General features: G+C 36.8%; 56 protein-coding genes. 49 read left to right on the top strand and 7 right to left on the bottom strand.

Annotated elements, in window-relative coordinates:
* Positions 1-86 precede the first annotated feature (86 nt).
* On the bottom strand, positions 87-620 hold the full coding sequence (locus tag LfDm3_RS00625) for an HAD family hydrolase (RefSeq protein WP_082019939.1): 534 nt from the start codon (positions 618-620) through the stop codon (positions 87-89).
* 371 nt (positions 621-991) lie between these two features.
* On the opposite strand from LfDm3_RS00625, the gene rpsB reads away from it, so the two are divergent.
* From rpsB to LfDm3_RS00505, 24 genes are all read left to right on the top strand, one after another.
* Positions 992-1,747 (top strand): 30S ribosomal protein S2, encoded by a 756-nt coding sequence (gene rpsB, locus LfDm3_RS00620; RefSeq protein ID WP_010021312.1) that lies wholly within the window; start codon positions 992-994, stop codon positions 1,745-1,747.
* Between the two features lie 81 nt (positions 1,748-1,828).
* Positions 1,829-2,710 (top strand): translation elongation factor Ts, encoded by an 882-nt coding sequence (gene tsf / locus LfDm3_RS00615; protein WP_191978908.1) that lies wholly within the window; start codon positions 1,829-1,831, stop codon positions 2,708-2,710.
* Positions 2,711-2,837: 127 nt separating this feature from the next.
* Positions 2,838-3,560 (top strand): UMP kinase, encoded by a 723-nt coding sequence (pyrH, locus tag LfDm3_RS00610; RefSeq protein WP_010021316.1) that lies wholly within the window; start codon positions 2,838-2,840, stop codon positions 3,558-3,560.
* Position 3,561: 1 nt separating this feature from the next.
* Complete coding sequence (gene frr, locus LfDm3_RS00605) at positions 3,562-4,125, top strand: ribosome recycling factor (RefSeq protein ID WP_010021317.1); 564 nt, start codon at positions 3,562-3,564, stop codon at positions 4,123-4,125.
* Positions 4,126-4,146: 21 nt separating this feature from the next.
* Positions 4,147-4,566 carry a hypothetical protein gene (locus LfDm3_RS00600; RefSeq protein WP_039143044.1) on the top strand — a complete coding sequence of 140 codons (420 nt, stop codon included), beginning with the start codon at positions 4,147-4,149 and terminating at the stop codon, positions 4,564-4,566.
* 51 nt (positions 4,567-4,617) lie between these two features.
* The gene (locus tag LfDm3_RS00595) at positions 4,618-5,355 is read left to right on the top strand and encodes an isoprenyl transferase (RefSeq protein ID WP_039143041.1); all 738 of its coding nucleotides are present in this window, start codon (positions 4,618-4,620) and stop codon (positions 5,353-5,355) included.
* Between the two features lie 10 nt (positions 5,356-5,365).
* Positions 5,366-6,154 (top strand): phosphatidate cytidylyltransferase, encoded by a 789-nt coding sequence (locus LfDm3_RS00590; protein WP_010021322.1) that lies wholly within the window; start codon positions 5,366-5,368, stop codon positions 6,152-6,154.
* A 24-nt stretch (positions 6,155-6,178) separates the two neighbouring features.
* On the top strand, positions 6,179-7,450 hold the full coding sequence (rseP, locus tag LfDm3_RS00585) for an RIP metalloprotease RseP (protein WP_039143066.1): 1,272 nt from the start codon (positions 6,179-6,181) through the stop codon (positions 7,448-7,450).
* A 22-nt stretch (positions 7,451-7,472) separates the two neighbouring features.
* The gene (locus LfDm3_RS00580) at positions 7,473-9,179 is read left to right on the top strand and encodes a proline--tRNA ligase (protein WP_039143038.1); all 1,707 of its coding nucleotides are present in this window, start codon (positions 7,473-7,475) and stop codon (positions 9,177-9,179) included.
* A gap of 55 nt (positions 9,180-9,234) precedes the next feature.
* On the top strand, positions 9,235-13,548 hold the full coding sequence (locus LfDm3_RS00575) for a PolC-type DNA polymerase III (RefSeq protein ID WP_039143036.1): 4,314 nt from the start codon (positions 9,235-9,237) through the stop codon (positions 13,546-13,548).
* A 117-nt stretch (positions 13,549-13,665) separates the two neighbouring features.
* Positions 13,666-14,139, top strand: coding sequence for a ribosome maturation factor RimP (rimP, locus tag LfDm3_RS00570; RefSeq protein WP_010021327.1), 474 nt, complete (start codon positions 13,666-13,668; stop codon positions 14,137-14,139).
* 13 nt (positions 14,140-14,152) lie between these two features.
* Positions 14,153-15,262, top strand: a complete 1,110-nt coding sequence (nusA, locus tag LfDm3_RS00565; RefSeq protein ID WP_010021329.1) for a transcription termination factor NusA — start codon at positions 14,153-14,155, stop codon at positions 15,260-15,262.
* Positions 15,263-15,281: 19 nt separating this feature from the next.
* Positions 15,282-15,584 carry an RNase P modulator RnpM gene (gene rnpM, locus LfDm3_RS00560; RefSeq protein WP_039143032.1) on the top strand — a complete coding sequence of 101 codons (303 nt, stop codon included), beginning with the start codon at positions 15,282-15,284 and terminating at the stop codon, positions 15,582-15,584.
* Positions 15,571-15,870, top strand: coding sequence for a L7Ae/L30e/S12e/Gadd45 family ribosomal protein (locus tag LfDm3_RS00555; protein ID WP_039143029.1), 300 nt, complete (start codon positions 15,571-15,573; stop codon positions 15,868-15,870). Before rnpM ends, LfDm3_RS00555 begins: the two co-directional genes overlap by 14 nt.
* A 29-nt stretch (positions 15,871-15,899) precedes the next feature.
* Positions 15,900-18,437 (top strand): translation initiation factor IF-2, encoded by a 2,538-nt coding sequence (gene infB, locus LfDm3_RS00550; RefSeq protein ID WP_039143027.1) that lies wholly within the window; start codon positions 15,900-15,902, stop codon positions 18,435-18,437.
* A gap of 21 nt (positions 18,438-18,458) precedes the next feature.
* Positions 18,459-18,812 (top strand): 30S ribosome-binding factor RbfA, encoded by a 354-nt coding sequence (gene rbfA / locus LfDm3_RS00545; RefSeq protein ID WP_010021335.1) that lies wholly within the window; start codon positions 18,459-18,461, stop codon positions 18,810-18,812.
* 61 nt (positions 18,813-18,873) lie between these two features.
* A complete protein-coding gene (gene truB / locus LfDm3_RS00540) occupies positions 18,874-19,785 on the top strand; it encodes a tRNA pseudouridine(55) synthase TruB (protein WP_156112317.1) in 912 nt (303 codons plus the stop codon).
* 8 nt (positions 19,786-19,793) lie between these two features.
* The gene (gene ribF, locus LfDm3_RS00535; protein WP_039143024.1) at positions 19,794-20,738 is read left to right on the top strand and encodes a riboflavin biosynthesis protein RibF; all 945 of its coding nucleotides are present in this window, start codon (positions 19,794-19,796) and stop codon (positions 20,736-20,738) included.
* A gap of 90 nt (positions 20,739-20,828) precedes the next feature.
* Positions 20,829-21,872: a heat-inducible transcriptional repressor HrcA gene (gene hrcA / locus LfDm3_RS00530; protein WP_039143021.1), complete on the top strand. Its 1,044-nt coding sequence runs from the start codon at positions 20,829-20,831 to the stop codon at positions 21,870-21,872.
* A 14-nt stretch (positions 21,873-21,886) separates the two neighbouring features.
* Positions 21,887-22,450 (top strand): nucleotide exchange factor GrpE, encoded by a 564-nt coding sequence (gene grpE, locus LfDm3_RS00525; protein ID WP_039143019.1) that lies wholly within the window; start codon positions 21,887-21,889, stop codon positions 22,448-22,450.
* 39 nt (positions 22,451-22,489) lie between these two features.
* Positions 22,490-24,361: a molecular chaperone DnaK gene (dnaK, locus tag LfDm3_RS00520; RefSeq protein ID WP_010021341.1), complete on the top strand. Its 1,872-nt coding sequence runs from the start codon at positions 22,490-22,492 to the stop codon at positions 24,359-24,361.
* A 95-nt stretch (positions 24,362-24,456) separates the two neighbouring features.
* Positions 24,457-25,599 carry a molecular chaperone DnaJ gene (dnaJ, locus tag LfDm3_RS00515; RefSeq protein ID WP_039143014.1) on the top strand — a complete coding sequence of 381 codons (1,143 nt, stop codon included), beginning with the start codon at positions 24,457-24,459 and terminating at the stop codon, positions 25,597-25,599.
* Between the two features lie 116 nt (positions 25,600-25,715).
* Positions 25,716-27,554: a translation elongation factor 4 gene (gene lepA, locus LfDm3_RS00510; RefSeq protein ID WP_039143012.1), complete on the top strand. Its 1,839-nt coding sequence runs from the start codon at positions 25,716-25,718 to the stop codon at positions 27,552-27,554.
* A gap of 77 nt (positions 27,555-27,631) precedes the next feature.
* Positions 27,632-28,075: a GNAT family N-acetyltransferase gene (locus LfDm3_RS00505; protein WP_039143009.1), complete on the top strand. Its 444-nt coding sequence runs from the start codon at positions 27,632-27,634 to the stop codon at positions 28,073-28,075.
* 811 nt (positions 28,076-28,886) lie between these two features.
* Here LfDm3_RS00505 and LfDm3_RS00500 read toward each other — a convergent pair.
* On the bottom strand, positions 28,887-29,156 hold the full coding sequence (locus tag LfDm3_RS00500; protein ID WP_039143006.1) for a hypothetical protein: 270 nt from the start codon (positions 29,154-29,156) through the stop codon (positions 28,887-28,889).
* 293 nt (positions 29,157-29,449) lie between these two features.
* Between LfDm3_RS00500 and pnuC the strand changes: the two genes are divergently transcribed.
* Positions 29,450-30,214, top strand: a complete 765-nt coding sequence (gene pnuC / locus LfDm3_RS00495) for a nicotinamide riboside transporter PnuC (RefSeq protein WP_039143003.1) — start codon at positions 29,450-29,452, stop codon at positions 30,212-30,214.
* Positions 30,215-30,257: 43 nt separating this feature from the next.
* On the opposite strand, the gene LfDm3_RS00490 is transcribed toward pnuC, so the two are convergent.
* Both LfDm3_RS00490 and LfDm3_RS00485 read right to left on the bottom strand, forming a co-directional pair.
* On the bottom strand, positions 30,258-31,040 hold the full coding sequence (locus LfDm3_RS00490) for a DNA/RNA non-specific endonuclease (protein WP_039143001.1): 783 nt from the start codon (positions 31,038-31,040) through the stop codon (positions 30,258-30,260).
* Complete coding sequence (locus tag LfDm3_RS00485) at positions 31,037-31,483, bottom strand: sunset domain-containing protein (RefSeq protein ID WP_039142999.1); 447 nt, start codon at positions 31,481-31,483, stop codon at positions 31,037-31,039. The genes LfDm3_RS00490 and LfDm3_RS00485 overlap by 4 nt, the downstream gene beginning before the upstream one ends.
* Positions 31,484-31,596: 113 nt before the next feature.
* Here LfDm3_RS00485 and LfDm3_RS00480 point away from each other — a divergent pair, with 113 nt between their 5' ends.
* The 11 genes from LfDm3_RS00480 to LfDm3_RS06945 all read left to right on the top strand — a co-directional run bounded on the left by LfDm3_RS00480 (position 31,597) and on the right by LfDm3_RS06945 (position 39,608).
* Positions 31,597-32,895, top strand: a complete 1,299-nt coding sequence (locus LfDm3_RS00480; protein ID WP_039142996.1) for a Y-family DNA polymerase — start codon at positions 31,597-31,599, stop codon at positions 32,893-32,895.
* On the top strand, positions 32,888-33,202 hold the full coding sequence (locus LfDm3_RS00475) for a hypothetical protein (protein WP_039142993.1): 315 nt from the start codon (positions 32,888-32,890) through the stop codon (positions 33,200-33,202). The genes LfDm3_RS00480 and LfDm3_RS00475 overlap by 8 nt, the downstream gene beginning before the upstream one ends.
* A 16-nt stretch (positions 33,203-33,218) precedes the next feature.
* Complete coding sequence (locus LfDm3_RS00470) at positions 33,219-33,581, top strand: hypothetical protein (RefSeq protein WP_039142990.1); 363 nt, start codon at positions 33,219-33,221, stop codon at positions 33,579-33,581.
* Between the two features lie 98 nt (positions 33,582-33,679).
* Positions 33,680-34,066 carry a VOC family protein gene (locus LfDm3_RS00465; protein WP_010021354.1) on the top strand — a complete coding sequence of 129 codons (387 nt, stop codon included), beginning with the start codon at positions 33,680-33,682 and terminating at the stop codon, positions 34,064-34,066.
* Positions 34,067-34,218: 152 nt separating this feature from the next.
* Positions 34,219-34,542 (top strand): hypothetical protein, encoded by a 324-nt coding sequence (locus tag LfDm3_RS00460; RefSeq protein ID WP_010021355.1) that lies wholly within the window; start codon positions 34,219-34,221, stop codon positions 34,540-34,542.
* A gap of 37 nt (positions 34,543-34,579) precedes the next feature.
* Positions 34,580-35,536: a 50S ribosomal protein L11 methyltransferase gene (gene prmA, locus LfDm3_RS00455; RefSeq protein WP_039142985.1), complete on the top strand. Its 957-nt coding sequence runs from the start codon at positions 34,580-34,582 to the stop codon at positions 35,534-35,536.
* Positions 35,537-36,280, top strand: coding sequence for a 16S rRNA (uracil(1498)-N(3))-methyltransferase (locus LfDm3_RS00450; protein WP_039142982.1), 744 nt, complete (start codon positions 35,537-35,539; stop codon positions 36,278-36,280).
* A gap of 7 nt (positions 36,281-36,287) precedes the next feature.
* Positions 36,288-38,513, top strand: coding sequence for a RelA/SpoT family protein (locus LfDm3_RS00445; RefSeq protein WP_039142981.1), 2,226 nt, complete (start codon positions 36,288-36,290; stop codon positions 38,511-38,513).
* Positions 38,514-38,519: 6 nt separating this feature from the next.
* Entirely contained in the window at positions 38,520-38,975 is a 456-nt protein-coding gene (gene dtd / locus LfDm3_RS00440) for a D-aminoacyl-tRNA deacylase (RefSeq protein WP_039142980.1), read from the top strand.
* 1 nt (position 38,976) lies between these two features.
* Positions 38,977-39,369: an HAD hydrolase-like protein gene (locus tag LfDm3_RS06950; protein WP_052236536.1), complete on the top strand. Its 393-nt coding sequence runs from the start codon at positions 38,977-38,979 to the stop codon at positions 39,367-39,369.
* Positions 39,351-39,608 carry an HAD hydrolase-like protein gene (locus LfDm3_RS06945; protein ID WP_082019937.1) on the top strand — a complete coding sequence of 86 codons (258 nt, stop codon included), beginning with the start codon at positions 39,351-39,353 and terminating at the stop codon, positions 39,606-39,608. Before LfDm3_RS06950 ends, LfDm3_RS06945 begins: the two co-directional genes overlap by 19 nt.
* Here the strand turns inward: LfDm3_RS06945 and LfDm3_RS00430 are convergent.
* Positions 39,597-40,445 carry a fructosamine kinase family protein gene (locus LfDm3_RS00430; protein ID WP_039142979.1) on the bottom strand — a complete coding sequence of 283 codons (849 nt, stop codon included), beginning with the start codon at positions 40,443-40,445 and terminating at the stop codon, positions 39,597-39,599. The two genes, LfDm3_RS06945 and LfDm3_RS00430, sit on opposite strands and share 12 nt — an antisense overlap.
* A 13-nt stretch (positions 40,446-40,458) precedes the next feature.
* The gene (locus LfDm3_RS00425) at positions 40,459-41,310 is read right to left on the bottom strand and encodes an N-acetylmuramoyl-L-alanine amidase (RefSeq protein WP_052236535.1); all 852 of its coding nucleotides are present in this window, start codon (positions 41,308-41,310) and stop codon (positions 40,459-40,461) included.
* A gap of 345 nt (positions 41,311-41,655) precedes the next feature.
* Between LfDm3_RS00425 and aspS the strand changes: the two genes are divergently transcribed.
* The 6 genes from aspS (at position 41,656) to LfDm3_RS00395 (ending at position 48,652) form a co-directional block, all read left to right on the top strand.
* Positions 41,656-43,446 (top strand): aspartate--tRNA ligase, encoded by a 1,791-nt coding sequence (gene aspS / locus LfDm3_RS00420; RefSeq protein ID WP_039142977.1) that lies wholly within the window; start codon positions 41,656-41,658, stop codon positions 43,444-43,446.
* A gap of 101 nt (positions 43,447-43,547) precedes the next feature.
* A complete protein-coding gene (locus LfDm3_RS00415; protein ID WP_010021367.1) occupies positions 43,548-44,426 on the top strand; it encodes a YitT family protein in 879 nt (292 codons plus the stop codon).
* 157 nt (positions 44,427-44,583) lie between these two features.
* Positions 44,584-45,651 (top strand): CDP-glycerol glycerophosphotransferase family protein, encoded by a 1,068-nt coding sequence (locus LfDm3_RS00410; RefSeq protein WP_225349290.1) that lies wholly within the window; start codon positions 44,584-44,586, stop codon positions 45,649-45,651.
* Positions 45,652-45,677: 26 nt separating this feature from the next.
* On the top strand, positions 45,678-46,487 hold the full coding sequence (locus LfDm3_RS00405) for an ABC transporter permease (RefSeq protein ID WP_039142973.1): 810 nt from the start codon (positions 45,678-45,680) through the stop codon (positions 46,485-46,487).
* A 10-nt stretch (positions 46,488-46,497) separates the two neighbouring features.
* Positions 46,498-47,721 (top strand): CDP-glycerol glycerophosphotransferase family protein, encoded by a 1,224-nt coding sequence (locus LfDm3_RS00400; protein WP_039142971.1) that lies wholly within the window; start codon positions 46,498-46,500, stop codon positions 47,719-47,721.
* A complete protein-coding gene (locus tag LfDm3_RS00395) occupies positions 47,714-48,652 on the top strand; it encodes a deoxyribonuclease IV (RefSeq protein WP_039142970.1) in 939 nt (312 codons plus the stop codon). Before LfDm3_RS00400 ends, LfDm3_RS00395 begins: the two co-directional genes overlap by 8 nt.
* Here the strand turns inward: LfDm3_RS00395 and LfDm3_RS00390 are convergent.
* Positions 48,633-49,451 (bottom strand): pyruvate, water dikinase regulatory protein, encoded by an 819-nt coding sequence (locus tag LfDm3_RS00390; protein WP_039142969.1) that lies wholly within the window; start codon positions 49,449-49,451, stop codon positions 48,633-48,635. The genes LfDm3_RS00395 and LfDm3_RS00390 overlap by 20 nt on opposite strands.
* A gap of 145 nt (positions 49,452-49,596) precedes the next feature.
* Between LfDm3_RS00390 and rpsU the strand changes: the two genes are divergently transcribed.
* From rpsU to recO, 7 genes are all read left to right on the top strand, one after another.
* Positions 49,597-49,794 (top strand): 30S ribosomal protein S21, encoded by a 198-nt coding sequence (rpsU, locus tag LfDm3_RS00385; RefSeq protein WP_039142968.1) that lies wholly within the window; start codon positions 49,597-49,599, stop codon positions 49,792-49,794.
* Positions 49,795-49,849: 55 nt separating this feature from the next.
* Positions 49,850-50,293 carry a GatB/YqeY domain-containing protein gene (locus tag LfDm3_RS00380; RefSeq protein WP_039142967.1) on the top strand — a complete coding sequence of 148 codons (444 nt, stop codon included), beginning with the start codon at positions 49,850-49,852 and terminating at the stop codon, positions 50,291-50,293.
* A 112-nt stretch (positions 50,294-50,405) separates the two neighbouring features.
* The gene (locus LfDm3_RS00375) at positions 50,406-51,380 is read left to right on the top strand and encodes a PhoH family protein (RefSeq protein WP_039142966.1); all 975 of its coding nucleotides are present in this window, start codon (positions 50,406-50,408) and stop codon (positions 51,378-51,380) included.
* 2 nt (positions 51,381-51,382) lie between these two features.
* On the top strand, positions 51,383-51,865 hold the full coding sequence (ybeY, locus tag LfDm3_RS00370) for an rRNA maturation RNase YbeY (RefSeq protein WP_039142964.1): 483 nt from the start codon (positions 51,383-51,385) through the stop codon (positions 51,863-51,865).
* The gene (locus LfDm3_RS00365; protein WP_039142962.1) at positions 51,849-52,244 is read left to right on the top strand and encodes a diacylglycerol kinase family protein; all 396 of its coding nucleotides are present in this window, start codon (positions 51,849-51,851) and stop codon (positions 52,242-52,244) included. Before ybeY ends, LfDm3_RS00365 begins: the two co-directional genes overlap by 17 nt.
* Before the next feature lie 13 nt (positions 52,245-52,257).
* A complete protein-coding gene (era, locus tag LfDm3_RS00360) occupies positions 52,258-53,166 on the top strand; it encodes a GTPase Era (RefSeq protein WP_010021382.1) in 909 nt (302 codons plus the stop codon).
* Positions 53,167-53,198: 32 nt separating this feature from the next.
* On the top strand, positions 53,199-53,948 hold the full coding sequence (recO, locus tag LfDm3_RS00355) for a DNA repair protein RecO (protein WP_039143056.1): 750 nt from the start codon (positions 53,199-53,201) through the stop codon (positions 53,946-53,948).
* Positions 53,949-53,957: the final 9 nt, after the last annotated feature.

Genomic DNA, 53,957 nt, shown 5'->3' with positions numbered 1-53,957 from the left:
TATCTCCGATTCAATATCGGAAACAAACCGCCTAGAAAAATTATATAATGTGTCCAACTTTATGGGTTCACATCAGTGCTCTTTTTTTATGATAAAGCTTTTAATAGATCACAAAGCTCACTTTGGGATGTGACCGTTTGGTCTGGTACAAAATTTGTTTCTGGAACTGACTTTTTGCGGTGATTAAACCAGAAGGCGTGCCATCCGGCTCGTTTGGCAGAGACAATGTCATTTGAGAAAGAGTCCCCAATATAAGCCACTTCGGATGGACGAACGTCCAGACGGTGATTCATAGCGGTAAAGATTTTAGGGTCGGGCTTTAACATGTGAGCTTCCTCTGAAGTAAGGACATAATTAGGATTGATGTAATTCTTTAAGCCTAGTAATTTTAATTTATTAGTGAGAAATTTAGTTGATCCGTTGGCAATAATTCCGATCTTTAAGTCTTGTGACATTGTCTGAATTGTCTTTAAGAGATCATCGTATGATGAAACTTTTTGAATACATTTAAGGTAATTAGCTTTAAAATGGTCAATCTCAAGTTTACTTGGATCAATATCGTTAACCCCATTTTTAAGGTGATGATAAACCATCTTATCTTGTTTGTATGCTCCCGACATAAGACTAAGGAACTTTGTACTTGAAACTTTTTAAATGAAAGTGCTGTATCAAAGGTGGGATGATTGGGGAAGGTTTGAAAGAATGCCTCCTCTGAAACCCGTTTTTGATCATATAATGTGTCGTCGACATCAAACACGACAGCTTTTATCATTTAAATTCCTCCTCAGATAATTAGAACTGTAACACATCTTTAATAATCTACGCAAGATTTGATTAAATCTAAAAATGTTATTGTTATTTAGCTTAATATTTTGTATACTAGATCACGGTGTTAATTACCAATACACACCTAGAAGGTTTTATAAGGTGGTGCTCTTTGAGTTCCTTGTATAATTCTAGGGAGGAAAAAACTTTTATATGGAGGCTAATTATGGCTGTAGTTACAATGAAACAATTACTTGAGGCTGGTGTTCATTTCGGTCACCAAACTCGTCGTTGGAATCCTAAGATGAAGAAATACATTTTTACTGAACGTAATGGTATTTATATCATCGACTTACAAAAGACGGTTAAGTGCATTGACCGTGCTTATAACTTCATGAAGGATGAAGCAGCAAATGATGCTGTAATTCTTTTTGTTGGTACTAAGAAGCAAGCCCAAGATTCAATTGAAGAAGAAGCAAAACGAGCTGGCGTTTATTACGTTAACCATCGTTGGTTAGGTGGAACCTTAACCAACTGGAACACCATCCAAAAGCGAATTAAGTACTTAAAGAAGCTTAAGAAAATGGCTCAAGATGGAACCTTCGAACGTTTGCCAAAGAAGGAAGTTGCTTTACTTAAGAAGCAAACTGACAAACTTGAAAGATTCTTAGGCGGAATTGAAGATATGCCTAAGATCCCAGATGTAATGTTCATCGTTGATCCCCATAAGGAACAAATTGCATTACACGAAGCCCAAAAGCTTAACATTCCAGTTGTAGCAATGGTAGATACTAATACTGATCCTGATGGAATTGATTATGTTATCCCATCAAATGATGATGCTATTCGTGCTATCAGATTGATTACTTCGACGATGGCAGATGCTATCATTGAAGGTAAGCAAGGCGAAGACGAAGTTAGTGAAAAAGACTTCGATAAAGATGCTGACCAAAAGGATGAAAAATCTGAAGAAACTAAATAGTTAAAGTGATAGGCTGACTTTTATTTAGACCCTTTTTCGGCCTAATTAAGTCAGTTTTTTATTAAAACAAAGGAGATCACAATTATGGCAAAAGTAACCGCTAAACAAGTTAAAGAGTTACGTGATAAGACTAGTGCTGGCATGATGGATGCTAAAAAAGCTTTGGTCCAAGCTGATGGTGACGAAAAGAAAGCCATGGACATTTTAAGAGAAAATGGAGTTGCTAAGGCTGAAAAGAAGAGTGGAAAAGTTGCTGCAAGTGGCTTAACTCGAGTTGCTATTCATGACAATAAAGCTGCGATTGTTGAAATTAATTCACAGACTGACTTCGTTGCCAGTAACGATGATTTTAAAGATTTAATTGATTCTGTGGCTGACGCAATTGCATTAAATCAACCTAAAGATCTTGATGAAGCAATGAAATTGAAGTTAAATGATGGAACTGTCGAAGATGCCATCATTAACACCACTCAGATTACGGGTGAGAAGATTAAATTGCGTCGTTTTAAAACCTTTAACAAAAATGATGATGATAACTTTGGCTTCTACCTTCATAATGGGGGAGAAATTGGCGCCTTAGTTGAACTTGAAGGTGCAGACGACAATACCGCTAAAGATGTTGCAATGCACGTTGCCGCTGAAAATCCTGAATTCATGACTCAGGATGAAATCCCTTCAGATCGTCTAGATCATGAACGTGAAGTTTTGAAGAAAGAAGCTTTAAGCGAAGGTAAACCAGAAAAGATCGTTGAAAAAATGGTTGATGGTCGTTTGAAGAAGTTCTTAGCTCAAATTAGTTTGGCTGATCAACCCTTTGTAAAAGATCCTGACATGTCTGTTCAACAATATGTTGAATCAAATAATGGCAAATTAAAGGGCTTTGTTAGATACGAAGTTGGTGAAGGTATTGAACAAGATACCCAAAGCTTTGCTGATGAAGTTAAACAACAAATGAATCAATAATTAAAACGTAAAAAGTCAGTGTGTTTAGCACTGGCTTTTTTGTTATGGGTAGCTTTGCTACACTGTTGTTATGCTTTAATATATGCTAGAATTATCGTAGTTAATTTATAATGTTGGAGGAAGTCTGATGTCAGATTTAAAATACAAACGTATCGTTTTGAAGTTAAGCGGTGAAGCTCTTGCAGGAGATAAAGGATTTGGAATTAATCCTCCTGTTATCAAGACGATTGCTGAAGAAATCAGAGACGTCTATAATTTAGGAATTCAGATCGCTATCGTCGTTGGTGGTGGAAACATGTGGCGTGGTGAAGCTGGAGAAGAAATGGGTATGGAGAGATCTCAAGCAGATTATATTGGGATGCTTTCTACGATTATGAACGGGTTAGCTTTGCAAGATAACCTAGAGTCGGTGGAAGTTCCAACCCGGCTTCAGACTTCAATTGAAATGAAACAAATTGCTGAACCTTATATTCGACGTAAAGCTGTTCGTCACTTAGAAAAGGGAAGAATCGTTATTTTTGCGGGTGGAACTGGTAATCCGTATTTCTCAACTGATACAACGGCAGTTCTTCGAGCAGCAGAAATTAATGCTGATGCAATTCTAATGGCCAAAAATGGTGTTGATGGAATTTATTCAGCTGATCCTAAGACTGATCCTAACGCCAAGAAGTATGATCATTTAACACAAATGGATATTATCAATAAGGGTCTTCATGTAATGGACACTACCGCTAGCTCACTCTCAATGGATAACAATATTCCACTGGTAGTATTCAACTTAAATAAACCCGGAAATATTAAAAAGGTTGTTCAAGGTGAAAAAATTGGAACAATCGTGGAAGGAAAGTAATATGCCTAGTTCTAAAGAAATTATCAACACAACTCAATCAAAGATGAAAAAAGCTGAGGAAGCACTTCAACGCGAACTTGGAAATATTCGAGCTGGAGGCGCTAATGCTAGCTTACTCAGTCCAGTAAAGGTTAATTATTATGGAGCATCGACGCCATTAAACCAAGTAGCTTCAATCTCAATTCCAGAACCACGAGTTATCTTGGTTACTCCTTATGACAAGAGTTCTTTAAAGGATATTGAACATGGCATCTTGGAGGCCGATCTTGGTATTAATCCAATGAACGATGGCGATAATATCCGTATTGTTATCCCACAATTAACTGAAGATCGTCGTAAAGAACTTGCTAAAAAAGTTAAAGCAACCGGTGAGGACGGTAAAGTTGCCGTTCGAAACGTACGTCGTGATGGCATGGATGCCGCTAAGCGTGGCAATAAAGATGGTGACTTTACCGATGACGAGTCGCACGATTTAGAAGATCGGATTCAAAAAATCACTGACAAATCAATTTCTGAAGTGGAGAACATCGTTTCGAAAAAAGAGGATGAAATCCTTAACGGCTAATAAAAAAAGGGAGCTTTTCTAATGGCTGATGAAAATAAGAACGAAAACGAAAAAGAAGTAACACCCGGAACACCAGAATTTGATCACATGGCATTTCGTTTAAAGCAGGCAGTTAATGAGGAAAATTTGCGTGCTTTAGACTATGATGGTAATCAACTACAGAAGATTCAAGACAACGTTTATGTGATGCCTGCATACATTGATAAGAACTTTAACCTGTTTTTTGTGGTTTCACCATTGATTGAAAATGATTGGATTATTGCCTTTTCAAAGGCAACGATTGAGAATGGAAATGAAATTACAGATCTTTCGGAACCGATTCCAACTGGTGAAGGTTTAAATCAGTTAGGTGAACATAGCCCTGAGGACGCCAACAAAATCTTAAAGTATTTTAATACTTTGGTTGATGCAGGTCGGGGCGAATGGAAATTAGTAAAGTAAAGGATGAGGAATCTCTCATCCTTTATTTATGTCAAATATTGAGGTGCTTAAATGACTAACGAACTGGATAACGCAAACATTCCTAATCATGTTGCAATCATTATGGATGGAAACGGCCGCTGGGCAAAAAAGAGGCACTTACCTAGAATTGCTGGCCACAAACGTGGAATGGAAGTTGTAAAGGACATTACTACTGAAGCAAGTAATCTTGGAGTAAGGGTATTAACGCTATACGCATTTTCGACAGAAAATTGGAAACGGCCAGAAAAAGAAGTTCGATACCTAATGAGCTTGCCAGCTAAGTTTTTTGATGATTTTGTTCCTAGTCTCATCAAAAATAACGTTAGAGTGGCAACTATTGGTGATATTTCTGGTCTTCCTGAGCAAACGCAAAAAGCAGTTTATGATGCCATCAATGATACGAAAGAATGTACTGGGATGATCTTAAATTTTGCTTTGAACTATGGTAGTCGAGACGAGATTGTACATGGAATTAAAGAAATTGCCGAAAAAGTAAAGAATGGTACCATGAACATTAATGATATTTCAGATAAAACGGTTTCAGATCATTTGATGACTTCTTTTTTGGGAGAAAATGCTGACCCAGATTTATTGATTCGAACCAGTGGCGAAGAGCGTGTTTCTAACTTCTTGTTGTGGCAAATTGCTTATAGTGAATTAGAGTTTGTTGATCAGTATTGGCCTGATTTTACTCCTGAGAATTTTAAAAATACAATTATACAATTTCAACAGCGTCACCGTCGTTTTGGTGGACTAGACGCAAAATAGGAGACTTATTATGAAACAAAGAATTATCACGGCTATCATTGCTTTGATTATTTTTATACCCATTATTGTTGCTGGAGGAATTTGGATTGACTTAGCAGCAATTGTGCTAGGTCTAATTGCTTTAGCAGAAATTTTTATCATGAAAAAAAGGCTTTTAGTGTCACCTGAAACATTGATCGCGTTTATTGCTGTAATTGCTATGATTATTCCGACAAGTTGGTTATCGTTTTTGCCCTTGTGGATTAAACCTCCATTCGCAATTTATATCTTAATCATGCTGCTGATGCTATTTACCGTCTTTTCAAAAAATAAGTTTAACTTTGATGATGCTGGAGTTTTCACTTTAGCGATTTTGTACATTGGATTTGGTTTTCATTACTTCATTGAAGCTCGAATGGATGGACTAGTAACTCTGCTATACGCTTTGTTCATTGTTTGGTTAACTGATTCTGGGGCCTACTTTTTTGGTAGGGCCTTTGGCAAGCATAAGTTAGCGCCCCATATCTCACCTAATAAGACATGGGAAGGTTCGATTGGTGGAACCGCATTGGCAGCTATCTTATGTACGCTTTTTGTATACTTTTTCCCAATTGATGGAATTGGAACGGTTAGTATGTTTTTCATTACCATCGTTCTATCGATCTTCGGTCAATTTGGTGATTTAGTGGAATCAGCTTTAAAACGTTACTATGGCGTTAAAGATTCTGGTAAGATTTTACCAGGCCATGGTGGCATCTTGGATCGTTTTGATAGTTTATTGTTTGTTTTACCATTACTACATTTATTTGGAATTGTGTAATATCTGGAAAGGATTGTGTCTTTTTTGTTAATTACAATTATTAGCTTCATAATCATTTTTGGAATATTAGTTTTTGTTCATGAATTCGGTCATTTTATCGTCGCTAAGATGTCTGGAATTATGGTACGAGAATTTTCAATTGGCATGGGTCCCAAATTATTTTATTATCGTCATAATCATACGACTTATACATTACGTTTGTTACCAATCGGTGGTTACGTTCGAATGGCAGGAAGTAGTGATGACGAAGATGAAGAAATTCAACCTGGAACCCCAGTCCGCCTTCAGACAAATGACCAGGGTGTTGTTACTAGGATTGATTTAAGCAATAAAAGTCAGTTATTTCAGGGAATTCCCCTCGATGTTTCTGGTTCAGATCTTGAAAGAGGATTATGGATTGAGGGATATGAAAATGGAGATGATTCTGAAAAAAAGCGTTTTTCTGTTGATCACGACGCTACTATTATTGAGAAGGATGGGATTGAGGTACAGATTGCACCCATTGATGTGCAATTTCAATCTGCTCCGTTGTACAAACGACTTTTAGTAAATTGCGCGGGAATTTTTAATAACGTGGTGTTAGCTATTGTTGCCTTTATGTTGCTTTCTTTTATGCAAGGTGGAGTTCCTAATAATTCTAACAAGGTTAATCTTTCACCACAGGTCTCGATTGCTAAAAAAGCTGGAGTTCAGAATAATAGTAATATTTTAGCAGTGGATGGTCATAAGACGAATACGTGGAACGATGTTGGAACCATGATTCAGAAGCGTCCTGATAAAAAGGTGACATTAACCGTTAAGCATGATGGAAAGATTAAGAATATTTCAATGACCACCAAATCCCAAACCGTTCAAAAACAGAAAATTGGAGTAATTGGGATTGAACAGGCGATGGATACCAGTTTTTCTGCTAAATTGTTTTCTGGATTTACTCGAACTTGGAATATGACCACCGAATTAGGTGGGGTACTGGGTTCGATGTTTACACACTTCTCGTTAAATGATCTAGGAGGTCCAGTTGCGATCTTTGCTGAGACGTCCAGTGCTTCGAAAGCTGGTTTTCTTGGATTATTAAGTTTCTTAGCTTTTCTATCAATTAACTTAGCTATTGTAAATGTTTTGCCAATTCCCGCATTAGATGGTGGTAAAATATTACTTAACATTGTGGAAGCGATTAGAAGAAAACCTGTTTCAGAAAAAACGGAAACTATTATTACGCTCATTGGTTTTGCCATTATAGTGGTATTGATGGTACTAGTAACTTGGAATGACATTGAGCGATACTTTATTCGATAAAACATTAGGGGTTATAAATAAAATGAAACAATCAAAATTATTGATACCAACTTTAAAACAAGATCCAGCCGGAGCCGAAGCGCTTAGTCATAAAATGCTGGTTAGAGCGGGATTTGTTAGACAGGTGTCAGCTGGGATGTATGCCTACCTACCACTCGCTTATCGAGTGCTTGAGAACATCAAAAAAGTTGTGCGAGAAGAGTTGGCCAAGACTGACGCGGCTGAAATGTTAATGCCAGCAGTTATTCCGGCTCAGCTTTGGAAAGACTCTGGAAGATATGATACTTATGGTCCAGAATTATTTAAGTTTAAGAATCGTCACGACACCGATTTTATTTTAGGTCCTACTCATGAAGAAACTTTTACTGATTTAATTAAAAACAATATTAAATCATACAAAAAATTGCCATTAATCCTATACCAAATTCAACCAAAGTATCGGGATGAAGATCGACCAAGATATGGACTATTAAGAAGTCGAGAGTTTATTATGCTTGATGCTTATTCATTTTCTGAGAACAATGATGATTTGGATAAAGTTTATAAGCAAATGGAATCAGCCTTCCAAAAGATATTTGATCGAATTGGATTAAATTACCGCACCATCATTGGTGATGCTGGTTCAATGGGTGGTTCTGATTCAAAAGAATTCTCTGCGCCTGCTGCAGTTGGGGAAGATACCATCGTGTACTCTGATGATAGTGATTATGCAGCTAACCTAGAGATGGCTACCAATATGTTTGTTGATCAGAAGGGTCACGCTGACTTAAAAGATCTTGAACTAGTGGATACGCCTGATGTAACTAACATTAATCAAGTTAGTAAATTCTTTGATATTGAAAAGAATCAAATTATTAAAAGTTTACTTTATATTGTTGATGATAAGCCTGTCATGATTTTAATTCGTGGTGATCAGAAGATTAATCCAACTAAGGTGAAAAATTACTTTAATGCTGATTCAGTTGAATTGGCTAGTCCAAGTGAAGTGCAAGATTCATTAAACGTGAAACCAGGATCTGTTGGACCCATTAAAGTTCCTGATGACATTCCCGTTTATGCTGATCAGTACGTTAAGGGAATTAGTAATGCTGTTACCGGTGCTAATGAAAACGGGAAACACTATAAGAACGTTAACTATGATCGTGATTATCAGGTAAAAGACTTTGGTGATTTTCACTTGGTTAAAGAAGGAGACATTTCCCCAGATGGGAGTGGAGTTCTGAAATTTACCAAGGGGATCGAAATTGGCCATATCTTTAAATTAGGAACCAGATATTCAAAGACACTGGGAGCCGATATCCTTGATAAGAATGGAAGAAGTATCCCAGTTGTCATGGGCTCCTATGGAATTGGAATTAGTCGCCTGTTATCAGCGGTTTCTGAACAACAAGCTGATCAAAATGGATTGGTTTGGCCAAAAGAAATTGCTCCTTATGACGTTCACATCATCCCAACAAACGTTGAAAATGATGAACAGTTAGAGATGACTACTGCAATTGAAAAAGAGCTTGAGTCCAAGGGACTGTCCGTTTTAGTTGACGATCGAAAAGAACGAGCCGGAGTCAAATTTGCTGATTCTGATCTGATTGGGATTCCAATTCGTGTCACAATTGGTAAAAAAGCCGATGAAGGAATTGTAGAAGTGAAGATTCGAAAAACCGGCGAAACGATTGAAACTAAACAAGATGACCTCAACAATACAATTGATATTTTGTCGAAAGAGATTTAAATTAAAGACCAGGTTATAACTGGTCTTTTTTAAACTAACGAAAGAGAGGGTCAAAGTGAGTTTAAATAAAAAAGAATTATTCAGTAAGCTACTTCAGCAAATTAAGCTATCGGATTCAGCTGATCAACCTTACTTTAAGAACGCAGAAATTGACAAAATTGATGTTCATCAGAAGTCTAATCGGTGGCACTTTTATCTTGAACTACCTGAAATTATGCCATATGAAAAATTCGTTGAGTTTGTTCATCACATGGACATTGCTTTTGATGGCATTGCTATGGTTGATTTTGAGATTAAAACGAGGGATAACAGTTTTGATAACCGGAAGCTTGGCGATTATTGGCAATGGGTCGTAAATAATGCTGGAATTACGTCTAATTTAACTCATGAATTGTGCAATAATAATTTACCAAAGCTAATTGATGATCGTGTGACATTTCTAGCAGACAATGAAATCGTAAAAGATTTTTTGGATGGAAAAGCTTTAGGTCCCATTGAAGCTACTTATCAAAAAATTGGTTTTCCTAAATTTTCAATTCATACCATGGTTGACGCTACTTCTTCTCAAGCAAAGATTGATGATTTAAAGAAAAAGAAGCAACAACGTGACGTTGAGTTAGCTCAAAAGGCCATGAAAGCCATGCAAACTTCATCAAATAAGGGTACTAAAAGTAATAAGCATTCGAAATTGATTGGTAAAAAGATTAAGGATGATGTTGACGTTACTAAGATGGTCGACATAACTGAAGAAGAACGTTCTGCTGTGGTCAGTGGTTATGTTTTTAATAAAGAGATTCGATCATTACGTTCTGGTCGTCAATTAATGATTTTGAAAGTTACTGATTATTCGTCTTCTATTGTAGTAAAGAAGTTTTCCAAAAATGATGATGAGGAACAGGAATTTGCCGCACTAGATGAGGGGGATTGGGTTAAAGTTCGTGGCAGTATCCAAGAGGACAACTATTCTCATGAGTTAACGCTCAATGCTTATGACATTAATCCAATCAAGCATGAAGAAAAAGAAGACACTGCGCCGAAAGATAAGAAACGGGTCGAACTTCATCTCCATTCCAACATGAGTCAAATGGATGCTACTAATTCGGTTAGTGATTATGTTAGTCGTGCAAAGAAGTGGGGTCATCCGGCAATCGCAATTACTGATCATGATGATGTACAAGCCTTTCCGGATGCTTATCATGCGGCAAGTGATAATGACATAAAAATGATTTACGGAATGGAAGCAAACGTCGTTGATGATGGTGAGCCCATTGCTTATAACGATAAACATACAGCATTAAAAGATGCTACATACGTTGTATTTGACGTTGAAACGACGGGATTGTCAGCTATTTATGATAAGGTCATTGAACTTTCAGCCGTAAAAATGCAAAACAATAACGTAATTGATCAATTTGAAGAATTCATTGACCCAGGGTTTCCATTATCGGAACAGACGACTAATTTAACTTCGATTACGAATGATATGGTAGCTGGATCAAAATCTGAAGAAGAAGTATTTAAATTGTTTCGAGAGTTTTATGGTGATGCAATTATCGTTGGCCATAACGTAACCTTTGATGTTGGTTTTATGAATACTGGATATGAACGTCATGGAATGGATAAGATTAGTAATCCGATTATTGATACGTTGACGTTGGCAAGGTTTTTATATCCTAACTTTAAAAGTTATCGTTTAAACACATTAGCGAAAAAGTTTGATGTTTCACTTGAGCACCATCACCGAGCTATTTACGATGCTGAATCTACGGGACATTTAAATTATTTGTTCCTAAAGGAAGCAGAAGATAAGTACAACATTCAGTACCATGATCAGCTTAATGATCACATGGAAGAACATGATGCTTATAAACATGCCCGTCCTTTTCATGCCGTTATTCTTGCGCAAACGCAGGCTGGATTGAAAAATTTATTTAAATTAGTTTCAATTGCTCATGTTGATTATTACTATCGGGTTCCCCGAATTCCACGAAGTCAGCTCAAAAAATTTCGTGAGGGATTGCTCATTGGATCAGCATGTTCAAGCGGAGAAGTTTTTACCGCGATGATGCAAAAGGGAAAACAGGAAGCCTTAAACAAAGCTAAATTTTATGATTATCTTGAAGTTCAACCCCAAGCTGCTTATCAGCCGCTGATCGATCAGGGGTTAATTAGTGATCGTGGGAAACTGCAAGAGATCATTAAGAATATGTATGAAATTGCTCATGAGTTGGATATTCCATTAGTCGCAACTGGTGATGCTCACTATTTAGACCCTCATGATTATATTTATCGGAAAATTTTGATTCATTCGCAGGGTGGGGCCAATCCACTTAACAGACAAGAATTACCTGATTTACACTTTCGAACTACCGATGAAATGTTAAAAGATTTTAACTTCTTAGGTGAAGATCAGGCTGAAGAAATTGTAGTGGACAACACTAATAAGATTGCTGATAAAATTGATGATGTGAAACCACTTAAAGATAAGTTGTATACACCAAGAATGGAAGGTGCGGAGGACGAAATTCGACAAAGAACGTTAGATACCGCGCATCGTTTGTATGGTGATCCCCTTCCAGATATTGTACAGAAACGACTCGATAGAGAACTAAAAAGTATTATTGGAAATGGGTTCTCTGTTATTTATTTAATTGCCCAACGATTGGTATCGAAAAGTAATAAGGATGGATACTTGGTTGGATCACGGGGTTCAGTTGGTTCTAGTTTAGTTGCTACCATGTCTGGAATCACTGAAGTAAATCCCTTACCACCTCACTATCGTTGCCCTAATTGTCAGTATTCCCAGTTTTTTACCAAGGGTGAATATAGTTCTGGCTTTGACCTTCCACACAAAAAGTGTCCTAAATGTGGGGCGGTGATGATAGGAGACGGTCATAACATTCCGTTTGAAACCTTCTTAGGATTTAAGGGAAATAAAGTTCCTGATATTGATTTAAATTTCTCTGGAGACTATCAACCAATTGCCCATAATTACACTAAGGTTCTTTTCGGTGAGAAAAATGTTTATCGTGCGGGAACGATTGGAACCGTTGCTGATAAGACGGCTTATGGTTATGTAAAGGCCTATGAACGTGACACTGGAAAGCGATTTAGAAATGCAGAAATTGATCGGCTTTCAAAGGGAGCCACGGGAGTTAAAAGAACAACTGGTCAACATCCAGCGGGGATTATTGTTGTTCCCGATTATATGGATATTTACGATTTTACGCCCATCCAGTATCCTGCTGAAGATCAGAATGCTGCTTGGAAAACAACCCATTTTGATTTCCATTCCATTCATGACAATATTTTAAAAATTGATATTTTAGGACATGATGATCCCACTATGATCAGAATGCTACAAGATTTATCTGGGGTTGATCCAACGACCATCCCAATGGATGATCCAGGAGTGATGTCGTTGTTTGCCAGTCCTAAGATTCTGGGAGTAACTCCTGAACAGGTATTTTCTAAAACCGGGACTTTAGGGATTCCTGAATTTGGGACTCGTTTTGTTCGTGGAATGTTAGAAGAAACTAAGCCTAGCAATTTCTCTGAATTACTCCAGATTTCTGGTTTGTCCCACGGGACTGATGTTTGGCTAGGAAACGCAGAAGAGTTGATTAAAGATGGAACGGCTACGATTGCGAACGTTATTGGATGTCGTGATAATATTATGACTGATTTGATCAACTGGGGGTTAGATTCAGAGACTTCATTTCAGGTCATGGAACAGGTCCGTCACGGTCGTGGAATTAAAGACGAGTGGCAAGATAAAATGACGGATGTTGGAGTTCCACAGTGGTACATTGATTCATGTCTAAAAATTAAGTACATGTTTCCTCGGGCTCACGCTGCTGCGTACGTTTTGATGGCCCTGCGAGTTGCTTACTTTAAAGTTTACTTTCCACTTGTTTATTATGCTGCTTACTTTTCTGTTCGGGCTGATGATTTTGACATTGTTGCCATGAGTCATGGAAAAGAAGCAGTAAAATCAAGTATTAAAGAGATTAATAATAAAGGAACCGATGCTTCTACCAAGGAAAAGAATCTTCTTACCGTTTTAGAGATTGCTAATGAAATGTTAGAGCGCGGTTTCGAATTTGAAATGGTTGACATTAATCGCTCTGACGCTTCTGAGTGGCTAATTGATGGCAATAAGCTGATTGCACCATTTAGAGCGGTTCCGGGCTTGGGATTGAACGTTGCAAAGCAAATTGTTGCTGCTAGAGAAGATAAACCGTTTATTTCAAAGGAAGATCTTGCTAAACGTGGTAAGGTATCTAAAACAATCATTGAATTTATGACGCAAAATGGAGTCTTAAACGATTTACCGGATGAAAATCAGCTTAGTTTGTTTGATCTCTAGGGCTTCGTTGATATTGTTTGATGTGTATGGTATAGTAATAATAGTAATTATAAACTCTTCTGATGAGTGAGCAGGAATGCTCGCTCTTTTTATTGGTATTTTTTAGGAGGTAAGTATTTGAGCGAAGTTATTGATAGAGTTTCTAAAACCGTCCAACCGATTTTAGATGACAACAATTTTTACCTTTATGACATTGAGTACGTTCAAGAAGGTGGAAGCTGGTATTTGCGAGTTTATATTGATAAAGACCAAGGGGTTAGCTTGGATGACTGTGTTTTAGTCAGTGATCAACTTAGTGAAAAACTTGATGAACTGGATCCAGATCCATTTGATGAACCATACTTTTTGGAAGTGTCTTCACCAGGTGCTGAGCGACCATTAAAACGAGAGTCTGATTATCAAAATGCAATCGGAAAATACATCCATGTTTCTTTGTACCAGAAGTTGGATGGAAAAAAAGCGTTTGAAGGTACACTTGAAAGTTTGGATGATGATCAACTAACGTTATCGGTTAAAGATAAAACGCGAGTTCATCAATTAGAAATTCCAAGAAAATTAATTTCAAAAGCCAGATTAGCAATTGAATTTTAGTTAGGAGATTAAAATGAGTAAAGAACTGGTAAGTGCACTTGATCAACTTGAAAAAGAGAAGGGTGTCAAAAAAGAAGTTGTGATTGACGCTTTGGAAGCAGCCTTGTCATCAGCGTACAAACGTAATTTTGATCAGGCCCAAAACGTTGAAGTTAACTTTGACGAAAAAACCGGTAGTATTCATGTTTATGCGGTCAAAAAAGTGGTTGATAAAGTAGAAGACCAGCGTTTAGAAGTTAGTCTTGAAGAAGCTTTAACCATCAATAAAGGGTATGAATTGGGTGACGAAATCAAGTTCGAGGTAACGCCAAAGAACTTTGGTAGAATTGCAGCTCAAACCGCTAAACAGGTCATTACCCAAAGAGTTCGAGAAGCCGAACGTGAAACGGTTTACGATAAGTACAGTAAGTACCAAGATGAACTTGTTACCGCTGAAGTTGAACGTCAAGATAGTCGCTTTGTTTATATGAATCTTGGTCAAGTAGAAGCCGTTATGGCAAAGAATGATCAGATGCCCAATGAAACTTATCGCCCACAGGATAAGCTAAAGGTGTACGTTACTAACGTTGAAAATTCATCAAAGGGACCACAGATCTTTGTTAGTCGGACTGCACCAGGAATGTTGAAACGTTTATTTGAACAAGAAGTTCCAGAAATTTATGATGGAACGGTTGAGATTGTTTCCATTGCACGTGAAGCTGGCGATCGCGCTAAGGTTGCGGTTCGTTCTAATAGTACTGACATTGATCCAGTGGGAACTAGTGTTGGTCCAAGAGGAACGAGAGTTCAAACCATCGTGAATGAATTAGGTGGAGAAAATATGGATATCGTTCAATGGGATGAAAATCCTGCTGACTATATTGCAAATGCTCTAAACCCAGCTGATGTTGTCGATGTGATCTTTAAAGATGGTGATGATCGTTCATGCACTGTTGTCGTTCCTGATGATCAGTTATCACTTGCCATTGGTAAACGTGGTCAAAATGCTCGTTTAGCTGCTAGATTAACGGGATATAAGATTGACATTAAATCTGAATCTGAAATGAATGGCAATGATGAGGATGACAGTGATGAAAATGATTCTGATGATTCTATCTCTAATGAGGAAGAAAATGAAGAATAGTTTTTGAGGAGGTACTGGTATGAGAAAAAGAAAGGTACCAATGCGAAAAGACGTTGTATCTGGTGAGATGGCTCCTAAACGACAATTAGTGAGAATTGTTCGTGATAAAGAAGGAAATGTTTCAGTTGATCCAACTGGTAAGCAATCTGGTCGGGGAGCATACGTTAAGATTGACGTTGAGACCGCTAAAAAGGCTAAACAAGATAAAATTCTTGATCAAGTTTTTGAAGTGACGTTAACGGATGATTTTTATGATAAACTCATTGATTATGTAGACCATAAACAGGCTCGGCAGGAACTAATTGATAATGACAAATTATAATAAAGTCTTAAACTTATTGGGAATTGCCAGACGAGCTGGTAAAATAATATCAGGTGAAGGAATTGTTTTAAACGCAATTAAAAATAGAAAAGTAAACTATTTATTTATTGCGTCAGATTGTGGTGCAAGCACTAAAAAGAAATTCTTAGATAAAAGTAAATTCTATGAAGTTCCAGTTAATACTGGTATGCTTAAAGATGATCTTAGTGACGCGATTGGAATGAAACGATCAATCGTAGCAATTGAAGATAAGGGATTTTCGAAAAAATTTAAAGAATTAAAATAATAAAAATATAAGTAAAGGAGTGTGATTATATGGCCAAAAAAAGAATTTATGAATTAGCCAAAGAGCTTAATGTACCTAGCAAACGTGTGATTGATACAGCCAAGTCAAACGGTTTTACGGTTAAAAACCATATGTCATCGCTTGATTCAAATCAGGAGAAGACCGTACGAGGTGCGCTCAGAAATAATCCAAAGGCTACAAATGGAAGCGTACACACACACGCTCCATCCAAAAAGCCTGTTGACTCCCACAATAGTAATAATGGACATGGCACTTCTAATGGTAGAAATAATCATAATAACAATTCTAATAGAAATGATCATGCTAATGGTCAACATCAAACCAACCGTTCGGATCATAAAGTGGTAAATCAACACTCAAATAATGGGCATAGTAACAATAACCATACCCAACGTCCTGAGAATGCTCATAATAACGGTGGTCATAGTAATACGCAACATCGTAATCAGAACTCTAATAATCACTTTAATCACAGTAATAACCATCCAACTAATCAGCATTCACACAATAATGCTAATGGTCAAAGTACTACCCGTCCTAATAATAATCATCATGCTAATACTCCTGGTAGTAATAACGGAACAAATAAGAAGCCAGTTAATAACACCTCTAAGCCACATAATAATGGAGGTGGAAAATTCGGCGGAAGTTTAAACCGTAATAAGAACAAAAAGGGTAAGAAGCGGAACAAGCGTCGTGATAGTCGTTACAATATGTATTCTAAGAATCAAAGGATTCGTCAGAATCATAAGAAGAACGCTGCTCCAACACGTAAGAGCCGTCCATTACCTAAGGTCTTAGTTTACCAAGATGGCATGAATGCTCAAGATCTTGGTAAGTTATTGCATAGAGAACCAGCAGAAATTGTTAAAAAATTATTTATGTTGGGAATGATGGTTAATCAAAATCAATCACTAGATAAAGATGCCATCGAATTGTTAGCTACTGATTATGGAATTGAAGCTAAAGAAAAAGAAAATGTCAATGTTTCAGATATTGATAAATTCTTTAATGAAGAAGAACACAATACTGATTATCAGGAGTCTCGTCCTCCAGTAGTTACTATCATGGGTCATGTTGATCATGGTAAGACTACTTTACTTGATTACTTAAGGCATTCTCATATTACTGCTGGTGAAGCAGGTGGAATTACTCAAGCAATTGGTGCTTACCAATTGAAGCATGGTGATCAAACCATTACCTTCTTGGATACCCCAGGGCATGCGGCCTTTACGGCAATGCGAGCTCGTGGTGCTGATATCACGGATGTTACCGTCTTGGTAGTTGCCGCAGACGATGGAGTAATGCCACAGACTGTTGAAGCCATTGATCACGCTAAGGCAGCTGGTACTCCAATCATTGTTGCTGTAAACAAGATTGATAAACCCAATGCTAATCCACAACATGTTAAAGAGCATTTAATGAACTATGGGTTAGTACCCGAAGACTTTGGTGGAGATACCATCTTTGTTGATATTTCTGCTAAGAATGGAACTAACGTTGATGAATTATTGAATATGATTTTGCTTCAATCTGAAGTGCTTGAACTTAAAGCTAATCCTAAACAAAATGGTGCAGGATCAGTTGTTGAAGCACGTCTAGATAAAGGAAAAGGTCCAGTTGCTACGCTCTTGGTCCAACAGGGAACTTTACACGTTGGTGATCCAATCGTTGTTGGAGATACTTTCGGACGAGTACGAACTATGACCAATGAAAATGGCAAAGATATTAAAGATGCTAAGCCATCGACTCCCGTTGAAATTACTGGATTAAATGATGTTCCAGAAGCCGGAGATCGATTCATTGTCTTTAATAACGAAAAAACGGCTCGTGCAGCTGGTGAAGAACGTGCCAAAGAAAGCCAAATTGAAGAACGAAAGCAAAATAATCGGGTTACATTGGATAATTTGTTTGATTCAATGAAGCAAGAAGACATGAAACAGGTTAATGTGATTATTAAAGCTGATGTGCAAGGGTCAGTTGAAGCATTAGCTGGCAGTTTAAAGAAAATTGATGTAGAAGGCGTTAAGGTCAACGTTATTCATGCCTCAGTTGGTGCCGTTAATGAAAGTGATGTTGCTCTTGCAGAAGCAAGTAATGCAATTATCATTGGCTTTAACGTTCGTCCTACTCCACAGGCTAAGACTCAAGCTGAAACCGACAAAGTAGATATTCGTCTTTATCAGGTTATTTATAACGCCATTGATGATGTCGAGGCTGCTATGAAGGGTATGTTAGATCCAACTTATGAAGAAGAAGTTACTGGAAATATTGAAGTAAGACAAATTTACAAAGCTTCTAAGGTCGGGACCATCGCTGGTGGAATGGTGCTTGATGGATACGTTCGAAGTGACAGCAAAGTTCGTTTGATTAGAGATAATGTGGTCATCTATGATGGTGAACTTGGCAGTTTGAAGCGTTTTAAAGATGATGTTAAAGAAGTCAAACAAGGCTTTGAATGTGGTTTGACAATTGAAAACTACAACGACATTAAAGTCGGAGATAAAGTTGAAGCATACCACATGAAAGAAGTGCAGCCTAAGTAAGAGCCGTAAGGAGTGATTATAATGGCGCAATATCGTGTAGGAAGACTACAGCAAGAGATTCAAAAAGAAGTCGACGACATTTTGCTCAAACGAGTTCGTGATCCACGGGTTCAAGGTGTTACGATCACTGGTGTTGAAGTGACTGGTGATCTACAACAAGCTACGATTTACTACAGTAGTTTGTCTGACAATAAAGCTGATCAAGAAAAAGTTCAAAAAGGATTGGATAAAGCTACTGGACTAATTCGAGGAGAACTTGGTCACCGTTTAAGTATCTATGTAACACCTGAGATTCATTTTGAACGTGATGGATCAATCCAATATGGAAGTAAAATTGATCGATTAATTGATAATTTAAATAAAAAAGATAAATAAAAAATGACTGGGAATGTTAATTTCCAGTCTTTTTTGCGTAGATAGGATTGGAGTGAAGATATTGATTACTGGGATTGTTCCGTTATATAAACCACGGGGAATGACAAGTTTTGATTGTGTAAGTAAGATTCGTCACATTATCGGACAAAAACGAGTCGGACACAGTGGAACACTTGATCCTAATGTTGATGGGGTCCTTCCCATCTGTTTAGGACATGCTACTAAAGTAGTTGATTATCTTATGCAATCTGGAAAAGTTTATCAGGGGACCATCACACTTGGTTTCTCGACCACTACTGAGGATTTAGATGGCGAAATTGTTAATTCAAATTTTGATTTCATGCCAATTCCTGATGCAAAGATTGACCAAACCTTAAATTCGTTTTTGGGTCAATCCATTCAAATTCCACCCATGTTTTCTGCTGTGAAGGTTAATGGAAAGAGACTGTATGAGTATGCACGAGCGGGGGAACAAGTTGAACGTCCGAAACGTCAGATTGAGGTTAAGCAGTTTGTTCGTCTGAATAGTAGTTCATATGATAATACAAGTCGGACGCAAACTTTTTCCTTTGAAGTCCGATGTGGTAAGGGAACGTACATCAGGACGCTTGCAACTGATTTGGGACGTAAACTAGGAGTTCCAGCTGTAATGTCAAAGTTGACACGAATCCAAAGTGGTGGATTTAACCTTGCTGATACAGTTACGTTTGATGATCTCGATCATGCGGTGAATGCTCATAAACTTGATAAGATTATTTTTCCTATTTCTTACGCTTTAAAAGGTTTTAAAACCATCATCCTTACTGATGAACAATGGAATCGTGTTAAACATGGCGGCTTTTTGAGTATTGATGAAGTAGCTTGCGAAGATGAGATGATAGTTTTAAAGTATAGTAATATTGATCGGGCTTTATATTATAAAAATGAACAAGAAAATAATTATAAACCCAAAAAAATGTTTGATTTAGATTAGAGGAAATTATGAAAGTCGACTATTTATCATATCCACTCGGTGAAAGAAACGAAAAGGAATCCCAGGTGATTGCAATGGGATTCTTTGATGGCGTCCATCTGGGTCATCAAAAAGTGATTAATAAAGCCAAAAAAATTGCAATGCAAAAGAAACTCCCCCTAGCAGTTTTAACGTATGATCATCATCCTTCATTGGTATATAAGAAATTGGATGGGAATGCTAAACGGTATCTCACCCCACTTGATCGAAAGCTGCAATTGTTTAATCAATTGGGCGTGGATAATGTTTATGTCGTAAATTATAATTTTGCATTTCAAGACCAGCAGCCGCAAGAATTTGTGGATAATTATCTCGTTGGTTTGAAGGCTGATACGGTTGTTGCGGGATTTGATCATACTTATGGAAAAAAAGATGCCGGGATGACCGAGCTTCCTGGATATGCTAATGGGAGATTCGATGTTATAAGTGTTGGTGCAGATGAACTAGATGACCAAAAGGTTAGTTCGACTCGCATTCGACGTAATCTTGATCAAGGACACATCCAAACGGTTAATCGGCTGTTAGGTTATGGGTTTGAAAATGATGGAGTAGTAGTTCATGGATTGGCTCGTGGACGTGAATTAGGATTTCCAACTGCAAATATTGAGTATTCAGATAAGCAACGTTTACCTAAATTAGGAGTATACGTAGTAGAAATTAAAGTCAATGATATTTGGTATAAGGCCATGGCTTCTATCGGTAAAAATGCAACCTTTGGGGACAATAATCCCGTTACTCTAGAGATTAATATCCTTGATTTTGATCAGAATATTTATGGGAATCGGGTTAAAGTTAGATGGTTGTCAAAGATGCGAGATGAAGTTAAGTATCAGGGTCCTAAACCACTGATTGATCAGTTAAAAATTGATGAAAATAATACTCGTTTGTATTTTAAGGAGCGTAAAAACCAGTAGTCTTATTTCTTGACGTTCTTGTGTACCTTTGGTAAGGTATAAATGTACGTTAGCACTTGATAATAAAGAGTGCTAAAAGAGGTGATAAGAATGCTCACTGAGAGACAAAATATGATTCTAAAGTACATTGTTGATGATTATACTGACAACGGTGTTCCAATCGGATCGAAGCGATTAGCGAGTCAACTCCCGATGAATGTTAGTTCTGCTACCATTCGAAATGAGATGGCTGTGTTGAGTGGCCAAAATCTGATTCAAAAGGTTCATACTTCGTCCGGAAGAGTTCCTTCAAATGAAGGATATCGATATTATATTGATAATTTGGTTGCTCCCGTACTAGTTGATAATGAAGAGAAAAGTTTAATTCATAATGCTTTGGGCGGAACTTTTCAGCAAATTGATGATATTGTAAAACAATCTGCTGATATTTTATCTAGTCTAACCGATTATACGGCGATGACATTAAGCCCTGAGCAGACTAATACAGAGACTTTACGACATTTTCAACTGATTAAATTATCTGATCATCAAGTAATGGCTATCATTGTCATGAATGATGGACAAGTTGAAAGTCAACCATTTATAACGAATGATCACATTGATGAGGATAAGTTAGTTCAAGCAACTAACTTAGTTAATGACAAACTTTCAGGTAAATCTATTCCCGAAGTTTTGAATGAACTTAAAACTACAATTCCTGAGGAAATTAGAGATTATTTAACTTCTTCTGAAAATTTTGTCAGTGCATTCGAATACGTCATTAATAAATCGCTTAAAGACCATTTCTTTGTTAGTGGAAGAATGAATTTGTTAGACACAATGGACGATAAGAAAGACATCAAGAATATGAAGCCACTTTATTCAATGTTCGGCGATAATTCGAACATGGCTCAGATTTTGGATAATGATGCTAAACCCATTTCTGTTATGATTGGTTCCGAGCTACGAAATGATTTATTGAAGAATTATAGTATTATCTCCGGAACTTATGATGTTGGTGTTCATGGCATGGGAAGAATTGCTGTGATTGGACCGACCCGGATGGCTTATCCAAAAGTTTTAGGACTAGTTGATGCGTTTAAAGATGAACTTCAAAAGCGGATTAACGGATACTATAATAATTATGATAAATAAGAAGGAGGTTCAAAATGGCGAGCGATAAAGAAAAACAAAATAAAGATATTAAAGATGAATCGAAAAATGTTGACGAGTCAAGCGAACCAAAGAAAGATGTAGAAACGGATGAAAAAGATGATTCCGCAAAAAAGATTGATGAATTAAAACAAAAATTAGATTCAGTTCAAGATAAGTACTTGAGAGCTGAAGCAGAGATTCAAAACATTCAAAATCGAAACAAAAAGGAACGCGCTGATATAGTTAAATACGGTGCACAAGATTTTGCAAAAGATGTTGTTCCTGTTATGGATGACCTAAAAAGGGCGCTTAACGTTGACGTTTCTGACGAAAACGGTAAGCAATTAAAAAAGGGAATCGAAATGGTACAGCAACACCTCGAAAAAGCTCTGAAGGATAATGATATTTCTGAAATTAATGCTGATGGAGTGGAGTTTGATCCAAGTCAGCATCAAGCTGTTCAGACGGTATCCCCAAGTGATGAACATCCAAAGGGCACCGTGGTATCCGTTCTTCAAAGTGGATATAAAATTGCTGATCGAATTCTAAGACCAGCAATGGTGGTAGTCGCACAGTAATTAAATTGTTATTAAATATATAAAAAGAAGGTTTTAGGTATGGCAAGTAATAAAGTTATTGGTATTGATTTAGGAACTACTAATTCAGCTGCAGCTGTTATGGAGGGTAATGAACCAAAAATCATTACTAATCCAGAAGGATCAAGAACCACTCCTTCAGTAGTTGCTTTTAAAAACGGTGATATCCAAGTTGGTGAAGTTGCCAAGCGTCAAGAAATTACTAACCCAGATACGGTTGTATCAATCAAGAGTCACATGGGTGAACAGGGTTACAAAGTTAAGGCAAATGGTAAAGAATATACCCCACAACAAATCTCAGCAATGATTCTGCAATACATTAAGGGTTATGCTGAAGATTACATTGGCGACACTGTTAGTCAAGCAGTTATTACTGTTCCTGCTTACTTTAATGATGCTCAACGTCAAGCTACCAAAGATGCCGGTAAAATTGCCGGACTTGATGTTAAAAGAATTATTAATGAACCTACTGCAGCTTCACTTGCATATGGTTTAGATAAAAAAGACAAAGATGAAAAAATCTTAGTTTATGATTTAGGTGGAGGTACTTTTGATGTTTCTGTCCTTGAATTAGGGGATGGAGTCTTCCAAGTTCTTTCAACTAATGGTGATACCCACTTAGGTGGAGATGATTTCGATAAGAGAATCATGGACTGGTTGATTGATAACTTCAAGAAAGAAAACGGAGTTGATCTTTCAAAGGATAAGATGGCTTTGCAACGTTTGAAAGATGCTGCTGAAAAAGCTAAGAAGGACTTATCTGGTGTAACTCAAACTGAAATTTCACTTCCATTTATTTCTTCTGGTGAAAATGGTCCACTTCATTTACAAACAACTCTTACTCGAGCAAAGTTTAATGAATTAACTTCTGACTTAGTTGAAAAAACAAAAGCTCCTCTTGACAATGCTTTAAAGGATGCTGGACTTTCAGCAAGTGACATTGACCAAGTTATTCTTAATGGTGGTTCAACTAGAATTCCAGCTGTTCAAGAAGAAGTTCAAAAATGGACTGGTAAGGAACCTAGCCATTCAATTAACCCTGATGAAGCTGTTGCCCTAGGTGCAGCTATTCAAGGTGGAGTTATTACTGGTGATGTTAAGGATGTCGTTTTGCTTGATGTTACTCCATTGTCATTAGGCATTGAAACCATGGGTGGTGTATTTACTAAGTTAATCGATAGAAATACTACAATCCCAACTTCAAAGTCACAAACATTCTCAACTGCCGCTGATAATCAAACTGCTGTTGACATTCATGTTTTACAAGGTGAACGTCCAATGGCTGCTGATGATAAGTCACTAGGTCGTTTCCAATTAACTGATATTCCTGCTGCACCAAGAGGTGTTCCACAAATTGAAGTTACCTTTGATATTGATAAAAACGGAATTGTTAATGTTTCCGCTAAGGATAAGGGAACTGGTAAACAACAAAAAATTACCATCAAAGATTCCAATGGTCTTTCAGACGATGAAATCGATAAGATGATGAAAGAAGCTGAAGCCAACGAAGATGCTGATAAGGAAAAGAAGAGCAAAGTCGATTTGAATAATGAAGTTGACCAATTGATCTTCCAGACTGATAAAACATTGAAGGATGTTAAAGGTAAGGTTTCAGATGATGAAATTAAGGCAGCTCAAGATGCTGAAGACGAACTCAAAAAAGCCAAAGAAGATGGCGATACTGATGCAATGAAGACTAAGAAAGATGCTTTGAACGAAAAAGTTCAAGCTTTAGCAGTCAAATTGTATCAACAAAACCAAGGCCAAGCTGGTCAAGGACAACAAGGTGGAAATGACGCTAATGGTGGATCATCAGATAAAGGAAATGGAAATGATGATGGCGACACTGTTAACGGCGATTACCATGAAGTTCATGACGATGACAAAAAGTAGTTTTGGCGATTGGCGTTGTTAAAATTGACGAAAGCTAAAGTCGGTTTGGTAGGCTTTGGCTTTTTGTTGTATTATTTGAGTTTGGAGGCGAGCTAATGGCTAGTAAAGATTATTATAAAGTATTAGGCGTTGATAAAAGTGCCAGTGAAGATGACATTAAACACGCTTATCGAAAATTATCCAAAAAATACCATCCAGATATTAATAAGGCTCCCGATGCAGAAGCAAAATTCAAGGAAATTACTGAAGCCTATGAAGTTTTAGGCGATAAAAAGAAACGAGCTAACTATGATCAGTATGGCTCAGCGGATGGTCCCCAAGGCTTTGGAGGCTTTGGCGGTGGTGCCGGAGCTGATGCCGGCGGTCAAGGTGCTGGTTTTGGTGACTTTTCTGATATCTTTAATGATATTTTCGGCGGTGGCGGAAGACGTCGAGCTGATCCAACTGCACCACGTCGTGGTCGTGATTTACAATATCAAATGACGTTAACGTTTGATGAAGCTGTCTTTGGAACTAAGAAGACGATTAAATATAATCGTGAAGAAACCTGTCCGACATGTCATGGAACTGGTGCTAAACCAGGTACTAAACCAGAAACCTGTTCCAACTGTCATGGTAGTGGTTATGTAACTAAGACTGTTAATACACCACTTGGACAGATGCAGACTCAGGAACCATGTCCTGTATGTGGTGGAACTGGTAAAGTTATCAAAGACAAGTGCCCAACATGTGGTGGAACTGGTAAAGTTGAGAAACAACACTCACTTGAAGTTACTGTTCCAGCTGGTGTTGAAGAAGGCCAACAAATGCATATGCAAGGCCAAGGAGACGCTGGTGAAAACGGTGGACCTTATGGTGATTTGTATGTAATCTTTAGAGTACTTCAAAGTAAGTACTTTAGAAGAGACGGTCCAACTATTTACTTTGATCAACCAATTTCATTTGCAACCGCTGCTCTTGGTGGAGAAATTCAAGTCAAAACAGTTCATGGTGACGTTGACTTGAAGATTCCTGCTGGAACCCAGACTGGCACTGTTTTCCGTTTGAAAGGAAAGGGTGCCCCTAAGTTACATGGAAATGGTAATGGTGATGAAATGGTTAAAGTTAAGGTTCAAACACCAAAGAAACTTAACTCTAAGCAAAAGGTTGCCTTACAAGCACTGGCTGAAGCTAGTGGTGATACTAATATCGATGAAAATAAGAATTTCTTTGATAAAATGAAAGATGCATTTAAGTAAACAAATAAAGGAGTAGCCATGTGGCCACTCCTTTATTTGTTTGTTATACATATGTGGGGTTGTTATAATAGTAATAACGACTTGAACGAATTGCATAATGAAAGTAGGAGAATATCGTGGATTATAAAAAAATGAAAGAAAAGCAACGCCGCACAAGAAATTTTGCAATTGTTGCTCATATTGATCACGGTAAATCGACTTTAGCGGATCGAATTCTTGAGTTAACTGATACAGTTGCCAAACGAGACATGCAGGATCAAATTTTAGATAACATGGATCTAGAACGTGAACGCGGAATTACCATTAAATTGAATGCAGTGGAATTGACGTATCATGCAAAAGATGGGGTTGATTATGTATTTCATTTAATTGATACCCCTGGACACGTTGATTTTTCTTATGAAGTTTCACGGAGCTTAGCAGCTTGTGAAGGCGCCTTGTTAGTAGTAGACGCTACTCAAGGGGTTCAAGCACAAACTTTGGCGAATGTTTACTTAGCCATTGATGATGATCTTGAAATCATTCCGGTGATCAACAAGATTGATTTGCCTTCTGCTGAACCAGAAAAAACCAAGAAAGAGATCGAAGATGTTATCGGCTTGGATACTTCAGATGCAGTAGAAATTAGTGCTAAAAGTGGTTTTGGGGTTGAGGATTTATTAGAAGAAATTGTTCAAAAAATCCCAGCACCGAAGGGAGACATTGAAGCTCCCCTTAAAGCTTTAGTCTTTGATTCTATCTACGATGATTATCGTGGAGTTGTTCTTAGTGTTCGTCTTTATGATGGAGTAGTTAAACCCGGAGATAAGATTCGTCTGATGAATAGTGGTAGTGAGTACGAGGTAACTGAAGTTGGAGTTAACTCTCCCAAGCCACTTCAACGAACATATTTAATGGCTGGAGACGTTGGTTACATTACTGCTAGTATCAAAGATATTACTAAAACTCGAGTTGGTGATACAGTCACGGATGCTGATCATCCAACCGAGAAGGCCTTGCCCGGATATCGTGAAATGATTCCAATGGTTTATGCTGGGTTATATCCTACAGATAATGCCAAATTTGATGATTTAAGGGAAGCGCTTGAAAAACTTAAATTAAACGATGCCTCGCTTGAATTTGAGCCTGAATCATCTGAAGCGTTGGGATTTGGTTTTCGTTGTGGATTTCTTGGCTTACTTCACATGGACGTGGTTCAAGAACGATTGGAACGAGAGTTTGGGCTTGATTTGATAACTACTGCACCATCTGTAACTTATCACGTTGACCTAAACGATGGAAGCACAATTGAAGTTGAGAATCCATCTGAGATGCCTGATGTTTCATCAATTAAAGACATTAAAGAGCCGTTTGTTAAAGCTAGTATTATGGTACCAAATGACTATGTTGGAGCCGTAATGGAGATGTGTCAGGATCGTCGTGGCCAATTTGTTACGATGGAGTATCTAGATGATGCAAGAGTTAATGTGATTTATCAAATGCCATTATCTGAAATCATTTTTAACTTTTTTGATAAATTAAAGTCAAGCACCCATGGATATGCATCCCTTGATTATGAACTTTCTGAGTATCGGCAAAGTGATCTGGTTAAAGTCGACATTCTTTTGAATGGCGATAAGGTTGATGCTCTAAGTTTTATTTCACACAAACAGTTTGCTGCTGGCCGAAGTCGGGAAATTGTCAAAAAATTAAAGGGAATTATTCCACGACAAAATTTTGAAATTCCAATTCAAGCAGCAATTGGAGCCACTATTATTGCTAGAACTAACATTAAAGCATACCGAAAAGATGTTACTTCTAGGATTCATACTGGTGATCCTGATCGTCGGGCTAAATTATTAGAAAAACAGAAACGTGGTAAAAAGCGCATGAAGGCAGTAGGAAAAGTTGATATCCCACAGGAAGCCTTTATGGCTGTTTTGCAAACTGATGAAGATCAAAAGAACGACAAGTAATAATTGTCGTTCTTTTTTTATAGGTAATATTAGTAATGATGTATAATTAACCATCTTCAATTATTAGGAGCGATTTTATGTGGAAAGTAAAAAAATTTAGTCAATTGACTTTGGATGAATTGTTTAAGATTTATCAATTAAGGTGTGAAGTATTCGTCGTTGAACAAAAAATTACCTTACAAGATATTGATGATAATGACAAAAAAGTTTGGCATCTCTTCTTGGTTGATGATGATAATCAAATTATTTGTTACGGGAGAATATATGAACAAACCAATTATGTGACTTTTGGGAGAATCGTAGTTAAGCGTGATCATCGTGGTAACCATTTAGGGAAGAATTTAGTCGAAAATATCATGAATTTAATTGCTGACAAGTATCCTAAGAAAGAAATTAGGATCGAAGCCCAAAAATACGTGGAAGATTTATATACATCATTTAATTTTGTGCCCACGGGCGGTATCTTTTTAGAAGGTGGAGTGGAACATATTAAAATGAAACACCAACCATTCATTAAATAACAATAATAATGTTTTAAAAATTAAAATTTGGTATTTTATTTATTATTAAAAACCACTATTATAGAATAGTGGTTTTTTAATTGGAAAATAATGGGATTTTAATTAATTATTAGGAAATGATCATGAATAATGGAATATCGGTTATAGAAACCATTAGCTGATGTTATGGATTGCACAATTGAATTGGATACAAGTATGAATATATGCCCCATGTTTTTTAGAGATTTTCCTAAATCAATAATCTGATTTAAATTCACATCAGTAACTAGAAACCCTATAACTGTGGGGTGTATGATATGTGATATAAGCAACAATATGATTGTAAAAATTTCTTAGAAAAATTTTTTACAAGATAAAAATTGCTTCATGATTAGTTTTAGTGTTCCCTTATAAGGAATATATTTTGATATTTTTTACTTATATACTTGATTAGTAACAGCTAATATAATATACTGTAAAAGTAAGGTAAAGATTAAAGAATTCACGCCAGGGGATTTGAATGTACAAAAAAAGCACTCAAATTGAGTGCTTTCGACGATTAGAGAGGTTAAAAAACTGTAACATAGTTATGAGAAGTAACAATCTAATAAGTAAAGATCTATGAAATAAAAGAGCACACGTATCTAAGACCAGTAAGCAGTAGGAGTGGAAAGTCTTAGTTGATGTGAATGTTGAGAATGCAACAGAAATTTATTACCTCTCTAATCTACACTTTATATTTAATCACACTTTACGAATTTTTACCAGCGAATTCTCATAATTATGAAGCTTATTCGCTAAAGAAGTACTACTTAAAAAGTAGTACTTCTTTTTATTTTGGAATTGCCATGAAAATAACTTTACTATTTGATGGGAACGAATTCTTCTCCCCAAAGTTATCAAAAGAAATACTTTCCCCGGGAGTTCCCAGTTCATGATGAGGATCTTTCGTAATGGTTAGAAGGTGTTCGTGATCACGATCAATATCGTCAAGGGTAGCAGCGTCTAATCTGACTTCTTCACCTGAAGGCATTTTAACGGTAATTTTTCTGAGGTCATGAATTCCATCAGCTTTGATTGAGAATGGGACGTTTATTAACATGATTATTCCTCCTTTGGACTTCAATATCCATTATACATATTTATCACTTACTTTTACAACATCTTTTATGTTTATCAGTGGTACATTTTTTTAAATTAGTAACTATTTAAATCTTTAATCATTTCATTAATTTGGATTGAATGGAAAAGAATCTTAATTAAAAAAAACTGAAATTTTTTATAGGCCAGTAACTCGCAAATTTGTAGAATTCATCGTTTTTCGTTGATTTGTCTCAAAGTGATGAATGTGTGATGATAATAATGAATTCAAATTTTGAGGAAGGATGATTATTTATGTCAGGGAAAAACAATATTGCTGCTTATGACATACTAAAGCCAAGTTGGTATGTTAATCAGATGAAGGGGTGGAGTTTTACTAGCTATTTGTTACTTCTGTTTGGTTTAGGAGTAATTGCTGGATCAACCGTTACACAGCCAATTACGTTTATTGCAATTATGACCATGTTAGCTGGAATGCTTGGATTTACCACCACTATTTCTATTACCAATACTAAACCACTAAACGGAATTTTTGGTTTAGTCAGTGCTTTGATTTATATTTACGTTGCTTTTACCGCTAAGAATTACAATGATATTATTCTACAGACTACATACATTGTACTTTTAGATATTCCGGTTTTGCTAATTCCTAGTTGGGCTACTAACGTTGACAAACACATCAAGAAATTAACTATTAAGGGTAATCTTAAGAAAACACTGATGAATTGGGGGTTGACAGCGCTATTCTTTGTTGTAGTATTAGGAGTTTTATATGCTTGGGAACATGGATATAGTGATAGTCCACGACCATTTGTAGATAGCTTTGCTGCAACAATTGGAATTACAGGAGCTCTTTTAACTACTTTGAGATTTCGTGATACTTATTATTTCTGGCTTGCTCAAGGGATATTCTCAATTATTCTATGGGGAATTACTGCTTATCAAGGTGGAGCAAATTGGACGTTATTCTTAACCTACATTTTGTATCTATTCAATGACCTTCTAAGTTTCTTTGATAAGAACATTGCATGGTTCCATACCAAAACGGTTAATAGCTGATAGATAACGTAAAAAGACGATGACTAAATGTCATCGTCTTTTTTTATCCCTTAGTACTATATCCATTTTGATAGTCAATATTATATCCAGGTTCAACGTTAAAGATGTAGACGTTAAAGTGAATTTGGTTATTTCCAACTGATTGGGCTCTCATTTGGACTCCGCGACTTACTAGTTCGTTGCCACGATAAATTGGAGTTACTTGGTATCTAACATAGTTATTTCGGTTTTGCTTTAAGTAGGTAGCAATGTCATCTTCGTGATAAAGCATTAGTGGAGCGTTAAGGGTTCTGGTTCCCGTGATCAAGTTTTTAGGATTATTGTTTTCACCGCAGAGCTGATAACCAATTAAATGACTCCGATTATAAAGCCAGCCATTATTAATTCGCTTGTTATGCCACCCGGTTGGATTGAAAGTAAGTGGTTCTCGTTTTTTAGTTGGCATTGTTTTTATATTCAACATGCCATTGGCATCGGTAGCACGATTAAGGTGATCAAGATTGTTAAACCTTAGCCAGGGACTTTTATGATTTAATTCTGAAGGAGCAAAATGAGGATTATTATGATCAACTTCGACTTCCTGATTTCCATCATAGTTTAGGTCACTTAGCTTTAGATTGGATGAGTTCTTTAACTGATAATGAAGTTTTTTGAGTTTTGCCTTTTTGGTATCAACCTGACGTTGTAAATTGTTCACGTTCTTTTGAAGTTGCTGAGTATTTTGACTGGAGTTGGCTGAATGATTATGAGCTGATTGGGACTGTTGTGAGCATCCAGTCATCAGTAAACTGACTAACGTAATGGGGATAATGAGGAACTTTTTCATCGTTTAGCCTCCCGGTATCCAGCAGCCTGTGCATCCGCTACAGAGTTAAAATAAACCGCGTTTTTACTTTTCATCTGATAATTGTTTTGACTCGGAAGATGGTAAACATGAGAGTTGCGATTTCCAATGATTTTTTGATTGTTATTGGTATCAGTTTTATCTTCAGAGTTTTGAACTACCCTTGCAGAAGTAGGGTCCTTTTTAGGATGCGATGAAACCAGTTGTTGATTAGAGACTGGCTTAATTGTGACGTGTTTTTGATTTAAATCATCTTGTGCTTGATTAATTTGTTGGGATAGTTGTTGGCTCTGTTTGGTAAGTGATTTTTCTTGAGCAATTAGTTCTGATTGATTGGAACCAGAAGCAAGCGAAATTTCGGTTGGAATAGTCAACAATAAAATGGTGCATCCAGCCGTTAGTGCGATTTTCTTAAATTTATTCATTACTTTCATTCCTTATTTTTTTAATAATTCAAGAGTATCATAAAAATTTTATTTACATTACCAATAAAAGATAGTAATATTTAATACGAACAGGTGTTCGAGTAGGTGATATTTTGGATTATGATGAAGAACCTCACGGAGTTTATTTTTTTATTGATAACAAATCATTTTATGCCAGCTGTGAAAGTGTGAAGCGAGGGCTTAACCCACTTCGTTCTATATTAGTGGTGATGTCGGAACAGGCTAATACTAACGGTGGATTAATTTTGGCGGCATCTCCAATGGCCAAAAAGTTATTTGGAATTAGTAACGTTAGCAGGCAACGTGATCTACCTAATGATCCTAGGCTTTTGATTGTTCCGCCACGAATGAATTTGTACATTAAGAAGAACTTGCAGATTAATGATATTTTTACTGAATTTACTGATGAAAATAACATTTTGCCGTATTCAATTGACGAATCATTACTTGATATGACTCATACATGGCATTTATTTGGCAACAGTTTAAGAAATGTTGCACTTAAAATCCAAGAGGAAGTTAGAAGTCGCTTAGGATTATATACCACGGTTGGAATTGGCGATAATCCTGTTCAAGCCAAAATTGCGTTGGACGTTTATGCCAAACATGATTCCGATTTAGTGGGCGAAATCCACTATAAAGATGTTCCAAACAAAATTTGGAACATTCAAAAATTAACGAGCGTGTGGGGAATTGGGAAAAGAACCGCAGCTAACTTAAATCACCTTGGAATTTATAATATGAATGATTTGGCTCACGCTAATCCATATTTGATTAAGGAGAAGATGGGAATCATTGGATTGCAATTATTTGCTACAGCGTGGGGAATTGATCGAAGTAATTTAAGACAGCCCATGCATACCAAAGATAAAAGTTATAGTAACTCACAGGTTCTCCCAAAAGACTATACAAGCCGAAGTGAGATCGAAATAGTTATTAAAGAGGTTGCGAGTCAAGTTGCTTCTAGGATTCGTAATCACCATTTGCAAACGGGATGTATCACATTGTTTATTGGTTTTTCCTTTGCAACGAAGCAAGTAACTGGTAGCAGTGGGTTTTCTCAATCAATGAAGATTAATCCGACTGATGATAGTTATGAACTTGGTCGTGATTTGACTGAATTATTTGAGAGAAATTGGAATGGCGAGATGATTCGCAATATTGGGGTAGAATATGGTCATTTATCACCTAAAGTAGGTGAACAACTCGACTTATTTAGAGATAATCAAAGGACTATCAAACAAAATGTGTTAAACAAAACTGGCGATCAAATTCGGAAACAATTTGGAAATGCCGCTTTATTAAACGCGAATAGTTTGTGTAACGGTGCTACCGCGATTTCTAGGTCAAATCTGGTAGGAGGACATAATGGAGGCAATTCCTATGAATAGTGATGTAACCTTGGCAGGAAACGAAATCTTAGCCAATATTGATCATTTATTTTTACGCGTTCCAAGGACCCGCTACTGGATGATGATTGTTAATAATGTTTTTGATTATGAGTATGATTGGTTTTTAAGTTCTAAGAAAAAGTACCAACAGGAGCGATCACAACCGCTTTATGTTATTTCGAATTATGACTTGGAATTTTTGGAGGCAATCGTTAATTACGTAGGCAAACGTAATTTATTAACTACTTATTATCGTAATTTTGGGAACTTAGTTTGGCCAACGGCACAAAGAAAAATTCAAAGTTAGAGTTAGGAGAACCATCATGAATGAAAAAGCTGTTCAGAATTTTTTTAAATTTGATTATCATGATCGTGGTATTAAAAAATGGCAGGGCTATTTTTTATCAGACCATACCAGCAAATTAAGTAAGTTAAGGAAGCAAAAAGCAGAACAACATCGTAGAAAATTAGATGATCAAATGGATCGTTCAGAAATTGATGAGGTGCTGCAAAAGTCATTTGCTAGTCGTCTTAAGGTGGAACTCCAATATGCTTACTACGATAAGAAGGAATTAAAAATTGAACAAATCATCGGTACGATGAAGGGTTACTATAAAAATTTAGTCATCGTAGGTGATCAAATCCTTAGATGGGATGAAATTGTAAGTGCCAAATTAATAAAATAAACTAATAGTATGACTTTATTAATTATCGTTAATGTCTTACAATGTAGTTGTTAGAGATTTCACATAAAGTGAAAAAATATATCATAAGGAGAATTATTATGGCACTTAGTGACTACTTCACAGGTATCCAACACGTTGGAATTCCTGCCAAAGATTTAGATGAAACAATCGATTTTTACAAGAAATTAGGCTTTGATAAAGCTGGCCAATTTATGTATCAAGGAAATCGTTGTGCTTTCATGAAGTATGGTAATTTGATGATTGAAACATGGGAAGGCGATCCAGTTGCTGATAAAGACGGTGCTATTAACCATATTTCATTAAATACCACTGATGCTGATGCAGCATTTAAAGAAGCTAAGAAAATGGGCTTAGACGTTCAGGAAGATGAAATTGATACTCGTCCATTCTGGGACAAGGGAATTCGCTTCTTCAACATTTATGGTCCTAACCACGAAAAGATTGAATTCTGTCAAATTGTTTAGTTTATAATTTGAATAGTTATAAAAAGACGTGGTAAAGCACGTCTTTTTATTTGCTGTATGATAGATGCTTGCTAATTAAATATTTCTCCATTATGATATAGACTAAAGGTTTTAAGGACGAGTGTAAATAAAAATACGAGAGGAGGATAAATATGTTAGATCAAACTAAAAAGTTTTTGCGCGATCAAGGATATCATTATAAAAAGACATATATTAGACCATTAATTACCCCAGATAATATCTACGTATTTCGCTTTGGTAAGAATAATTTGAATAATCGACTCATTATTCGCTACGGACACGGTTGGACTGGACGACAAAGAATTAAAGAAATTGATCTTCGATTGCATAAGCAAAAGCATCCCCGAATTTTTAAGACTGAACGAGGATTGCTTAAGTATTTAGCTGGTCATTTAAAGCAGCATGAGCAAAAGCTTGAAAAAATTGAAGATAATAAAAATAATGCATCCAGTTAACGGGTGCTTTTTTTATAAAAAGAATGAGGTTTAAAGGATGGATTTAGTTAAAGTTTCAGTAAAAACGAGTCATGAAGCCGTTGACGCTGTTTCCAATATTTTAATGGAACAAGGGGCAACTGGAGTTCAGATTGATGACAGAAATGATTATGAAGTTCTAAAACGCGAGGCTAATTGGGACCAATATGAGCTAGGTGATTCTAGAACTGATTATAATTTGAATGAAGCACAAGTCAGTGCCTATTTTAAGGATAAGATTGACGTTGATAATGTTGTTAAAAAGGTGAAAAATAAAGTAGGAAGTTTGAACCAGTTTGGCTTAGATCCTGGTCCAAATCTAGTTAGTGTTAAATCAGTTAAGGATGAAGACTGGGCCACTTCTTGGGAGAAGTATTATCACCCAGAACGAGTTACAAGATTTTTAACCGTGGTTCCAAGTTGGGAAGATTATGACATTAAGAATTCTGATGAGTTAATGGTTCGTTTGGATCCAGGGATGGCGTTTGGAACCGGTACTCATCCGACTACTAAGTTAGCAATGCAAGCCCTAGAAATGACAATTCGTGGCGATGAAATCATGCTTGATGTAGGAACTGGATCAGGTGTGTTAAGTATTGCTGCTAGGGAATTAGGAGCTGGAACCATTAATGCCTATGATGTTGATGACGTAGCGGTTAAATCAGCTGAAAAAAATATTGCACTGAATCCAGGTATGCAAGAAATTCATGTGATGGTTAACAATTTATTAGACGGAATTAATATCAAGGCGGATATCGTAGTTGCTAATATTCTTGCTGAAATTATTATTCCTTTAATCCCACAAGCTGAAAAGTGTTTAAATAACGGGGGAATCTTTATTACTTCTGGAATTATTGCTGATAAACTAGATGAAGTAATTGCTACCCTTAAAAAGCATCATTTTAAGATTAATCAGGTTTTAACCATGAGAGACTGGCGTGCTGTTATTGCAGAAAAAGTTAGCGAGGAGAATTAATTGCAACATTATTTTTTAAATCATTCCCTTCAAGTTGGTCAAATCATTGAACTTCCAAACGATGTTTCTCATCATTGGAATGGGGTGATGCGGGCCGAACGAGGATCAAAAGCAGAGTTTGTATCTAATCAAGAGATCGTATACGTTGGGGAACTGGTTGATGAAGCTACGCCAACCATTAAAATTACTGAGAAAACTAATCAGAATGTTGAACTTCCCGTTAGGGTAACGATTGTTTGTGGACTGCCAAAGGGGAGTAAGGCGGATTTGATTACGCAGAAAGCAACAGAAATGGGAGCAGATCGGATTATTTTTACTCCAACTGATTGGGCCATTGCCAAGTGGGGTAGTAAGGCACCTAAAAAAATCAAAAGGTTACAAAAAATTGCTAAAAGCGCGGCCGAACAGTCTCATCGAAATTTAATTCCAGATGTGAAGTACGTAGATTCAATCAATCATGTTAGTAAAATTAAGTCTGATTGCAAAGTGATGGCTTATGAAGAAGCTGCTAAACATGGCGAAAATAGCAAACTTTATAAAATAGTTTCACAAATGAAAACGGGACAAGGCCTCATGGTTTTCTTTGGCCCAGAGGGTGGAATTTCTCCTAGTGAGGTTGAAGAATTAGAGAACGTGGGCTTTGTCTCAGTTGGATTGGGTCCAAGAATCTTACGAACTGAATCAGCACCACTTTACCTTTTATCAGCAGTTTCAACGTTATTAGAACTAAAACAAACTAAGTAGGGATAACATGTCAAAAGTTAAAGAATGGACACCAAAAGAAATATTTGATGAAGCATCTGAGTATCTAGACAAAAACGATATTCAAATGATTAAAAAAGCGTATAAATTTGCAAAGATTGCTCATGAAGATCAAAAGCGAGCATCAGGGCAACCTTATATTAATCATCCAGTTGAGGTTGCTGGTATTTTAACTGATCTTCATATGGATGCAGAAACAATTACGGCTGGGTTTCTTCATGATGTTGTTGAAGACACTGGAGCAACCATCGGAGATATAACTGAACTTTTTGGTGACCATGTTTCATTAATCGTTGATGGGGTCTCAAAACTCAGTAAAATTAAATATAAATCTAGTAAAGAGCAGCTGGCAGAGAATCATCGAAAGTTGTTATTAGCGATGTGTAAGGATATTCGAGTAATGATCGTTAAGTTAGCCGATCGCCTTCATAATATGGAGACCTTGGATGCCCTTCGTCCCGATAAACAAAAACGAATTGCACAGGAAACCCTCGATATTTATGCGCCCCTAGCGGATCGTTTGGGAATTGGAACCATCAAGTGGGAGTTAGAGGACCTTTCACTCCGTTACCTAAAGCCAGATGATTATTATGAGATCGTTAACTTGATGAATTCAAAGCGAAATGAACGAGTTGCATATGTTAATAGAGCGGTTAAGAAAGTTCAACAAGCAATTGAAGGTTTAGGAATCAAAGGTGAGGTTTACGGACGACCTAAGCATATTTATTCCATCTATCGCAAAATGCATGACAAACATAAAGACTTCAAAGAAATTTATGACCTATTGGCCGTTCGTGTAATTGTTAAATCAGTTAAAGATTGTTATGCCGTTTTAGGAGCCATTCACACGGAATGGAAGCCATTTCCAGATCGTTTTAAAGATTACATTGCAATGCCAAAGCCTAATATGTATCAATCATTGCATACTACAGTTGTTGGACCAGAAGGCAAGCCACTTGAAATCCAAATTCGGACGGAAGAAATGCATCGCATTGCTGAATATGGGGTTGCCGCACACTGGGCATATAAGGAAGGCAAAACAGATGAGGTTGAAAGTAACAAGAGTAATGTTCAGCTAAATTTGTTTAAGAAAATTATTGAGATTCAAGAAGAATCAGAAAATGCTTCTGATTTCATGGATAGTGTGCAGGGAGACTTATTTAGTGATCGCGTCTATGCCTTCACCCCATCTGGAGATGTAATTGAACTTCCTAAGGGATCCATCCCGATTGACATGGCATATTCCATCCACACTGATGTTGGTAATTCAACTACTGGTGCGAGAGTGAACGGCAAGTTAGTTCCTCTTGATTATGAAATTAAAAATGGGGATATTGTCGACATTATTACGTCAAGTAGTTCTGATGGTCCAGGAAAAAATTGGATGTCCATGGTAAAAACCCGTCGGGCCAAACATAAAATTAAGCAATTCTTTAAGCGTAGTAGTCATGATGATGACATTAATTCTGGAAAAGAAACGTTGGAAAAAGACATTGTTGATTCGGGATTCGATCCAGCAACAATTCTTAGTGATGATAACTTAACGCGGGTTATCAATGAAATGCATTATACAAGTATTGATAATTTGTACGCTGCGATTGGTTTTGGTGATATTCAACCTAACGGAGTTGTTAACCGACTTCTGGAGCCTGAAAAAAATGAAATTGAAAAGAAACGGCAAGAAGACGCTGAACGAGACGTGTTAGAGGGTCATAAGACCATTTCTCATGAGAGTGAAGATGCTGAACAAGGCAAGAAACCAGAAGATAACATTAAAATCGAGGGTGTTGATAATCTTTTAGTTCATATTAGTCGTTGTTGTGATCCAGTTCCAGGCGATGAGATCGAGGGTTATATCACGATGGGAAATGGAATTTCTGTTCATCGTGCTAATTGCCCGAACCTTCTTCAAGTTAAGACCGGGAATAATCGTATTATCAACCTTAATTGGCGCAAAGTAGAAGATAATGCCATTACTTATGACAGTGATCTAGAGATTCAAGGATACAATCGAAGCGGATTATTAAATGACATACTAAAACGGGTTAATTCCGCTACCAAGAATCTTAATTCGGTAGAAGGAAAGGTTATTCACGAGGATTTGGTTTCAATTCGGGTTTCAGTTGGGGTCCGAAATGTTCAGCAACTTGACCGAATTATTGATAGTGTAAATGCGGTTCCAGATGTTTATGAGGTTAAACGAACGGAAGGATAACGGATAATGAAGTTAGTCATTCAACGAGTTAATCGGGCAGAAGTTAAAATTAATGATCAGGTTAGAGGTGCCATTAAGAAGGGGTACTTAATTCTGGTTGGCGCTCAGGATTCTGATGGACAGGATGAAGTTGATCACCTTGCTCACAAAGTCGCTCATCTTCGGATCTTTGAAGATGAAAACGGTAAAATGAATTTAAATATTAAACAGGTCTCGGGTTCAATTTTGTCAGTTTCGCAATTTACTCTGCTGGCCGACACTAAAAAGGGTAATCGGCCTACTTTCACCGGCGCGGGTGATCCTGATCATGCGAAGAAAATTTATGAATCATTTAATGATGCCCTCAAAAAAAACGGATTGAAAGTAGAAACTGGCGTCTTTGGAGCTGATATGGACGTGGATTTAGAAAATCATGGTCCATCTACTTTTATTTTAAATTACCAAAAAAAGGAAAATAATTGATATGGTAAACGCAATTTGGGATTTTGATGGTACTCTTTTTAACACTTATCCCTACATGGTAACTTCATTTTGTAAAGCATTGGACGAAAATGGTGTTAGTGACGTTAATTTTGATTCTGAATCAATTTATGAAGACATGCGGATTCATTCACTTGGAGCTAGTGAGACCAAGTATTGTGCTAGCTTTAACATTAATCGAGATCAATTTTCTCGCTCATATAAGCAATTCGAGCGTGATGAGGTCATGTTAGCGAAACCATTTGCTGGGGTCAGAGCTGTTTTAAGTGATGTAATCGGTACTGGCGGAAGCAACGGACTGTTAACTCATCGTGATGATCAAGCCATAACATTGTTAAATGATTTTGACCTAAAAAACTGTTTACTGGTTTTGTAACCAGTAAACAGTCATTTAAAAGGAAACCCAATCCTGAGTCTCTGAATTATTTAATTAATAATATGGACTTAAACCGATCATCTACTTTTATGATTGGTGATCGGCGATTAGATGTTGATGCTGGCCATAACGCCGGGGTGAAAACCATCTTGTTTGATCCTGACTATGTGATTGAGGATCAAGGTGACCCTGATTACGTAGCTCATAGTTTTGATGAAATATCAAAGTTAATTAAATGAGCTAAGGATTCCATCTAATAAAGGTCCAAAGGTTTCACCGAAAAGAACTACATGGACTAAAGCATAGTAAAAACGGTACCAGCCAACGCGATTTTCAAAGCCTGGCTCAATTGGATATGTGTCATTATAGCCACGATAAAAGTCGCGATCAAACCCTCCAAAAACAGTTGTAACTCCTAGGTCATATTCACGATCACCAAAGTAAACGTCGGGATCAATTAACATTGGTTCATGTTTACTGGTAAAAATGGCGTTTCCTGACCACAAGTCTCCATGAAGAAGGCTAGGAGTCACTGGGTGTTTAGTGTAGTAATCGATAATTTGTTGGCGCATAACTTGATAATGTTGGTCGCGGGAGTCATTCCAGCGACCTTTTTTGGCTGCAATCTTAACTAGGGGATCAATTCTTTGTTCAACGTAAAATTTTTGCCAAGTGTCTTGCCAATGATTGTTTTTAGGAATTTTACCAGCATCAAAGTTATGGTCTAAACCAAACTGATCGTTATGAACTTTATGAACGTTGGCAACCATTTTTCCCAAATCATATTGATTCCCAGATCCGACGTCAATCCAATCGAGGATAAGGAATCCATCTCCATTGATTTCGCCAGAGGAAACTACTGTGGGAACATTGGCAGCTTGTGATAAAAGGTGAATTCCCTCAACTTCATGGTCAAAAAACTGTTTTCCACGACCTGGTTGAACCTTCATAAAATAGACATGGTCTGGGGTTTTAACCTGGTATGAATCGTTAATATCTCCGCCTGAGACGGGAGATAGTGATTGAACGTTTTTTAATGGCAACTGGTTAATCCACTCTTGATCTAATTTTTTCATAATAAACTCCTTTCTAGTAAGTTTTATTTACATAACGGTTGATTCCTTTGAGAACGTCATTTGCGACCAGATTTTGGTAGGTGGGATTTTTAATTTTGTTAAAGTCATGATCGTTGTTAATATATCCCATTTCAAGTAAAACTGACGGGATAGAAACATCCCTGATTACTAGATAATTACCAATCTGAACCCCTCGATTATTAAGAGGAACGTTTCCCATGTATGAATTAATGTCGGATGCCAATTGTTTGGATTTGCCGGCGTGATAGTAATAATTTGTAAAACCACTGGCAGTATTATCCGTACTGGACGAGTCAAAATGAAAACTAACGAAGAGATTGGCATGATTATCAGTTGAAAAATCTGGTCTTTTATATAAACTAACGGATTTATCTGAATCCCTTGTCATAATAACATGTGCGCCTTGATTCCGCAGTTTATTTGCAACCTTCTGAGCTAATTGAAGAGTGTACGTTTTTTCTTTTTGACCATGCGTTGAAAGCGCTCCAGAATCATTACCACCATGACCAGGATCCAATACAATGGTTGTTTCTGATAGTTTAGTGGCATTAGTAATCTTATTATTATTCACTAACCAGGTTGGAATCCAACCAATTTTTTGATTTTTATAAACCACTCGATACCAATTATTCTTTTCGCTCAAGATTTGCAATCGGGTGCCACGATTGACGGTTTTAACCGTTTTGTACTGGATTCCTGGACCAGTCTTAATGGCTAGATTATTGAATCCAACTCCAATATTGTTTTTAACTAGCATGATTAGGAGGATGATTAAGGTTGTTCCAATAATTATTAGGGTAGTATAAAATCCTCGTTTGTTCTTTATGTAAAATTTTGTTTTCATTTTAAGGGCCTCATTGGATTATATGATTACTCATAATAGTATAACTTTTTTACTGTTTCCTTAAGTCTATAATAAAAAAATTAACTTGAATCTTGACAATTCATCTGGGTTTTATTAATCTTAAATTGATTTGAAATGCCGTTGAAGATGAATAGTAACCGTTTGCTGGTCTTAAGAGAGTGCCTAATTGCTGAAATGGTATGTCCTATAAATGGTAAAGACGCATCTAGGTAAAATTAATAAATAAGAGAACCAAAAAAGGTGGTACCGTGCTAATTGCGCCCTTGTGATTACATGGCTCGCCTTTTTTTATACTTTTGACTCAATGAGAGGAAGATGTGGTAGATGAAAAGAACGACTTATGCTGGAAATGTTAACGAAGATTATTTAGATCAAGAAGTGGTTCTTGATGGATGGGTTGCCAAAAAACGGAATTTAGGAAGTTTAATTTTTATCGATCTTCGGGATCGTGCTGGAATTGTTCAACTGGTTTTTAATGAGAAAAATGGTGAGGATGCTTTTAAGGTAGCTGAATCAGTTAAAAACGAGTACGTAATCCAAATTAAAGGAAGAGTGGTTGCTAGATCTGAAAAAGAAATCAATCCTGATATTCACACTGGAAAAGTGGAAGTTGACGTTTCTGATGCTAAGGTTTTAAGCACATCAAAACAGACTCCATTTGAGATTAAGAATGATATCAATGCCTCTGATGATTTGAGGTTAAAGTATCGTTATCTTGATTTAAGACGACCAGTAATGCAAAAGGGATTGATGATTCGGAACCGAATCTTACAGTCAACTCACAAATATTTTGATGAAAATGGGTTTATTGATATTGAGACGCCAGATTTAACGGTTTCAACCCCTGAAGGTGCCAGGGATTACCTAGTTCCATCACGAGTATACCCTGGTTCTTTTTATGCGCTCCCACAGTCTCCTCAACAATTTAAACAATTATTAATGGGTGCGGGCTTTGATCGTTACTATCAGATTGCTCGTTGTTTTAGAGACGAGGATTTACGTGGCGATCGGCAGCCCGAATTTACTCAAATCGACATGGAAACTTCATTTCTGTCAGCTGAGGAGATTCAGGACCTTACCGAGGGATTGATTAAAAAGGTTATGAAGGATACGGTCAATGTCGACGTTGATACACCATTTGAAAGAATTACTTGGCAAGAATCAATGGATCGATTTGGAACTGATCAACCTGACACACGTTTTAAAATGGAGTTAAAAGATCTCTCGGATGTTGTAGCAGATTCTGATTTTAAAGTCTTTAGTTCGGCCATTAAGAACGGTGGTCAAGTAAAGGCCATTGCCGTCCCTGATGGAGCCAAACAGTTCTCAAGAAAAGATATTGATAAATATGGTGAGTATGTAAAACGGTTTGGTGCTAAGGGACTAGCATGGATGAAGGTTACAGATGACGGATTTTCTGGACCAATTGCTAAGTTCTTTAAAGATCCAGCAATGGTAAGTAAAATTAAAGAAACGACCGGGGCTAAAGACGGTGACTTGCTATTGTTTGCTGCCGATCGAAGTAAAGTGGTTGCGGATACTTTAGGATATTTAAGAGTGGCGATTGCCAGCGAACTGAACATGATTCCAGAAGATCAGTACAACTTCTTGTGGATTGTGGACTGGCCTCTGTTTGAATATGATGAAGGTGCAGGACGTTGGGTAGCGGCTCACCATCCGTTTACCATGCCGAATAAGGGTGATGAACATTACTTAAATGACGGGGAAGATCCTCATAAAGCACATGCTCAAAGTTATGACATTATCTTAAATGGTCTCGAACTTGGTGGTGGATCAATTCGTATTCATACCCGTGAACTTCAAGAAAAAATGTTTAAGGCCCTTGGATTTACCAAAGAGAGTGCTGAAGCTCAATTTGGATACTTTCTTCGTGCTTTGGATTATGGATTTCCACCACATGGTGGTCTAGCAATCGGACTTGATCGTTTTGCTAGGTTGTTAGCTCATCGTGGCAATATCAGGGATGTAATTGCTTTCCCTAAGAATTCAAAGGCGGTTGAACCCTTGACCGGAGCCCCAACTCCAGTTTCACAGAAGCAGTTGGATGAATTAGGAATTTCTCTAGACCCAAAAGACAAATCAAAAGATAAATAAGATTAAATAAAAAGTTGTGACCAGCTCACAACTTTTTATTTTTTTTAAATTTGGTAATGTTATACTAGTTATGAATTTCTAAATGATCAGAAGGAACTTAAATGGACGACGTACAAAAAATTTTAAAACGACATCAGTACATATCAAAGTTATCAACCGCATTTGTATATGGAATTATGGTATCCATCGCGATGAATTTCTTTTGGACTCCTGGACACATTTATTCTTCAGGGGTTACTGGATTTGCACAGTTACTTAATACTTTAACTGAACGATATTTTCCGTTTACGATTTCGGCTGCATTGGGATTATTCCTACTTAATATCCCAATGTTTATTTTATCTTGGAAACAAATTGGTCATCAGTTTACGATGTTTACGTTTGTTTCTGTCGTTGTTGCCAGTGTCATGATTAAAATCTTACGTCCCTTAACCTTAACCACAGATCCATTAATTTGTGCAATTTTTGGTGGTGCAATTAATGGATTTGGAGTGGGGTTATCCTTAAAAAATGGTATTTCAACTGGTGGATTGGATATTTTGGGAATCGTGATCCAAAGGAAAACCGGAAAATCCATTGGAACCATTAACCTTATATTTAATACCTTTATTATTTTATCAGCCGGGTTCTTTTATGGATGGCCATATGCTTTTTATTCAGCAATTGGAGTTCTAGTAAACGCTAAGGCAATGGATTTGGCATATACAAGACAACAAATTGTCCAAGTGATGGTTGTTACCGATCGTCCCAAGACGGTCGTAGATAGCATTCAAAATCATTTGAGAAGGGGAATTACTATTATTCATAATGCCGAGGGAGCTTATAACCATAAGAAGAAGTCAGTCCTGTTTACTTCAATTTCACGATATGAAATGACCGAATTTGATGCAGCTTTAAATGAATCTGATCCAGATGCATTCGGAGTGGTGGTTGATGTTGATAAGGTGTTTGGTAACTTTTATGAGAAAAAACGGAAATAGCTGGCTTCCAGCCTGAAGTGTCGTTTTTTCATTATGGTATAATGTTTCATTGTAATTATTGAAAATGGTGATGAAAGTGAAAATCATATATACATGGTTGATTAGATTAATTTCGGCAATTTTTTATTTTCGACCAAAAAAGAATATATATTATGTAATGAGTTTTGATAATAATCTGAGGCTAATTAAGCAAATTGCCGCTAACATGCCTGAGGGACAAGAGCTAGTTGTGTTATACGAACCTGAAATTGAGGCAGCCGCAACTGACCTGAGTGCTTTTGGGATTAAGACCATTCCATTTAAAGAAAATGCAAGGTTTGCGTTGTTAACCATTCCTAGTTTAATGTCGGCTCGCGTTTTGTTTTGTGATAATTATTTCCCATTTTTGGCTGGTTTAGTTCGACCAAAGAAAAAAATGAAGATTGTCCAGTTGTGGCATGCCGATGGTGCCATTAAATGTTTTGGTTGGGAAGATCCGACCACTGACAAAAGATCATTTTTTGATAAACTTCGATTTCAAAGTGTTTACAATCATTTTGATGATTTTGTGGTTGCTTCTAAGGCAATGGGACAGATTTTTGAACGAAGTTATCGAGAATCGCCTGATAAGATGAAATATCTTGGATATCCGAGGTCAGATCGACTATTTAAGGAACGTTGGAGAAGAGTTGCTAGACACCGGGTCTATGAGGTGGCACCTGAATTAAAGGGAAAGCGTGTAATCTTGTATGCTCCCACTTATCGTGATGGACTTGAGTTTGATCCTCCAAAGGACATTGGGGAAGCGTTAACTGCTGATCCTAATGCGATTACGGTCGTTAAACTTCATCCGTTGTTACGAGATCAGGAATCACGAATCAGGAAATTTTCTAATGGGAATATTCGCTTTTATAATCAACTTTCTACTTCTGATCTCCTATCAGTATGTAATACACTAGTTACTGATTATTCTTCAGTGGCTTTTGATTTTAGCTTATTACCCCAAGCTCATTCAATGATTTTCTTTATGTTTGATCTCAAGCAATACGAGCAAGACCCAGGAATCCAAAAAGACTTTTTGGAGTGGCTGCCATCAGAGCCAATTACAAGGGTTGATCAATTAACGCAGGCAATTGTTGCTAATCAAAAGATTGATTTTACTAGTTTTAATAAACATTGGAATACATACAATGATGGGTATGCAACCGAACGTGTTATCAAAAGATATGTTTTACAAAATAATTAATGAAATAAAAAAGGAGAGTGCTGAGCTTGAAGGAAGTTTGGGCCTTACTTAAAGAACAATTTGAAAATTTAGGCATTATTTTTCGAATTTCAAAATACGAAGATAAGGCTACTTACCAGAGTCATTACTTAGGCTTGGTTTGGGAATATTTGTACCCGCTGATTCAAATTGCCATTTACTGGTTAGTCTTCGGTGTTGGACTAAAGGGAAGTACTGGTCACAACGGAAGTTATTTACCATGGATGGTTATTGGTATCACACCATGGTTTTTTATGAATCGTGTGACTCTAGATGCTTCTAAAAGTATTTATCAACGTGCTGGTTTAGTTTCAAAGATGAAGTTTCCCATTAGCATCCTCCCCTCGATTAAATTAGTCAGTAATCTAAGCTCATTTTGGACCATGCTGGTTTTTTCAATTGTGATTGGATATCTTTATGGGGTTCGTCCGAGTTTATTCTGGTTTCAGTGGATTTATTACTTTGTCGCAATGATTGCGTGGTTAATTGCTTTTGGAATCTTTAATTCAACGATTACCGTTTTAATTCGGGATTATCACGTGATGTTACAGTCGTTTATGAGAATGTTGTTCTACATTTCTGGAGTACTGTTCAACTTTGAATCTTCTGCTTCGTTCCCGCCATTTTTGATTAGAATCTTAGAATTAAATCCATTCTTTTATATCGTTCAAGGGTTTCGGGATTCAATGTTATCAAGCAGTTGGTTCTGGGAAAAGCCACTTCTAAGTATTATTTTCTGGCTAATGACGTTGTTTTTCTTTCTAGTTGGATCACATTTACATTTTAAATTTAGATCACACTTTGTTGACTTGGTCTAGGGAAAATAATATGAATGGAAAGCAAATTAAGGACAAATTAATTAGTGGTATTAAGTTAGCCATTCGCACTGGACTCATCGCGCTGAACGATGGGTTTATTTGTATGCCCGTTAAAAAACACGAAATCATGTTCGAAAGTTTTAACGGGAAAGACATTAACGATAATCCTGCTGCCATCTATTTTGAGTGGATTAAGCAACATCCTGAATACGCTAAGCATGCGTATTTTGGGGTGAAAGCAGCTAATTATAAAGAATTACACAAACAGTATCCTAACGTTCAAATTTTACGACGCTTTTTTCCGAGATGGGTTTGGCACGTTGCTCGAGCTGATTTTTGGGTCTTTAACTCGCGATTCCCCAAATGGTGGAAGAAAAATAAGCGAACGACCTACATTCAAACCTGGCATGGGACTCCGCTTAAAAAATTAGGCGTTGATATTAAGCATGTTTCCATTCCAGGAATTTCGACTCAGCAATATCATGACGATTTTAAGAAGGCTGCTAGTCGATGGAAATACTTGATTATGCCTAATCAATATTCAGAGGATATTTTTGATCGGGCCTTTGATTTTAAAAACGTTCCCTTGCGAATTGGATATCCAAGAAATGATGTTTTGTATCAGCAAAATAACGCTAAAACCATTTCAGAATTAAAGAAAAGAATTGTTGGTAATCCAAAACAAAAAGTTATTTTGTATGCACCAACTTGGCGAGATGATGACTATCAAAAAAAGGGGAGTTATAACTTCGAACTGCCATTTTCATTGAAATCATTTTTTGATCATGTGGGTGATAACACGAAATTAATTATTCGTCCTCACTACCTTATTAAAGATCGAATTGATATCGCTGGGTATGAAGATCGAGTTCAGATCGAAGCCGATTGTGATATTAGTGAGTTATACTTAATTTCAGATTTATTGATCACCGACTATTCTTCTGTGATGTTTGATTACGCTAATTTGAAACGTCCAATGTTATTCTATGCGTATGACTTAAAACATTATCAAAATGAGTTAAGAGGTTTTTATTTTGATTTTAAAAAAGACGTTCCTGGTCCAATTGTTGAAGATCAAAATTCTTTTTATAATGAGTTGTCACATTTTAACGAAGATGGTAAGTTTATCGGGTATGATCAGAAAATAGAAGATTTTTATAATAAGTTTTGTAGTTGGGAGCATGGGGATGCTTCCGCTAGGGTTGTTAAAGTAATGGAGGATAAAAATGAGTAGTGATGAATTCTTAATTGGGTCACATGTTGCCATGAAAGCACCAGATATGATGCTCGGTTCTGCTGAGGAAGCAGCTCGGGATGGTGAAAATGTTTTTATGTTATACACTGGAGCTCCACAAAGCTCAAAAAGAACTGCGATTGATAAACTTAAGATTGATCAAGCTCATTCGTATATGGAAGACCATGATTTACAAGAAGTAGTGGTTCATGCTCCTTATATTATTAATTTGGGCAACCCCAAAAAGCCCCAAAGTTTTCACTTTGCGGTTAATTTTCTGAAACAAGAAATTGATCGTTCAGAAGCAATGGGTGCTGATCAGATTGTTTTGCACCCAGGATCCCACGTTGGATCAGGAGTGGAAGCAGGAATCAAACAGATTATCAAGGGGTTAAATGAAGTGATTACGCCTGACCAAAAGATTCAGGTGGCCCTTGAAACTATGGCAGGTAAAGGAACGGAAATTGGTTCAACGTTTGAGCAATTAGCTAAGATTATTGATGGGGTTAAGTTGAACGACAAATTGTCGATTACTTTTGATACCTGTCACACTAGCGATGCTGGTTATGACATTAAGAATGATTTTGATGGGGTAATGAAAGAGTTCGACAAAATTATTGGAATGGATCGGATTAAGGTGATTCATTTAAATGACTCCAAGAATCCTCAGGGTGCCCATAAAGATCGTCATACTAACATCGGTTTTGGGTCCCTTGGATTTGACGCCCTGAATTACGTGGCCAGATACCCTAAGTTTGATAAGATCCCTAAAATTATTGAAACACCAACAATTAAAATTAATGATGATGTTAAGATTAATCCTCACCAATATGAGATCAAAATGCTAAAAGAACAGAAGTTTAATCCGGATATGATTGAAGATATTAAACGTGATTATAAGGATGGAAAGATTAGTGACCTTGTTCATTAATGTTTAGACTCTGAGTGATGATCGTAGCTGTTTCTTCAATGGACTTGTTGTACACGTTGATTTGTAAACAATCTAATTTACGATAAAGATGCTTGGCATAGTCAAGCTCTTTTTTTATTTGTTTTGAGTCTGAGTATGGAGTGTCAGGGTCGAGTCCGTATGCAATCATTCTTTCTTGGCGGATCTTCTTTAGGTTTGTAACGGAGTTGGTTAGACCAAAAATTTTATTATGGTCGATTTGATAAACTTCTTCTGGCAGTTGGATGGTTGGTCCAATGGGAACGTTTGCTACTAGTAAATTTTGGTTGGCCAGATAGAGTGATAGGGGTGTTTTAGATGTTCGTGAGATTCCAAGGAGAACAATATCCGCTTTTTTAAGATCATTCGGTCGTTTTCCATCGTCATTTGCTACCGCAAATTCAATTGCAGAGATTCGTTTGAAGTAGTCTTCGTTAAGGTTATGAACTAAACCAGGAACTTCGGCAGCTGATTCATGAAGCTTTTTGGAAATAATTTGAATTGGCTTTTGAATGCAATCAAAACTATATAAATTATTATCCATGGCAAAGGCAGTTACTAGCTTGCTCAGATCAGGATCGACCAAGGTGTGAAAGATAATGGCATCTTGTTCTTTAGCTAGTTTAAGAATCCCGTCAAGCATCGACTGCGTTTGAATGAATGGATAGCGTTTAAAGTTTGCATTTGCTTCAGGAAATTGGGCTACTGCAGTTCGGGCGATTGACATGGCTGTGGCACCACTTGAATCTGAAATTATAAATGCATTGAAATTGGTTGTCATAATATTACCTCCTACTTTGTTAGTATTTTATCATATTTATCGTTCAGACTCGTTGACGGGCCATTCCCCATAATGTATAATTAATAATGACCGTTAAGGATTAAATACAAACGGTATTATTTAAGCTCGGAGGGAGGGATTTATCATGTCAAAAACTGTCGTTCGCAAAAACGAATCTCTTGATGATGCTCTTCGACGCTTTAAGCGCACGGTTTCAAAAAGCGGTACCCTTCAGGAATTCCGTAAACGTGAGTTTTACGAAAAACCTAGCGTAAAACGTAAATTAAAATCAGAAGCAGCTCGTAAGCGTAACAATAAGAAAAAGAAGCGTCGCAGCTTCTAATAATGAAACGCCCCTGATGATAGGAGCGTTTTTTATATATGAAAAGAGGGCTAAAATGGCTTTATCCGATGAATTAAATAATGATCTCAAAAGTGCCATGAAGAACCATGATAAGACAAGATTAACCATTGTCAGAATGCTTAAGTCTAATTTAATGAATGAAAAAATAAAATTAGGCCATGATCTTTCTGATGCTGAAGCGGCAGCTGTTGTTAATCGAGAAGTTAAGCAACACAAAGATTCAATTGCTGAATTTAAGAATGGTGGAAGAGATGATTTGGTGAAGGGTCAAGAAGAAGAGCTCAAGATTCTTGAAGACTATGCACCAAAACAAATGTCTGAAGCCGACGTTGAAAAAATCGTTAATGATACAATCAAACAACTCGGAGCGTCCGGTAAGGGCGACTTTGGAAAAGTAATGGGTGCTGTCATGGGAAAAGTTAAGGGACAAGCTGATGGCAGTACTGTTAATAAACTAGTTAATAAAGCTCTCAGTTAGAAAAAGAACTCATTGAATGAATCAATGAGTTCTTTTTGTTCTTTTGCTTTGTAAGTGGCGGATTATATGCTAGTATTTTAGGTAAAAGTCGATATGAAAGGAACTTGTTTGATTGACAGATAATTTTAAGTTTAAAAAAGAATTAACGTTAAAGAATCCCAATGATGAAGCCGCTTTATTTGGTGCACAAGATGCCTTTTTGGATATTTTAGAACAGGGTATGGCAACATCAATTCGTCATTCTGGGGGAAAGATCACTGTCGAAGGTGATGACGAAAAGGCGGTTCAAAATACCATTGATATTTTGAATGGCATGCTTGAATTGATTCATTCTGGAATCACTTTAAATTCTAGTGACTTTGTTTCGGCCATGAAAATGGCTGAAAAGGGAACCCTTGGATTTCTTCCAGAGTTGTATAATCAAGTGCTTTTAAAGGATAATAAAGGGAAGCCCGTTCGAGTAAAGAATTTTGGTCAACGTCAGTATGTCCAGTCCATTAAGCATAACGATGTCACTTTTGGAATCGGACCAGCTGGTACCGGGAAGACCTATTTAGCGGTTGTAATGGCAGTAGCAGCCCTCAAAAAGGGTGATGTGGATAAGATTGTCTTAACTAGACCTGCTGTTGAAGCTGGTGAAAGCCTTGGATTCTTACCCGGAGACTTAAAAGAAAAGGTTGATCCATATTTGCGTCCTTTATATGATGCATTAAACTCAACGCTTGGATCTGATCATAGTGAACGATTAATGGATCGTGGGGTCATTGAAATTGCGCCCTTGGCATATATGCGTGGAAGAACGCTTGACAATTCCTTTGTCATTTTGGATGAAGCTCAAAATACGACCAATGCACAAATGAAAATGTTTTTAACACGTTTAGGTTTTGGTTCTAAAATGATTGTTAATGGGGATGTTTCTCAAATTGATTTAAACGGAAGAGTACGAAGTGGGCTAGTAACCGCTCCTAAAATCTTGCGAGACATTGATGATATTAGTTTTGTTAATTTTAGTGCTGACGATATGGTTAGACATCCCGTGGTTGCCAAGATTATTAATGCGTACGAAAAAAATGATAACGGAGAATAGATATGGATCTTGAAATATATGATCAAACTCAAGATGGAGTTGATCCCCAAAAAATTACTCTGATTAGAGATATTCTAAATTATGCTTCTAAGTACATTAACTTAAAGGATAATACCGAGATGTCAGTTACCTTAGTTAATAATGACCGTATTAGAGAAATTAATCGTGATTATCGTGGAGTTGATCGGGCTACGGATGTAATTAGTTTTGCAATTGAGGACCAGAGTGATGACGATTTTCCAGTGATTATGAATGATGAAATGAAGAAGGATATTCCTGAAAATATCGGGGATATTTTTGTGTGTGTTGATAAAGTAGCCGAACAGGCTGACTTTTTAAATCATTCTAATGATCGAGAGTTAGGGTTCTTGGTTGTTCATGGATTTTTACATTTAAATGGTTATGATCACATGAAACCTGAAGACGAAGCGGTAATGTTTCCTCTTCAAAGAAAGATTATGGATTCTTATGGACTCACAAAATAACAAACAAACGGGTAAAAACAAAAATTTCATCCAGGCTTTTGGTCACGCTTATGACGGTATTAAATGGGTTTTTATTCACGAACGAAATTTTAAGTTTGATATGGCGTGTGCCGTTATTACGATGGGATTAGGATTTATTTTACGGATTCGACTGGAACAATTTATGTGGCTTTTGACAGCCATTATTTTAGTACTTGTTGGTGAAATCCTTAACACTGTGGTTGAAAGAATCATGGATTTTATGAGTGATCATCATTATGATGAACGAGTAAAAGTGATTAAAGACGTTGCGGCTGGTGGTGTGGTACTAACGGCTATCTTTGCAATTGTCGTTGGACTATTTGTGTTTGTTCCAAAAATTATTGAATTATTGAATTAATTAAGGGGAAAATATGGCAGAGACTTCAAAATACAAATCAGGATTTGTAGCAATTGTAGGACGTCCCAATGTTGGTAAATCAACGTTTTTAAATCGAGTGATTGGCCAAAAAGTGGCCATTATGTCTGAAAAGGCTCAAACAACAAGGAACAAGATTCAGGGAATTTACACTACTGATGATGCGCAGATTGTTTTCATTGATACTCCTGGAATCCATAAGCCTAAGAACAAGTTAGATGACTATATGGATGAAGCTGCTCTCTCTTCTTTAAAAGAAGTTGACGCAGTTCTATTTATGGTCAGCGCAACTGAGACACGTGGAGCTGGCGATAATTATATTATTGATCAACTAAAGCAGGTTAATAGTCCCGTCTATTTGGTTATTAATAAGATTGATGAGATTAATCCTAATAGTTTATTACCAATTATGGATACCTATAAACGGGCTTATGATTGGGCAGATGTATTTCCAATTTCTGCTCTTCAGGGTAACAATGTTGATGAACTATTGAATACTTTAGTTGCTAAGCTTCCAGAGGGTCCCCAGTATTATCCGGATGACGAAATTACTGATCATCCCGAACGTTTTATCGTAGGAGAATTGATTCGAGAAAAGGTTTTGGAATTAACCAGACAGGAAATCCCTCATTCAGTTGCTGTGCAAGTCGAAAAAATGAAGACACAAGATAATGGTAATGTTCATATTGATGCCAATATTATTGTAGAAAGAAAAGGTCAAAGAGGTATCCTAATCGGCAAAAATGGTGGAATGCTTAAAAAAATCGGAACCTTAGCTCGAAAAGAAATTGAAGATTTACTTGGTAGTAAGGTATATCTGGAGTTATGGGTTAAGGTTCAACCGAGTTGGCGTGAAAAAGAATCCGCTTTAAGACAATTAGGATACCGCAAAGATAGTTACTAGGTGATATTTTGTCAGTAAATCCAAAGAGCCAAATGTTTCATGGAATTTTGTTATACCGTAAAAATTATCGTGAACATGATATGTTGGTGAAATTTTTAACGGCTGAAGCTGGACTTAAAATGTTCTTTGTAAGGGGAGCTAATAAAGCTAATTTTAAAATGGCAGGAGACATTTTACCCTTTAGTTTTGGGACCTATGAAGGTACTTTAAGGCCAGAGGGATTGTCATACATTAGTAGTGGGAATGACGTTAAACATTTTGAACAAATTTCGAATGACATTTATTTGGATGCATATGCCACCTATATCATGACGTTAATTGATGCCGCTTTTCCTGAAGGGGTTAAAATTAATGATTGGTTTAATCGTTTATACTATGCGTTGAACATGATTAACAGTGGGTTTGATGCTGAAGTTGTTACTAATATTATTGAAATCCAATTATTACCGGTTTTTGGGGTGGCACCAGATTTTAAGTCGTGTGTGATCTGCCATCAAACTAATAAAAAATTTGATTATTCGGAAGAGTATGGTGGTATTATTTGTGAGGATCATTTCAATATGGATCCTCATCGAATGCATTTAGATCAAAAGACAATTTACTACCTTCGTTTATTTTCAGCGGTTAATTTAAAAAAGATCGGAAATATTCAGGTTAATGAAAAAACTAAGAAGAAATTACGAAGTGTAATTGATAAAATTTATGATAGTTCTGTCGGATTGAATTTGAAAAGTAAAAAATTTTTAGATCAGATGAACGATTGGAAAATTAACCTTAAATAATGATTAAAC

It is taken from the genome of Fructilactobacillus fructivorans (assembly GCF_000814735.1).
Taxonomy (GTDB): Bacteria; Bacillota; Bacilli; order Lactobacillales; family Lactobacillaceae; genus Fructilactobacillus; species Fructilactobacillus fructivorans.
Note: the sequence above shows the minus strand (reverse complement) of the source record. Positions and strands in the feature narration are given on the sequence as shown.

Bases quoted from the DNA above. Each gene is read 5' to 3' on its own strand.
- LfDm3_RS00625 (WP_082019939.1), bottom strand. From the start codon at position 620: ATGTCGGGAGCATACAAACAAGATAAGATGGTTTATCATCACCTTAAA.
- dnaK (WP_010021341.1), top strand. From the start codon at position 22,490: ATGGCAAGTAATAAAGTTATTGGTATTGATTTAGGAACTACTAATTCA.
- infB (WP_039143027.1), top strand. From the start codon at position 15,900: ATGGCCAAAAAAAGAATTTATGAATTAGCCAAAGAGCTTAATGTACCT.
- ybeY (WP_039142964.1), top strand. From the start codon at position 51,383: ATGGATCTTGAAATATATGATCAAACTCAAGATGGAGTTGATCCCCAA.
- LfDm3_RS06950 (WP_052236536.1), top strand. From the start codon at position 38,977: ATGGTAAACGCAATTTGGGATTTTGATGGTACTCTTTTTAACACTTAT.
- LfDm3_RS00415 (WP_010021367.1), top strand. From the start codon at position 43,548: ATGGACGACGTACAAAAAATTTTAAAACGACATCAGTACATATCAAAG.
- LfDm3_RS00600 (WP_039143044.1), top strand. From the start codon at position 4,147: ATGGCTGATGAAAATAAGAACGAAAACGAAAAAGAAGTAACACCCGGA.
- LfDm3_RS00595 (WP_039143041.1), top strand. From the start codon at position 4,618: ATGACTAACGAACTGGATAACGCAAACATTCCTAATCATGTTGCAATC.
- LfDm3_RS00465 (WP_010021354.1), top strand. From the start codon at position 33,680: ATGGCACTTAGTGACTACTTCACAGGTATCCAACACGTTGGAATTCCT.
- recO (WP_039143056.1), top strand. From the start codon at position 53,199: ATGTTTCATGGAATTTTGTTATACCGTAAAAATTATCGTGAACATGAT.
- LfDm3_RS00590 (WP_010021322.1), top strand. From the start codon at position 5,366: ATGAAACAAAGAATTATCACGGCTATCATTGCTTTGATTATTTTTATA.
- pyrH (WP_010021316.1), top strand. From the start codon at position 2,838: ATGTCAGATTTAAAATACAAACGTATCGTTTTGAAGTTAAGCGGTGAA.
- LfDm3_RS00460 (WP_010021355.1), top strand. From the start codon at position 34,219: ATGTTAGATCAAACTAAAAAGTTTTTGCGCGATCAAGGATATCATTAT.
- LfDm3_RS00505 (WP_039143009.1), top strand. From the start codon at position 27,632: ATGTGGAAAGTAAAAAAATTTAGTCAATTGACTTTGGATGAATTGTTT.
- LfDm3_RS00395 (WP_039142970.1), top strand. From the start codon at position 47,714: ATGAGTAGTGATGAATTCTTAATTGGGTCACATGTTGCCATGAAAGCA.
- LfDm3_RS00485 (WP_039142999.1), bottom strand. From the start codon at position 31,483: ATGAATAAATTTAAGAAAATCGCACTAACGGCTGGATGCACCATTTTA.
- nusA (WP_010021329.1), top strand. From the start codon at position 14,153: ATGAGTAAAGAACTGGTAAGTGCACTTGATCAACTTGAAAAAGAGAAG.
- rpsB (WP_010021312.1), top strand. From the start codon at position 992: ATGGCTGTAGTTACAATGAAACAATTACTTGAGGCTGGTGTTCATTTC.
- LfDm3_RS00430 (WP_039142979.1), bottom strand. From the start codon at position 40,445: ATGAAAAAATTAGATCAAGAGTGGATTAACCAGTTGCCATTAAAAAAC.
- rbfA (WP_010021335.1), top strand. From the start codon at position 18,459: ATGGCGCAATATCGTGTAGGAAGACTACAGCAAGAGATTCAAAAAGAA.
- era (WP_010021382.1), top strand. From the start codon at position 52,258: ATGGCAGAGACTTCAAAATACAAATCAGGATTTGTAGCAATTGTAGGA.
- LfDm3_RS00470 (WP_039142990.1), top strand. From the start codon at position 33,219: ATGAATGAAAAAGCTGTTCAGAATTTTTTTAAATTTGATTATCATGAT.
- dtd (WP_039142980.1), top strand. From the start codon at position 38,520: ATGAAGTTAGTCATTCAACGAGTTAATCGGGCAGAAGTTAAAATTAAT.
- rnpM (WP_039143032.1), top strand. From the start codon at position 15,282: ATGAGAAAAAGAAAGGTACCAATGCGAAAAGACGTTGTATCTGGTGAG.
- LfDm3_RS00500 (WP_039143006.1), bottom strand. From the start codon at position 29,156: ATGTTAATAAACGTCCCATTCTCAATCAAAGCTGATGGAATTCATGAC.
- LfDm3_RS00475 (WP_039142993.1), top strand. From the start codon at position 32,888: ATGAATAGTGATGTAACCTTGGCAGGAAACGAAATCTTAGCCAATATT.
- prmA (WP_039142985.1), top strand. From the start codon at position 34,580: ATGGATTTAGTTAAAGTTTCAGTAAAAACGAGTCATGAAGCCGTTGAC.
- grpE (WP_039143019.1), top strand. From the start codon at position 21,887: ATGGCGAGCGATAAAGAAAAACAAAATAAAGATATTAAAGATGAATCG.
- LfDm3_RS00410 (WP_225349290.1), top strand. From the start codon at position 44,584: ATGAGTTTTGATAATAATCTGAGGCTAATTAAGCAAATTGCCGCTAAC.
- rpsU (WP_039142968.1), top strand. From the start codon at position 49,597: ATGTCAAAAACTGTCGTTCGCAAAAACGAATCTCTTGATGATGCTCTT.
- ribF (WP_039143024.1), top strand. From the start codon at position 19,794: ATGAAAGTCGACTATTTATCATATCCACTCGGTGAAAGAAACGAAAAG.
- LfDm3_RS00365 (WP_039142962.1), top strand. From the start codon at position 51,849: ATGGACTCACAAAATAACAAACAAACGGGTAAAAACAAAAATTTCATC.
- pnuC (WP_039143003.1), top strand. From the start codon at position 29,450: ATGTCAGGGAAAAACAATATTGCTGCTTATGACATACTAAAGCCAAGT.
- dnaJ (WP_039143014.1), top strand. From the start codon at position 24,457: ATGGCTAGTAAAGATTATTATAAAGTATTAGGCGTTGATAAAAGTGCC.
- LfDm3_RS00425 (WP_052236535.1), bottom strand. From the start codon at position 41,310: ATGAAAACAAAATTTTACATAAAGAACAAACGAGGATTTTATACTACC.
- LfDm3_RS00400 (WP_039142971.1), top strand. From the start codon at position 46,498: ATGAATGGAAAGCAAATTAAGGACAAATTAATTAGTGGTATTAAGTTA.
- LfDm3_RS00555 (WP_039143029.1), top strand. From the start codon at position 15,571: ATGACAAATTATAATAAAGTCTTAAACTTATTGGGAATTGCCAGACGA.
- LfDm3_RS00380 (WP_039142967.1), top strand. From the start codon at position 49,850: ATGGCTTTATCCGATGAATTAAATAATGATCTCAAAAGTGCCATGAAG.
- aspS (WP_039142977.1), top strand. From the start codon at position 41,656: ATGAAAAGAACGACTTATGCTGGAAATGTTAACGAAGATTATTTAGAT.
- LfDm3_RS00445 (WP_039142981.1), top strand. From the start codon at position 36,288: ATGTCAAAAGTTAAAGAATGGACACCAAAAGAAATATTTGATGAAGCA.
- hrcA (WP_039143021.1), top strand. From the start codon at position 20,829: ATGCTCACTGAGAGACAAAATATGATTCTAAAGTACATTGTTGATGAT.
- LfDm3_RS00490 (WP_039143001.1), bottom strand. From the start codon at position 31,040: ATGAAAAAGTTCCTCATTATCCCCATTACGTTAGTCAGTTTACTGATG.
- LfDm3_RS00390 (WP_039142969.1), bottom strand. From the start codon at position 49,451: ATGACAACCAATTTCAATGCATTTATAATTTCAGATTCAAGTGGTGCC.
- LfDm3_RS00580 (WP_039143038.1), top strand. From the start codon at position 7,473: ATGAAACAATCAAAATTATTGATACCAACTTTAAAACAAGATCCAGCC.
- frr (WP_010021317.1), top strand. From the start codon at position 3,562: ATGCCTAGTTCTAAAGAAATTATCAACACAACTCAATCAAAGATGAAA.